This window comes from Bacillus sp. BB081 (genome assembly GCF_008368895.1).
In the GTDB taxonomy this organism is placed as follows: domain Bacteria; phylum Bacillota; class Bacilli; order Bacillales; family Bacillaceae_G; genus Bacillus_A; species Bacillus_A wiedmannii.
Window position 1 is genome coordinate 115,343 of record NZ_QOZX01000041.1, and the last position, 57,671, is coordinate 173,013.

A 57,671-nucleotide genomic window follows, 5' to 3' on the forward strand; every position below is an offset into this window, starting at 1 on the left:
TTCAAAGTGTCGTTAAAATAATTGGCCCATCTTTTGTAATCGCAATTGTATGCTCATATTGCGCTGATAATTTCCCGTCCATCGTTCTTGCAGCCCATCCATTTAAATCTACTTTCGAATATCGCATACCTACATTGACAATAGGCTCAATTGTAATTACCATTCCTTCTTGTAGTTCAGGCCCTTGTCCTTGTTTCCCAAAATGAAAAATTGCTGGTTCTTCATGAATCTCTTTACCAATCCCGTGCCCCGTAAAGTCTCTTGCAACCGAAAAACCTTCAGTAGCTACATAACTTTCAATTGCATAGCCAATGTCTCCTACATGATTACCGATTACCGCCTGATCAATCCCTTTATATAAAGCATTCTCAGCTACTAACAATAACCTTTCTGCTTCATCAGAAACATTTCCAATTCTATACGTCCAAGCAGAATCTGAAAGACCACCATTTAAGTTTACTACCATGTCAATTGTTACAATATCCCCCTCAGTTAAAGGAACATTGGCGGGAAACCCATGGCACATTTCAGCATTTACAGATGCACATATCGCATATGGATACCCGTTGTACCCTTTCTGTTCAGATGTTGCACCATGCTTTTCTAAATATGCTTCAACAAACGTATTAATTTCTTTTGTCGTAATACCTGGTTTCATCATTTTGGCAATTTCCCTATGACATGAAGCAAGTAATTTCCCAGATTCATGCATCAAATCTATTTCATTTTTCGTTTTAATTGTATTCATTCTACCTCTCCTTGCTAAACCTGCTATTTGCTACTAAAGTTCAATCATACACATCCTCTGTCAAAATTTCAAAACTCCCAATTACAACAAGTACAAAAATATGTATCCTATACTTCTAAATCAAAATAAAGAAACAGAAGATCCCCTCTGTTTCTTAATCATTTTTACATATATAATTCATTTTCAAAAACTCAAAACAACTACCATTTGTTTTCTGTATAAACGTTCCAACAGCTTCAAATCCTGCTCTTTTATACACTTTAATCGCTCTCTCATTACATGTCGCTACTGATAGCGTTATATAATTACAACCATATTTTTCTTTACTAAAAGCTAGTCCAGCGTTTACGAACTGTAAACCAAATCCATTTCCAGTTATATCAGGTCTCATTCCAAGACCTATATCAACCGTTCCATCATTTATTTTACAAACAGTAAAAAAACCAATGAGAGTGCCGTTTTCCTTCACAGAAAATGTATGATCTCCTCTACTCTCATCATGTAAAAACTCAGCTAAATCTTCTTCATCTGCACCTATATCGTAAAAGGAATACCTCCCTTCATAATGCCAGTTATATGCAATTTCTTCTGCTTCTTCTTGCGTCATTACTGTATATGTATAATCCATTCTTCTATCCCCCTTGAAAAAAAGAGCTGCAATTAAGCAGCTCTTTTTTATAACTCATAGATTTCTTTATACTTCGCTTCTAAATAATCTGCTAAGTAGTTTGCATTTAATCCTTCACCTGTCACATCTTCCAAAATTTCAAGTGGCTTTTTCGTTTTACCGTATTGGTGAATATTTTCTGTTAACCATTCACGAATTGGTGTTACGTTTCCTTCTTCTAATAATGCATCAAAGTTCGGAATGTCTTTTAACATTCTTTGCTTAAATTGCGCTGCATACATATAACCAAGCGCATAAGATGGGAAGTATCCAAATGAACCACCAGCCCAGTGAACATCTTGCAATACACCTTGTGCATTGCTTTCCGGACGAATTCCTAAATATGCTTCCATCTTATCATTCCAAGCCGCTGGCAAATCCTTCACTTGTAATGTACCATCAAATAATTCTTTCTCAAGTTCATAACGAACCATGACGTGAAGCGGATATGTAAGCTCATCTGCTTCTATACGAATGAACGATGGCTTCGATTCGTTAATCGCATCATAAAACTCACCTACTGATATATCATTGAATTGACCATCGCTATACTCTTTTAATAAATCATAATTTTTCTTCCAGAATGATTTATTACGACCGATAAAGTTCTCAAAGAATAATGATTGTGACTCATGAATACCCATAGAAGTTCCACTACATAGCGGTGTACCTTCAAATTTCTCTGCAATATTTTGTTCATATACAGCATGGCCACATTCATGAATTGTTCCAAACACTGCCATACGGAAATCTTTTTCATCATAGCGTGTTGTAATGCGAACGTCCCCTCTATTTAATGTAATCTCAAATGGATGTACCGTTTCATCAAGACGACCTGCTTCAAAGTCATAATTCAATTGCTTTAATAACTCTAATGTAAAGTTCTTTTGTTTTTCTTTTGAAAAATGTTCTGATAAAGCACTTGTCTTTAATCTCTTTTGTGACTCCGATATTTCTTTTACGAGCGGAACGATACGCTCACGAAGTTGACCAAATACGTGATCTAACACTTCTACTGTAATACCTGGCTCATACATATCTAATAATGTATTATATTTATATGTTTCGTAACCCCAATATGTAATGAATTTCTTTTTAAATTCAACTATTTGTTCTAAATACGGACGGAACATTTCGAAATCAGATTTTTCCCGAGCTTCTTCCCACACACTTTCCGCTTTCGCTTCTAATTTCACATACGCCTCGTATTCCGCTTGTGGGATTTTCTTATTTCTATCATATTCTTTACGACACTCTTCAACCATTTTCTTCGTCGTTTCAGAAAGTTTATTTTCACTTATTAAAGCTTCAAGCTCTGTTAAATAATTTCCCATCTCATCTGAAGTCGACATGACAAACACTTCTGATGAAAGCATACCAATTACTTCTGAACGCTGGTCTACACCTTTTTTAGGCGCACCTGTTCTTAAGTCCCAAAACATTAAGCTTAATGCTTCACCGTAATTTTGTATCTTCTTCACATATGTTAAAAATTGTTTTTCTACTTCATATGTAGCTACTGTCATCGTATAAAACCTCCCTTTTCTACCTCAAACTTAATTCGACATGGAAACCTAAATTCCTTTTATAATAGAAAAAAAGCTTGGCAAGCGCCAAGCTTTCTCCTTATAATTCTTTACCTTCTACTGGTAGTACGTTTTTCACCGCTTCTATCACTTTCTCATCTTCTGTATCAGATAAGAAGATTGATATAGCCCCTTTATCGTCGCTCGTACGAATTAAACGTCCAATCCCTTGACGAAGACGTAAAATCATATACGGTACATCTACATCCCAGAATGGATCATTTACATGTTTACGCTTCGCTTCAAACACAGGATCGTTTGGAGGGAATGGTAATGACCAAATAATAACATGCGATAATGATGAACCAGGAATATCTAAACCTTCCCATAAATGAACAGCACAAAGTACAGTCTCTTCTTCATTTTGGAAACGAGAAACGAGCTGACTAATTTCTTGATCCCCTTCATATAGGAACGGAACGGACATTTGTTCTTTACTTACATATTCTTTAAACGCTGCAAGTTCTTGTGTTGTACGGAATAATACAAGTGTACGTCCATTTGTTTTCTGTATATTTTCAAGTGTATATTGACACTTTCTTTCCCATTCATTTTCTTTCGTATGCGATAGTAAGTTTACTGCCATTTGCTCTGTATAATCAAACGGTGAGGCAACTGAGAATGATAAGTAATCTTTTACCCCTAGGCTATTTGCTGTAAATGCGAATGAATCGTTGTTAGATAATGTAGCAGAAGAGAAAATATACGGGATTTTCTTCGAGAATACTTTCTCTTGTAATACTTCTTCAACCGCACGTGGCATAATCACTAACGTGAAGGCTCCATCACCTTCTTCACCCCATGTAATTACATTTTTTTCGTGCATGAACAGACGAAGTGAATGTTCTAATACATCTAAATGTTCATCAACGATATTTAAATCATACGTGTTTACTGTATGCATTTCACTTTCAAATACTAATGCATCACCGACTTCACCAATTTTCGCATAAAGTCTATTCGCTTCAGCTGTTACTTTTTCTGTCACAGTAATTTCTAAACGATCAGAACCGGCGATTTCCTTTTTATTTTCTTGTAACACATCAAAGAATCGCTCTGTTTGCCAAATTGTTTCTTCTACTAAATGTGCAAACTCTTCACGAATATCGTTTTGCAACAATCTTGTTAAAAGTTGCTCCATCATCGTTTGCTTTAAACGATATGTTAAAGCTTTTTGAGCTGCATATTCTACAAGATGTCCTTCATCGAATACAACGCAGCTACTTTCAGGTAATAACGGAATTTGCCCTTCACGCTTACGAGCATCGTACGTCCAAATATGATCCATGTAGAAATCTTGAGAACAAATAATTAAATCTGCCGCTTTACGATAATGTTCACGAGAAAGAGTTTGACCACAACGATGACGAGAATCACAAGTGAAGCAATCTTGGAAGTAATCCCAATTTACTTTTGACCATTCCTCATCATTTAAAAGTGGAAATTCTTTTCTGTCGCCGTAGTGAGTAAAGTTTTGCATCGTACCATGATCGAATACAAACTGTGGTAATTCGTAGTATACATCTTCAATTACTTCTGGAGCTCGTCCACTCATAACATCTTCAAGTTTACGTAAACATAAATAATTATCCATTGATTTCGCAAGTCTAACATCAACAGATAGTCCTAATGCTTCAGATAACTTAGCAATGTCTCCTTCTTCTTTCACAAGCTGCTCAATTAACGTTTCATCAGCACAAGCGATAATAGCTGGTTTTCCAGTATAACGCGCATAGCAAATTGCATATAGAAGATATACAATTGTTTTCCCTGTTCCTACACCCGCTTCTGCGAACATTACTTTCTTTTCTTGGAAAGCACGCTCTAATTGAAACGCCATAAAAATTTGTTCATCACGCTCTTCAAAGCCTTTTTCCGGAAGGATATCGTAAAACACATCTCCAATCCATTCATTCAACTTATCATAAAAATTATCTTGTTTTCCTACTTCAAATGGTAATCTCTTCTCAGTAAACATCCTTAGCCTCCAACCAAAAAGTTTTTCTATAAAAAGATATAGCAACTGCTACTCATATGTGTGCAGCCACTTTCCCCTGTTGCCATACATAGAAATACACGAAAAAAAATTTTCCTTTCGAAAAAGGAAAATTTTTTTCTATATTAATGACTTTAAATACCGTTTATCAATCGCTGTTTCGTGTGAAAGAGCTGACAAATATTCTTCTTGTGCTTTTTGTATTTCCTCTACAATCGCACCTTGGCTATCCACTTCTTTCCCGATCTCATCATACGTACGATGAATAGCTTTTTGAATCATAGATAATTGGAAACTATCCATATCACGTCCTCCTTTACGCATTACATAATAGCCAGTATATGCGCGCTGGAGGAGTTTTATACTATGAATTACGCGGTGGACGTTTTCCGAAGTATTGGTAGTAATCTGTACGGATAAATCCATTAAACAGTTTACGTTTCTTCGATGCATCTTTTCCATAACACTTTTCAAATGCTTCGTAGCTTGTTAATACGTACGCTGACCATGTATCTAATGGGCGGAATACTTGTCCCATTTCTTTGTACAATTGTTCAACGAGTGCTTTTTCACTTAAACGTTCTCCGTATGGAGGATTCGTTACAACATAGCCATAATCCTCTTTTGTCGTGAAATCTTTTACTTGCATTTGTTTAAATGTAATTAAATCACTTAAGCCCACTTCTTCTGCATTATCTTGAGCAACTCGGATCATACGATGATCAATATCTGATCCAATGATTTGTAGTGGTTGATTATAATTCGCTAAATCTTCAGCTTCTTGACGAGCTTCACGCCAGTTTTGTTTACCAACCCAGCCCCACTCATCTGATGCGAAGCCACGGTTAAATCCTGGTGCAATATTTTGTCCAATTAATGCTGCTTCAATCGGAATTGTACCTGATCCACAGAAAGGATCTACGAAAGGACGATCCGGCTTCCAGTTTGTTAACTTAATTAAAGACGCAGCCAATGTTTCTTTTAATGGGGCTTCCCCTTGATCCATACGGTATCCACGTTTATGAAGTCCAACACCACTTGCATCAATTGTTAATGTTGCAATATCCTTGAGCATTGCGATCTCGATACGGAATAACGGACCATCTTCTTCAAACCAAGTTGTACGTTTATATGTTGTTTTTAATTTTTCAACGACAGCTTTTTTAACGATACGTTGGCAATCTGAAACACTGAACAACTCAGATTTTAACGATTTACCAATTACAGGGAATTCTCCATTCTCTGGAATATAATCTCCCCAGTTTAATGCTTTCGTTTTTTCAAACAGCTCATCAAATGTTGTCGCTTTGAATTCGCCAACTTTAATTTTCACACGGTCCGCAGTACGTAACCATAAGTTCGTGCGACAAATCGCCTTTTCATCTGCTTCAAATGTTACTTTGCTGTTTTCCACTTGGCATTCATAACCAAGATCACGAACTTCTCGGGCAACTAACGCTTCAATACCCATTGCCGCTGTTGCAATTAAAGTAACTTTTCCCATTTGCATTCACCTCTTATGTATAGTTAAACAATAATTAATAGCAATTTGTCCTATTAATCATTACATTTTACGAAGAATTTTCTCATTAACCATTTTAACTCATAATTTATAACTTCATACAAATAAAAAGCCCTCCTCTAACAAAGGAGAGCTGAGTTATTTCATAGTTGGTTCATAACGTTCTGTAAGCCATGTTCTGTTCCTTTGTACTGCAAACGGCCCACGCCTCGTACTCCGGTGGCAATCATCTATCTACAGGTTATATAACCTGTCCTTTCCCATCGTTCATTTCCTTGGAAAAGATTCCCCTACCATTATTTGGGTTTCTCGCTCGTGGGGTTTACCTCGTTCCACTCCTATCATTTCTTCAAGGACTTCGTCACTGTGGCACTTTAAAGGTAGTCAAACCATATCCGAAAGGACTTAGGTTTTTTCCCTGCCGTTAAACCAGCCTTACAGCCAGAATACCCTAGCTTATGAATTGGCTAGGCACGAACACTACAGCCATCTCAGGCCGTGCGAGCATGGACTTTCCTCTACAACGTTGGCGTTGCAGCGATTACCCAAACGTTATGACATCCATTAGTATAGTGGAAACAAAAAGATTTTGCAATGTTTTTTTCTATGTAAAATGCTTTAACCTTTTTACCACTAGAAATTATTCGTATAACTTACTTCCAAATACAGCTTTTTCTAAATTAGATAGACGTTTTAAAATGTCCGTATTCGTGTTGTTATATACAGGTTGTGCAACTGGTGTTTGTACAACTGGTTGTTGTGGCACTTGCGTTGCTACTAATTTTTGTTCCTCTAATTCACGCTTTAAACGAGCATTTTGTTGCTTTAATTGATCAAACTCCTTGTGGAAAGCTTCATAGTCTTTAATGATCATATCAAGAAACTTGTCCACTTCTTCTTGTTGATAGCCTCTCATGCCTGTTTTAAATTCTTTTTCTAAAATATCTTTCGCCGTTAATTTAATTTTATCCGAAATCATTTTCTTCACCTCAAATTTTTGCCAAAACTTTCATTACCTAAATTTTTTCAGAAACAATGCCTTTTGTCAATCATATATACGAGTACTATATTACATATTACTCAGCATTATTCCACTGTTCCTCTTCTATTATATCTTGTAAATCAGAAAAAAGAATAAAATAACTGTGATAATTTTCTATTTCTCCTTTTTTCTTTGCTGCTTCTACAATATATTTGGGACTCCCTGGTTTTTCTTCATCATATACAGCTAAAAGTGCATCACTTTTTTCAATAAAAAATTGATTTTTTAATTTAAATTGTTCCGGGCTTTCGTACTTCCGTTTCGTAATACTATCAATATGGTCTGCTTGAGAGAGAATACATTCGTAATATTCACGGTTATCTTCCTTCCAGCTTTCTTCTTGTTCTAAAAACGGAGTAAATACCGCTAATTTTAGATCTGGATATTCTACTTGAATTTCAAAAACAACTTCAGCAGCCCATAATTCGACTCCTAACTGCCCACTTATTATCACCCATTCCAAACCTTCTTCTACAAAAGTAGTTAATTTTCGATGCAATGCTTTTTTTATACATTCCACCCCTGGATGATCATTTTTAAATATACCAAGTTCAAATGGCTTATATCCCGTTACAGCAATAACTTTCATATCAACACTCCAATTACAAAAAAAAGAACTAGCATTTCGCTAGTTCTAACATATCATTTACTTTTTAAATATTCCACCAACGTTTGGTCCGAATGGTGATACATTTGGTCCTGGTCCGAATGGTGATACATTTGGTCCTGGTCCGAATGGTGATACATTTGGTCCTGGTCCGAATGGTGATACATTTGGTCCTGGTCCAAATGGTGATACGTGATGTCCATGATGTCCATGACCACATGGTCCACATCCGCCGCCGAACCCTGGGTCGATCGGGTCTACAACATTTACATTCGAGTTTGTTTGTGGGAAGAAGTTTTGGTTTTTAATTTGTTGATGATGAACATGTGTTGTATGCGTTGGGAAAATGTGTGGCACCACCGTTGTTGAAAAAGAATGTGTTACACACTGTTTCGTCGGATGAATGACAGGAGCAGTTGTACAGATAGGTCCTACAGGCTTATGCCCTCCAAAACAAGGATGACAATGATGCATAGTTTTTTCTCTCCTCTCTCGTTAAAAAAATCTGACTACACTTTACAATATGAGAAAAGAGAGAAAGCCGTTTGTTATATATACCCATTTATTACAAGGAAATTTGTCTAGCCTTCTGCTTTATACGTAATGCTTTTTATTGACAACCCCCAAGATTACTTACCAAAAAAACCTCCAACTTGCTTTACAATACCTGTCACTTGGTTCATCGCATTCATCATTTGTCCAGCTGTATTCATCATTTTATTTACATCATAGTTACCATCTGAGTTTTTAAATTGGGAAACAAAACTAGAAAATTGACTCGGTTGCTGTTGTTGTTTTTGTTTATTCTGCGTCGGGTACGGTTGTTTTGGTGGATAAAACATCGCTTGTTGATTTCCATAGGGAGATGGTGGTGGCATATAGTATTGTGAATTCATATAAGGTTGCTGTTGTTGATCCATATAGGGTTGCTGCTGTTGATTCGTATAGGGTTGCTGCTGTTGATCCATATAGGGCTGCTGTTGTTGATTCGTATGGGGTTGCTGCTGTTGTTGATTCGTATGGGGTTGCTGCTGTTGTTGATTCGTATGGGGTTGCTGCTGTTGTTGTGGTTGATTCATAAACGACACTTCAAATGGCTGGTAATAATTTTGATTTCCATAATTAGGCTCGAAAGGATACATATTATACCGTAAATATGTATCCGTATTATATTGGTACATATTTTGCTGTGCATATGGATTAGATTGCTGATATACGTTAGATTGTTGAAACATGCATTCTCTCCTCCTTCACATAAGTTTCTACATATATAATATGTACTTGTAAAATAATTTGTGTGGCGGAGTCTCTGTCTATTTTTGTCGGAAGTTTAAATTTTTAAAAAATTAAAAAAGAAAACCCTTCCATGCTATGATAGTGAAGAAGAAGATTCTCATGGGGGAGGAATCAACATGGTATTAGGGGATTTAAAACAAGCGTTTTCTCAAAAAAAGGGGTATTACACAGAGAATGTAAATGAATTGTTAGACTTTGCGAGACATTGGTATCTCGAAGGAAAAATATGCATTTCAGATTACCGAACATTAATAAAAGAATTAGAAATAAACGGTGCAACAAAGCCTACAACAATGACAGAAGCATAAAAAAACAAGAGGGCTTCCCCTCTTGTTACTTACATTGCTCAATTATATTTTGCAAAGTATACGAAATGGCTTGATGTGTTTCAAAGAATCGCTTACCTTTACCTTTATTTACAAAACATTGCAAAACATTTGTCTGTAAATTATCGTACACTTGATCAATTTGCTGTACATGTATATACTTCGGTTTTTCTTCCTTAATCCATTTATAAGCTAATTCTTTCCACACTTTTAATTCCTCATCTACCATATCTACAAATGGTTTCATATCCTTATAAAAATCGTACTCAATCATTTCTCTTTTTTTCACATTCGCTTCATTATTATACTGCATGAGTTTTTCTGAAGATTGTATTAATGCTTCATACTTCATTTTATTCCCACCTTATTATGCACTCACTACGACGTTTTGAAATGCCTTCACCCAATTCCCTTTTTCTTCGTGATGCACTAATTTATTTTCCATATGCTCAATATGCATTTCTGTTATTTCTATTTTATTGCATATTTTTTCACTCGTATCCTTCAATGCATGATTCATTCTAATCCCTATATTCATTTCCAGCAAATCGAGAGAACTTAACATTTGATCCATTGTTTTCATTACATCTTCCTTCTGAACCATCGCCATATACAAAACGCCCCCTTCTTTGCTTTTCCTTTGTCATGTAATTTCGCCGAATGACTCCTCACTCCTGCTCACATGACAAAACTAGTTGTTATTCGTCAAAGAAATCATTTTGTATGTCATTTATAGAAATGGTAACAATACAAAAAGGAGGTGTATGAAAATGCCAAAGAACAAAAACGAAAAAAAGAAAAAACAAAACAAACAAAATAAACCCGAGACTGGCAACCCTAAGTTAGATGGTCCAAACTTTCCTGCTACATAAAGTGAAACTTTAGTCAGCGGGGTTTTTGTTCATCCCCACTGATTATTAGCCTTCTCAATCGGGCTTTTACGGGCAGTTGATCCACACCTAAATTCTTTGCTTTCACTGAATTTTGAGACGTGGGTCTTACTGCCCGGCAAGTAGCGGGATAAAGTGAAACTTTAGCGCTTTTACAAAAAGCTAATTTCTGAAGCATCCTTAATCTCTTATATTCATTACGTTTTGAGATTAAATTGTTAGCATACACGGCAGGATTACTTCACATTAAGAAGTCCCGTCTTCATTTATGAAGACGGGACTTCTTTTTTATTATATCACGAACTCATCCATCCTTTTAACAAAACGATTTACGATAGAAGCAACATAGATTTGCTCCCTCTTTCTTTTATACCATTCTGTTATATCAACTTCACCCTTATACTCTTCCAGTAGAAACAACTCATTTATTTCCTTATCTCTACAAAACCAATCTCTCATACTTATTTCCTTATGTGCAACGACAGGATAAACCTCTCTAAGGGCTGGCGTACAAGATTTTCTAGCTTCTCTTACATAATATTCATAATCTGCTCTTGATCCTGTGTGTATAGTTTGCAATGCAAACCTATGGAATAAACTTTTATAATTCGGATGAAACAGTAACTCCGCTAATTTCTGCCCTAGTTCTATACGCTTTTGTAACGTTTCAAATTGATAAACTGAAAAACCATACATCCTCCCTTCAACAGTCGGAAAAATAACAGCACTAATATGAAGCATTTCTTGCAATTTAAAAAGTGCAGTATGGAATACATGTTTTTTAAAATATGCATTCTCAATAACTGGTTTTTGAATTTTATTTTGCTCATTTATAATAAGCGCTGTCATGAGCCTATTTATATCTTTTTTTTCCCAAAAATAAATCCATTCTTTTTCCATAAAAATTGATACGTTAAAATATTGTAACAAATAGAATAGTGGTACCTGCCTCCTCTTACTTTCTTCGTATAACAATAGCTGAGGAAATGCATCTAAAAAAATAATCCAATTCGCTTCTTCATAAGTCAGAAACAAATGTTTTTTTACTGTTTGAGGTAAAACAGTAGCATAATATCTCCCTTTTAAATCAGTCATATTCCATCCCGCATTTCTCGAGACCATACTTGCTAAAAAGGCCCACCTAATTTCACTGTTCCTTACATAATATTCTTGATAAGACTGTGTTCGAGAAATGTTGTCCATATTAGCCATTTCTATTTTCCTCTTAATGTTATAAACGATTGTTTTTTCTTCGTCTGTACAAACCATATTTTTACGATATTGTTTAATTTTCTCATAATCATTCCATGTAAACATAAATAAGTCATCATACCTTTCTTCAAAAAGGTCACATCTTTTTTCATTTTTTGTTATAATCACCTTTGTAAGTAATTCTTAGCAAGTTGGGAGTGGACACACTATGACCATTCGTTACCCAAACGGAAAACGGTACAATCAAGCTTCACAACCTCATAAAACACCAATTAAAAAACATACTTATAGTAATAGAGGTATGTCCCTTGAAGAGGAATTGAATGAAACAAATGAATATTACTTAACCCATAATATTGCATGTGTACATAAAAAACCTACACCTCTTCAAATTGTAAAAGTAGATTACCCCGCTCGAAGTGCTGCAGTGGTAAAAGAAGCGTATTTTAAACAACCTTCTACAACAGATTACAACGGTGTATACAAAGGGAAATACATCGATTTTGAAGCGAAAGAAACAAAAAATAAAACCAGCTTTCCACTTCAAAACTTCCACCTTCATCAAATTGAACATATGAAGCGAGTAATCGCTCATGATGGAATTGCATTTGTTATTATTAAATTTACACTTTTTGATGAACTTTATTTACTAGATGCAAAACATATTATTGCATTTTGGAATCGTCAAAATACTGGTGGACGGAAATCGATTACGAAAGAAGAAATAGAAGAGCATGGATCTTTATTATCATGCGGTTATCACCCTCGGATTGATTATATCCGTGTACTAGACACGGTTTATTTTTCGTGATAGAGTCATCACTAAGGCTCTTTTTTCGACTTTTGGGGGAGAGAATGAAAGGTAGGAGAAAGTATAATGTCAGATAATTATCGTTCTCGTACAGAACGAAATCATGTAAAAAATCAAAAGCAAGAAACAAATAAAGAAGAAAAACCAAAGAAGAAAGGCTCCTTTTTTAAAAAATTCCTTATAGGTTGTCTACTTCTTGGTATCGTTGGTCTTGTAGCTAGCGTTTCCGCTTTCTTTGTTATGGTGAAGGACGCTCCAAAATTAGACAAATCAAAACTTGTCAATCCTTTATCAACAAAGTTTCTTGATAAGAATGGGAACTTTTTCTATGAATACGGTGCTGAAAAACGAACCCACGTTACGTATGATCAAATTCCAAAGGTAGTTGAAAGTGCATTCCTTGCAACTGAGGATTCACGTTTCTATGATCATAATGGAATTGATTTTAAACGAACTACAAAAGCAGTTATGGAAAATGTCACTGGAGGGTTCGGATCTCAAGGTGGTAGTACGATTACACAACAAGTAGTCAAAAACTATTTTTTAACGATGGACAAAACTGCGAAGAGAAAAGTACAAGAATGGTACCTTTCTTACAAATTAGAGCAACAATACTCTAAACATGAGATCTTAGAAATGTACTTAAATAAGATTAACTTAGGTAACCGTTCGTACGGTATTGCAACAGCAGCCAAAAAATATTATAACAAAGATTTAAAAGACTTGCAGTTACATGAAGCTGCGATGCTCGCTGGTTTACCCCAAGGTCCTAATATTTATGATCCAACAAAAAAAGAAAACGTTGAACGAGCTACACAACGTCGTAACGTCGTATTATCATTAATGAATCGACATGGTTATATAACAAAAGATGAAATGAATAACGCAATGAAAATCTCTGTAACTGAGGGTCTTCAACCGGCTTCAGAAGTAACTGAGATGAAGTATCAAGCATTTTTAGATGCTGTTGTAAAAGAAGTTGAAAAAGAATATCCCGATATAAATATCGGTTCAGATGGTTTAACGATTCATACAACACTTGACCAAGATGCTCAAGATTATGCTGAAAAAATTATGGATGGCAATCTTATTAAGTATCCGAACGATCAATTCCAAGGATCATTCGTATTTATGGATACACAATCTGGGGAAGTTCGAGCAATTGGGGCTGGGCGTAAAGAAAGTAAATCTACTTTCAAAGGTCATAATATGGCAACTGATTTAAAACGCCAAGTTGGTTCAACAATGAAACCAATTTTCGACTACGGTCCAGCATTCGAGAATTTACAATGGTCTACATACCATCAATTAAACGACTCAGAGTATACGTATTCCAATGGAAAGAAAATACGAAATGCAACAAAGAGTTACAAAGGTGACGTTTCACTACGTGAATCTTTGAAAAAATCATTAAACATCCCGGCTTTAAAGACAGCTCAAGCGGTTGGCCTTCCTAAGTCACAAGCGTTTGCTGAAGGCTTAGGTATGACATTTAAAGACGGCAAAACATATGAATCAACAGCAATTGGTAGTAACGATAGTTCTCCATTACAATTAGCAGGTGCATATGCAGCCTTTGGTAATGATGGTAACTACAATAAACCGCACTTCGTAAAAGAAGTTATCTTCCCAGACGGGAAAAAGAAAAATTTTAAACCGAAAGAACAACGTGCGATGCAAGACTACACAGCTTACATGATTACTGACGTTCTTCGCGACGTAGTAAAACCTGGTTCTGGTGGTACAGGTCCAACAGCATACGTTTCTGGTGTTGACGTAGCCGGTAAAACAGGTACGCAGAACTTTGATGAAGACGTTCTTAAAAAATATGGTATTCCAGCTGATGCAAATAGAGATAGCTGGTTCGCTGGATATACACCACAATATACAATGGCTGTTTGGACTGGTTACGAAAAGGATGGTCCAGAAAATTACATTGGTGATCGCTCTACTAGAATTGCACAACAAATGTTCCAAGTAATGATGAGCAAATTCGCTACAGATAAATCCCGTTTCGAGCGTCCTTCTTCTGTACAAGAAATAAACGGAGAGTTATATGTAAAAGGTGCGAAAAAAGATGCAATTAAACAAATTAAAGTAGATGCACCTAGTGGTCTTAATGTCACTTTCGATGGCGCTAGTACTGTTACACTAAACTGGTCTGGACCAACAGAAGTTGATGCGTATGCAGCAAGCTATAAAGCGACTGACGGTTCAAGTGGTAGCCTATCAATAAGTGGTACGACGGCTTCTCTTGGTGGTATTAAACCTGGCGTTACTTACAGCTTCTCTGTAGTAGCGAAAAAAGGTACTGGAACAAGCCCTGCAATTGGTGCATCCTTCACTGCACCTGGCGGAACTCCAGACCCGAAGAAAGCTGAAGAAGAGGCTGCCAAAAAGAAAGCCGAAGAAGAAGCTAAGAAAAAAGCTGATGAGGAAGTACAGAAAAAAGCTAATGAAGATAAACAAAAACAAGAAGAAGCTCAGAAAAAAGCTGCTGAAGAGCAGCGTAAACAACAAGAGCAACAGCAACAACAAGAACAACAACGTAAACAACAAGAAGAAGCTCAGAAAAAGGCTGCTGAAGAAGAAGCTGCTAGAAAGAAAGCCGAAGAAGAAGCTGCTAGAAAGAAAGCTGAAGAAGAGGCTGCTAGAAAAAAAGCTGAAGAAGAACAACACAAGCAACAAGAACAACAACAAAATACCGGAGGAGATACACCTCACGCAGACGGAAATGTTGTCACAACAGAGTCTTAATACAAAAAAAGAAGTCCTTTCTCTTAACGAGAAAAGGACTTCTTTTTTGTTATCATTTTCTTAACATATAGCTTTTCTATTTCAATATACAACTGCGCTAACTGAATATAGGAATGATAATTATTCGGTTTCTTTATAATGAACGAATATCGCTCCATAAAATTAACTGGTTGTACTTCCAATTTACTCGTATAAGCTTCCATTTCATTCAAACTATGAACAGGTTGCTCATTTAGCCAATATATAATCGATAACAAATGTGCCGCAAAAAGAATCATTGGACCTTCAGCTTCTTGCTTATTTCTGTTTCGAAATCGTGTAGCAATGTCTTCATGCTTACTTTTCCATACATTCAACAGTACAGGAATACTATTTTCAATTTCATTCCACGGCTCATATTGTCTTTCAATATCAAATATAAAGTAAGTCTTTTGTATTATTTCTTCAAAAGACTGATCTGTATGATACATAATCGAAGTTACGCTTTCTGTAAAAAATGGTAAGCACCGAAATTCTTTCGGTATTTCTATAACTCGCTCCATCCTTTATTTCCCCTTCATTCGCTTCTTTCCTTCACGACACACTTCTAGTAATCGGCACTCTTCACATTGTGGTCGCTGTGCTTTACAGTGGTAACGCCCAAAGAAAATCATACGATGATGTGTAACGCCCCATTCATCCATCGGAACTTTCTTCATTAATGTCTTTTCTACTTCTAACACCGAATCTTTCCACCTACAAATCGCTAACCGTTTACTCACTCTCTCTACATGCGTATCAACAGCAATCGCTGGAATTCCAAATGCAACCGAAACAACTACATTCGCTGTCTTTCTTCCTACTCCTGGTAATTTCGTCAGCTCGTCACGGTCTTCTGGAACTTTCCCGTTATAATCATCTAGCAACATCTGGCACAATTTTTGAATATTTTTCGCCTTATTTCTAAACAATCCAATGGAACGTATATCTTGTTGTAATTCTTCTAAAGACACGCTTAAATAATCTTCCGGTGTTTTATATTTTTGAAATAAATTTTTCGTCACTTTATTTACAAGTGCATCTGTACATTGTGCAGATAACGCCACCGCGATTACTAATTCAAATGGATTATCATGAATTAATTCACAATGTGCTTCTGGATACATATCCGCCATTGTGTCTAAACAATAGCGAATTTGCGTTTTATTTAACATATACTTCCTCCTACATTACTGCTCCAACCAATTATAAAAAGGCACTTTCCCAGTAAATTTCGTCTCTTGTTTTGTCGTTTGCTGCGTTCGTTGTTGATTTGCTCTAAATTTCCGTCCTTGGTTTTGGGCTTGATCTACTGTTTTAATACCATTCTTTTTCCACTCAAATAAAATACGATCAATATATCGGAAATTAAGCTTACCGCTCATTACAGCTTCCCTGAGGGCCGCTTGAATTAAATTCGGATGATGTTGATCTTGATCTTCCCACATACCCAACGTTTCACATTCAAACGGAGAAAGTGGTCTTCCAAATTCTTTTTCAAATACTGTATATAAATTTACTTGCAGTTGTTTTATTTCTTTTTGTTCTTCCTCTATTGATTCGTTCATTAAGAAATGCAATATTTTTTCCCATAGCGGTTGTAAAGAATAACTTTCACACATCATCGCTTCTGATTTTTGTCCACCTTCTAGTGATAAAAAACCTTTTTGAATCAATGTCTGAATTACTTCCATACATTTCATTTCAGTAATCGTCATCCGTTCTGAAATCTCTGACGGAGTCGGAAACGAATTGCCCGATTCTAAAAATGTGTGTACATGAAGTACAACCATAAATTCCATTTCATTTAACCCTAATTTTTTATAATGCATCATAAGTAATTTTGGAATTGCAATGCTTCCCTGCTCAAACCACTGTAACATCATTTTCTTTTTCATCACCAAACACCTCGCTCTCTAGTATAACACACCTTTCGCTATTTCTTTTTGCCACAATTCGTCAAAAAAACCTTCCTATTATGTAGGAAGGTTTTTTTGTATTGCGTTAATAAAATATACAATTAAGCTTGCACTTTACTTTTCATAAACGTATGAATGCGTTCTAATGCTTTCTCTACTTGTTCAAGAGATGTCGCATATGATAAACGAACGTTATTTGGAGCACCAAACCCTGTACCTGGTACAAGAGCCACTTTTTCCTCTTCTAATAGAGCTTTTGCCCAATCATCCACAGTTTCGTATCCTGATAAAGCTACAGCTTCTTTTACATTAGGGAATAAGTAAAATGCACCTTGTGGTTTAATGCAAGTAAAGCCAGGGATTTGAATTAATTTATCATAAATAATGTTTAATCTTTCTTCAAATGCTTGACGCATTGTTTCTACAGGTTCTTGTGAGCCTGCATATGCTGCAATTGCGCCGTATTGAGCGATTGAAGTAGGGTTTGACGTACTATGACTCGCTAAGTTCGTCATCGCTTTAATAAGCTGCTTATTTCCTGCTGCATATCCAATACGCCATCCTGTCATAGAATGAGATTTAGATACACCATTAATAATAAGTGTTTGTTCTTTTAATGCATTAGAAAGCTGGGCAATCGAAGTATATTCTGCTCCACCATAAATTAATTTTTCATAAATTTCATCTGAAACGATTAAAATATCGTGTTCTAAACATACTTCTCCAAGCTGTTGTAATTCCTCTTTGCTATAAATCATTCCTGTTGGATTGCTCGGTGAATTAATAATAACTGCTTTCGTTTTCTCTGTAATTGCCTCACGCAGCTGCTTCGCTGTAATTTTGTACTCATTGTCTTCCAGGCCTTCTACGTAAACTGGCTTACCTCCAGCAAGCTTTACTTGCTCAGGATAACTTACCCAATAAGGAGTTGGGATGATAACTTCATCTCCTTCATCAAGTAACACTTGGAATAATGTATATAATGCATGCTTTGCACCGTTACATACAATAATTTCAGATGGATCATACGCAATTCCTTGATCACGTGTAAACTTCTTCACAATTTCTTGTTTTAACGCTTGTAATCCACCTGTTGGTGTATACTTCGTATGTCCTTCTAACATCGCTTTATGTGCAGCATCCATAATATGTTCTGGCGTATTAAAGTCAGGTTCTCCTGCCCCTAATCCAATTACATCATGACCTTCTGCTTTTAATGCTTGTGCCTTTGCTGTAATTTCTAAAGTTGCAGATGGTGTTAAAGCAGCTACTCGCTTTGCTAATTTCATTTGTAGTTCCCCCTACATCTATTTTTCAATGCTGTAGTGACCAGCATAAGCCCCATTTTGAAACTCTAAATAATAATACGTATAACGATCTTCCTGATCAATATATGTAATTTCCCACAACGGAATATCGTTTTGAGCACCTAATTTTACTTTTGTAATTTCTTTTGGCTTTGGCTTTGGCTCATCACCTTTTCCTGTAGCTTGTTCAGCCAACTTTTGCAAAGCTTCTTTTTCAGGAATACCTTCACTCTTTTTCTTCACAAGGACATTCCCTTTTTTATTAGGCACCCAAACAATAATTTGTTCTCCTTTTTCGTCTACACCTTGTATGACTGTATATGAAGAATTTCCATTATAATAATCAACAGATTTTACTTTTGTAAGCTTTGCCTTTTCTTTTGCAATTTCTACAGATTTTGCCTCTTTATGGATTTTCTTTTCCATTGCTTTATTGTAAACATACGCCCCATATATTCCGCTAGCAACGATTACGATAACGATTGCAAAGATCCACTTTTTCATTGTATCACTACGTTCTGTAAATCGTAAATACAGCTATTTCTTTATCTTTTTCGTCTAATGCTAATCCGAACATGAGGTCCTGTTCTTTTAACGTACGATTCAAACTATCAACAATTTTATACAAGTCAGACGAATATTTAATACGCGTCGTTGATAGGACTTCGATTTTCTTATCCATGAAAAAACTCCTCCGTTACACAAAAATTTCTAATTATAGAAGAACGCAATACGGTTACAATAAGAGTACATTCTTTACAACCCCTGCTTCATCACCCATCTATTATAGCAGGACATGTACTGCAAAAAAAGGTTTCAAGTCGAAAACCAATACATTTTGTATACAAGAAGTAAGAAAAATAAAATTCCTCCTACCCACATTTTTTACGCCTGAAGCTTAAATGTACTTCAGGCGTATTTTTCTTCCAATTTTATTTATTTGGCCATGCCTTTAATTGTTCTAATAATTCTTCTAGAGGGCCTTCATAAAGCGGAACAGTTGGGATTGATTGTAAAAAACGTTTTCCATAAGAAGCGCTTATCAAACGACGGTCTAATACAAATACTGTTCCGGTATCTGTACTTGTTCTAATCAGACGACCAAATCCTTGTTTGAAACGCAAGATTGCTTGCGGGAGTGCTAACTTAGCGAATACGTCCTCTCCTTGATTTTTTAAACACTCTCCTTTTGCTTCCATCATCGGTTGATGAGGAGGCGTAAAGGGAAGCCGTACAATAACAAGACAACTAAGGGCATCTCCAGGTATATCTATCCCTTCCCAAAAACTACTTGTTCCTAACAAAATCGATTTGTCGAACTCTTGAAATTTACGAATGAGACGACTTCGGCTCTTATTATTTACACTTTGCGTTAATAATAAATACCCCTCTAATTCTTCATCATTTTTCAAATTCGTATACGCTTCTTTCAACATTTCATACGAAGTGAATAAAACAAGCATTCTACCTTTTGTAGCTTTCGCTATTTTTGCAATATGTGCCGACACAGATTCAATATATTCTTCATTACTTGCTTGCTTAATAAAAGGCACATCTGTTGAAACCATTAATTTCATCTGTTCTTCAAAACGGAATGGTGATGGAACCTGTAATGTATTGGGAGCAAAATCATGTAAACCTAGCTCCTCTTTTATATAGTCAAATGAATCGTTTACTGTTAACGTTGCTGATGTGAAAATAACACTTTTTTTCTGTGTTAAAAATTCATCCGCAAGCCTTTCACCAATATGAACAGGCTGTGCATATAAAACGGTTGAATGAATTGTTCCCTTCGTTTCAGTCTCCATCCATGTCACGTATGAATTTTTTTCTAAAATGAGTAATTGTAAAGATTGTTCCATCTTTCTCAACAACTCAATTAAATGCATAAATTCACCTGTAACAACATGCATCTCCCATTCTAATTTACTTTGCAATATATCAACTTGCTTCTCAAGTGTAGTCAATAATTTTCTTACATCGTATACAAAACGATTTGTTAACTCGGTAATGCTATCCCATAACTTACCTTTCTCTACTTCCGTGTTATATCGATAAATGAGTGGCATATTGCTTATCCCTTGTTCCTGCTTTGTTTGTTTAAAGATGAAAGCACGTAACATTTGGAATAGCTCATCCGCATCAAATTTCAATTCCTTCAAACTATGACTCACCATACGGAAAGTCGAACGAGAGGCTTGCTCTGATTTTTTCATCATTTTATATACTTTAGAAAGTACATCATCTGTTTCTAGTGTACCAAGACGAGATAAAACTAATTGAAAATACATACAGGAGAACTGTTCACCTAATGTTCTACTCGCCGCTTCCTCGATATGATGAGCTTCATCAAAAATAATATGTTCACATGAAGCAAATAGTGGTTCTTCACTTGAAAAATCTTGAAATAATAACGCATGATTTGTAATAACGATATCTGCAAATAATGCTTTATTCTTTGCTCGTTGATAAAAACAACGGCTATACCAGTTGCTTTGCATCCCGCCTGGACTATGTACATCACTACAAATGCGGTTCCAAAGTAACTTTCCGCCCTCAGGAATATTTAATTCATCACGATCGCCAGTTTCTGTTTGCAATAACCACACTAAAATTTTTGCCTTTGTGAGCGCCATATCATAATTTTTCTCTTCCTCTTGCAAAGCATATTCAAATTTATGTAGACAAAGATAATGCTTTCTTCCTTTCAAAAGAGCTACTTCAAATGAAAATGGCATTATTTTCTGTAATAATGGAATTTCTTTTTCTAATATTTGTTGTTGCAGTTGTACTGTTTGGGTACTTATGATGACAGGTTCTTCTTTTTTCGTTGCAAAATAAATACTTGGAAGTAAATATGCAAGAGTCTTCCCTGTTCCTGTTCCTGCTTCAATTAGTGAAAACCTAGAATCTCTTAGTGCTGTATATATTTCCTTCATCATAATCTGTTGGCTTTCTCTTTTTTCAAACTTTGGCATATTCAATTCCAGGTTATCGATTGCCTTATGCAAGAAAGCATCAAATTTAGATGAACATGTTTCACTGAGATTTAAAGCATAATTCCGTTTTCGAAGCGCAATATTTCGATACACTTCATACCCCTCTGCCGCTTTTCTACCATGCATCATTTTCTTTAAAATATTTTCAGAAAGTACATCCGCTATATCACTTTGAAAAACATCGCTCAATTCATAGAGCGATTGCAAGGTGACAAGTGGTAACTTTTCAATTTCATTTAAAAATTGTAAAAATAATTCCGCTGTTGCAAGAGCATCACTATCCGCACGATGCGGTTGATCGTGCTCTAATTCATGTTGTTTAGCTAAATCACGTAATTTATAACTATCAGCTGTCGGCAAAAGAATTTGCGCCAACTCAACTGTATCAACTTTCGGACAATGTACTTCTGTATATCCAGCCTGCCTTAATTCTTCCGTTAAAAAATTCCAATCAAAGTGAACGTTATGTGCAACGAAAGCTGCACCTTGCAATAGCTCAACAACCATCGGGGCTACATCTTGAAATAACGGGGCTTGCTTAACCATACTCTCATCAATCCCTGTTAATTCTGTAATAAATGGCGGAATCTCTCTCTTCGGATTAATAAAAGATGAAAAAATCTCTAATATCTCTCCATCTTCCACTACAACAGCTGCGATTTGGGTAATTTTATCCTTCCCGTCCTTCCAGGAGTTCCCTGTCGTCTCTAAATCCACAACGACATAACGCTTACTCATATATGTAACACCTCAATTTCTTACCTATCAAACGCAAAATTATATAATGTTACTATACCACGTTTTATCTCATCTTAATGAAAAGATGCACAAAAAAGCTACCTCCGTAATAGAGATAGCCTTCTTACTTATAATATCGTACCCGCTTTTTCAGCGCCTAACATTTGGATAATTTGATTATCATCGTCTAATACTGCAATTTTCGGCTCTTGGTTATGAATATTTTCTTCTGCCACTAAACCGTAGCAAATAATAATAACTTTATCCCCTGGCTGTACAAGTCTTGCAGCTGCACCATTTAAACAAACAACACCGCTACCGCGTTCTCCTTTAATAACATATGTCTCTAAGCGAGCACCATTATTGTTATTTACAATTTGTACTTTTTCATTTTCTACAATATTTACTGCATCCATTAAATCTTCATCAATTGTAATACTACCTACATAATTTAAATTTGCTTCTGTTACCGTAGCGCGATGTAACTTCGCTCTCATCATTGTGCGAAACATAGATGCTCCCCCTTATTTAACCGTTAATGTTATATTGTCAATTAATCGTACATTATCAAATTTAACTGCAATTGCTAAAATGATTCGTCCTTCAATTTTATCTATTACTTGTAGTGAAGGATAGGCATATAAATCAGCATAATCTACAGTGCCTTTCGTATACGTCTCAATATACTCTTTTACAAGAGTTGTAATGATTTCTGCATTACGTTCGCCTGCTTCAATTCTTTCTTTCGCTATACATAGACTGCGGTATAAATGAGGAGCCGCTTCACGCCCTTCTTGTGATAAATACACGTTACGAGAACTTTTCGCTAATCCATCTATTTCCCTTACAATATCCACTGGTACGATCGTAACCGGAATATTAAAATCAGCGACAAATCCTTCAATGACAGCAACTTGCTGTGCATCTTTCATACCGAAATAAGCACGCGTTGGCAATGTAATATTAAATAGTTTCATTAGTACAGTCGCAACACCAGCGAAATGACCAGGTCTTTGTTTGCCACATAATACATCGGTACGTTTCACAACTGCTACTGTTGTCGTTTGTTCTGCTGGATACATTTCTTCTACGCTCGGATAAAATAAATAATCTACACCGTTTTCTTTTGCTACATTTTCATCTCTATCAATATCACGAGGGTATCGATCTAAATCTTCATTCGGCCCAAACTGTAGCGGATTGACAAACACGCTTAAAACCACAATTTCATTTTCTTCTCTTGCCTTACGTAATAAAGTCGCATGACCTTCATGTAAATACCCCATCGTTGGAACAAAACCAATACTTTTTCCACTTATACGAAGTTCGTTTGTAATTTGCTGCATCTCTTGCACTGTAGTTACGATTTTCATTATTGTTTTCCTCCGTATAACGCTAAGCATTCTTCCTCTTTCATTGTGAATGAATGTTTTTCTTCTGGAAATTGCCCTGTCTTTACTTCAGTAACGTATTGTGAAATCCCTCGCACAATCTCCTCTTGAACAGACGTATATTGCTTTACAAATTTCGGAACACGATTTACGCCGTATGAGATAAGATCATGATAAACAAGTACTTGCCCATCTACTTTTTTCCCTGCTCCAATTCCAATCGTCGGAATTGTTAGTTGCTTCGAAATTAATTCCGCTAACTGCATTGGCACACATTCTAACACAAGCGCTATCGCACCAGCTTCCTCACATCTCTTCGCATCTTCTATTAATTTTTTTGCACTTTCAGCATCTTTTCCTTGTACTTTATACCCACCTAGTACTCCTACAGATTGAGGAGTTAAGCCTAAGTGTGCCACGACAGGAATTCCCGCATTCGTCAAGTGATGAATAGTTGATACCACTTCCCCTGCACCTTCTACCTTCAGTGCATGAGCACCACTCTCTTGAACAATGCGGCGTGCATTCACCATCGTATCTTGAGGCGACACATGATACGACATAAATGGCATATCAGTTACAATAAACGTCTCTTTCGCTCCTCGGCGTACAGCTTTCGTATGATGAATCATATCCTCTACTGTTACAGGTACTGTTGAATCGTAGCCGAGCACAACCATCCCAAGGGAATCTCCAACTAGAATCATATCAACTTCAGCTTCTTCTGCTAACTTAGCAGATGGATAATCATACGCCGTTAGCATCGTAATCGGCTCACCTTGCTCTTTCATCTTCAAAAAACCTGTTTTTGTTTTCAAAAACTACTCCTCCTTTATACAGGAGAGAGGAGATGGCCGAAATCATATAAAAAACCCCTCTGGCCATAAAAGGGCAGAAGGGTTGTGTGTTAGTCGGCATTATTCATCCCTCTGTCCCAGTCCGTTATTGGATCAAGGCAGAATCCAAGTTATTATTTTTCGTATTGCTTCGAATCATGGTGCAGTTCGCTCTGATACTGCCCACATTCGAACTAATTATAGCAAACTCCAAAAAGGAATTACTACATTTTTTTGAAAAAATAATTTTTATCCTCATTACGGTATGTGAAATTTTCATAACTAACGCACCCATAGAAAGGATAAATAGCTTTGTTTACATGCATTGTATAACTCGTGAACTAATGATGCAGGTTAATTGAGAAAAGTACTTACAAAAGGAGAATTGCGAATGTTTATGAACAAATGGTTATTTCCATTTACCGGTCTGCTTCTGATGATTGTAGGGATGATAACTTTTAGCTCCTTCCATGCATTTGCCTCAGTTAACGTCGTAACACAACCTATCGATTCAACGAAAGTAATTGAGGTCGAACTGAATGATGATTACTTTCATCCAAACGTCATCACGATTCCAATTGAAGAGTCAACAACATTGTTATTAAAAAACAAAGGTAAGAATGAACACACCTTTACAGTAAAAAAACTTGGCATTGACGTCGTAGTCGAGTCAGGAAAAGAAAAAAATATTACTGTAACCCCTAAAAATACTGGTACATATGAGCTAATATGTCGGTACCATCTCCTTAAAGGAATGGAAGGAAAAGTAATCGTCAAATAACAAGTAAGGGCAAACAGAGGATAGTTTAAAATGAAAATTAGATACTAAAAAATTTATTACCGTATTGTAAGCTCAAAAGTATGTAAATAAAAAAGAAGTTCCAAATAGGAACTTCTTTTACTTAATTTCGATATCTGCAGAATGAATGTGATGTACTTTCCCTTCATGATCCTCTAGAAGTAATACACCATCCTCTGTAATTCCTTTTGCTACGCCTGTAATTGTCTCTCTCATCGTTCGAGCGGTAATTTCTTTCCCGATGCTCACAGCGTAACTTTCCCAAAGAATTTTAATGACAGAGAAACCATTTTGTAAATACTCTTCATATAATTTTTCTAGTTGTAAAAAGATTTGTTGCATAAGCTCTGCACGAACAATTGGCTCACCGGATTCAATCGCTAAAGAAGTAGCAATATGTTGAATTTCCTCATCAAAATGTTCTTGCTTTTGATTCGCATTAATACCAATGCCCATAATGACAGCATTAATTTTATCAGGATCTGCCTGCATTTCTGTTAATATACCTACAGCCTTTTTACCTTGAATTAAAATATCATTCGGCCATTTTATTCCTACGTTTACACCCGTGCACTTTTCAATTGCTTGTGCAACGCTAACAGCCGCTAATAAAGTAAGTTGTGGTGCATGATGAACCGGGATTGATGGACGTAAAATAATACTCATCCAAATTCCTGTTCCTTTTGGTGAATGCCATTTCCTGCTTAAACGACCTCTGCCGGCTGTTTGTTCTTCTGCAACAACAATCGTTCCTTCTTCTGTACCTTCATAAGCAAGTTTTGCTGCAATATGCTGTGTAGATTCAACAGACTCTTCAAAATATACCGTTCTACCAATATGTTTCGTTTGTAACCCTAACTGAATTTCATTAGCAGTCACTTTGTCTGGCTTACTCGCAATGCGATAACCTAATCGACGCACAGCTTCAAGTTCATATCCCTCATTCCGAAGGTCCTCCATATGTTTCCACACAGCGGTTCTTGAACAACCAAGTTTATCACTAATCGTTTGGCCAGATACAAACGCGCCATCCGCTTCCGAAAAAACTTGCAATAACTGCTTTCTTATAGTAGATTGCATTCTTGCAGCCACTCCCTTATACACTCTTTCTCATTAACTACGTTTCCTTGTACGATTGCTTCCTCAATTTTTTGAATCATTTCAGCAACCCACGGACCGGGCTTTTTATTTGCCCAGCTTAATAAATCATTCCCAGTCACATTCATTTCTTGGCGACTCTTGATTGGCAATGCTTCAAACAACGTTTGTACTCGTTTAACAGATGTATGATCATAGCTTTCAATCATCGCTTCATATACTCTTTCGGCCATTTCAGCGATATGAAGTCCCGTTTTATAAAGAAGGACTGTATCCCAATCCTTCTCCTTTCTCGTACGAATTGTTAATAAAACTGCGACGATATCTTTTATTTTTTTATTCGAAAACTTCCATTGACGTAAAAAGACAGATGGATGCTCTTCTCCGATACAATATAAGAAGAATGCCCATGCCTCAATGTCCGTTTCAAAAGAATCCCAGTTATACTGCGTAGCTTTTAATAATCTCTCATCTGACATTTGTAAATATGGCAGATGAGAAAATAGCTTCGTTTCTACTAATTCTTGCAAGCCCTTCACGCAATATGTACCAGTTAACAGCTTCTCAAATTCCACTGTAATTCGCTCAATTGCAATATGTTCCAGTAAATGTCCATATGTTTCAATTGCTTGTTTCGTTTTCATTTCTAAAGAAAAACCTAACGTACTTACGAAACGAATACCACGCATCATTCGCAGGGCGTCTTCTTGAAAACGATCCGCAGCATTGCCAACTGTCACAATTTCTCTCTTTTGAATCGCTTCCTGTCCAGCAAATAAATCAACCATTTTGCCTTCTTCTGTCATCGCAATTGCATTCATCGTGAAATCACGACGTTTTAAATCCTCTTCTAATGAACGAACAAATTGAACACTACTAGGTCTTCGAAAATCTTCATATTCGCTCTCTGTTCGAAAAGTGGTTACCTCATAAGGTTCACCATTTTCTACCACAATTACAGTTCCATGCTCAAGACCAACAGGAACATGTCTTGGAAATATAGACATCACTTCTTCTGGTAAAGCAGATGTCGCAATATCAATATCTCCAATCGGCCTATCGATAATAAGATCTCGTACGCTTCCACCGACAAAGTAGGCCTCATGTCCTTGTTGCTTTAAAGTCTCAATAATAGAACTAGCTTTTTTAAATCTTTTCATTTTTGTCATCCCTTAGTACATCATAGTAAATCGTTTCATATTGTGAGACGATTTTTTCAGAGCGGAACTGCTCGTAAACACTTGCTCTTGCTCGCTCTCCCATATTACGATGAAGTTCTTCATCCTTTAATAGCTGAATGGCTTGATTTGCCACTCCTGCTGGATTGCCAACTTCACATAAATATCCTGTTTCACCATGTTGAATGACTTCTGGAATACCTCCAACCCTTGTTCCGATACAAGGTACACCACACGCCATCGCTTCTAATAAAACAAGACCAAAACTCTCCTTCTCTGATAGAAGCAACATTAAATCACTCATTGCAAGTAGCTCTGCAACATTATCTTGCTTCCCTAAGAATAAGACGCGATCTTCAATATGTAGATTTTTCACTAACTGTAAAATCGTGCAAAATTCTGGTCCATCTCCTACGAGAAGCAACTTCGCATCTACTTCTGTAACAATTTTAGCAAATGCCTGAACAACATCTTGCACGCGTTTCACTTTACGGAAATTTGAAATGTGAATGAGTATCTTTTCACTCTCACTTATACCGTATTCTTTCTTTAATTGAGACATATCACGCTTGAAATATACACGCTCGTCTATAAAGTTATATACCGTTTGAATGTTTTTATTTGGTTTTACAAGCTCATGCGTCTCGCTAATCAATGAATGCGAGACAGCCGTCACAACATCAGATTGCTCAATACCAAAACGAATTAAATTATTTAGCGAAGGGTCGGAACCTAACACAGTAATATCTGTTCCATGCAAGGTTGTAACAATTTTAATACGCTCCCCAATCATTTGTTTTGCTAAATAAGCACAAATTGCATGTGGTATTGCGTAATGCACATGTAAAATATCTAGATTTTCTCTTTGTGCAACTTCTGCCATTTTACTCGCTAACGCTAAATCGTATGGTGGATATTGAAATACAGAGTATTGACTTACCGTCACTTCATGAAAATAAATGTTTGGATACACTTTATTTAATCGGAATGGTAAACCCGATGTAATAAAGTGTATTTCATGCCCGCGTTCCGCTAATTGCTTTCCTAATTCTGTTCCAACAACTCCAGAACCACCTACAGAAGGATAACATGTAATACCTATTTTTAATTTCATTTACATCCCCCTACTAAATCAGCATGTAATAAAACCGGTTTCTTACTCATAAATCCCTCGGCATATAAAACTCCAACTTCTTTTCCAAACATTTTCTCTCGAGCGACCACAGTTTCAACGTAGCCTTCTGTTAACGGCGTTTTCACACCATCACTACCTGTTAAAAACTGACTTTCATACGCTTCTAATACTTCCACTTTTATAGAAAGGTACTCACTTATATCTATACAAAAATTCGGTTTATGAAAACCATTAATCATATAATAATAAAAAGACTCCACGCGATGTGGCGAAACCTCTGGCATATATTTACGAATTCCCGCTGAAAAAATAGCTTCTTCCACAAGTTTTGCACAATTTGCATGATCTGGATGACGATCTTCATAATACGGCGCAAAAACTAGTTTTGGTTTATATGTACGAATCACCTTTACAATTTCACGTATATATTCTTCTTTCATATACAAACCACGGTCTGGCATCGCTAAATTCAGTCTCGTTTTTACTCCCATTATACGAGCTGCCGCCTTTGCTTCTTCTTTTCTCAATTCTATCGTTCCATTAGAAGAAAGGTCAGCTTCTGTTAAATCACAAATACCTACTTCATACCCTTGCTTCGTATATTTAGCAATGGTACCAGCCATGCCGATTTCAACATCATCGGCATGAGCACCAAACGCTAATATATGTAATCCACTCATAATTGTTCCCCTCATTTTCTAAACTTGCGGTAATCTAAATCTCCTCGCTCTAATGCGTGCATTAACATTTCAGCACTTGCCATATTCGTTGCAAGTGGAATCGCATATACATCACATAAACGAAGCAATGCATTTACATCTGGTTCATGCGGCTGAGCAGTTAGTGGATCTCGGAAAAAAATCACCATATCCATATCGTTTTTTGCAATCATGGCACCAATTTCTTGATCGCCACCAAGAGGACCCGACTGAAATCTTGTTACAACTAAACCAGTTGCCTCCATAATACGAAGTCCTGTCGTCCCTGTTGCAAATAATTCATGTTGTTCAAAAATTGGTTTATATGCGTATGCAAACGAAACCATGTCATCTTTCTTTTTGTCATGTGCGATTAAGGCAATTTTCATCCGTTGTCTCCCCTTTAGTCGATAATATTCTCTAAACCGTACACAAGATGATCTAGATTCATTACTGTATCAATTGATAGTTTTACACCCGACATAAATGATGCACGATTGAATGAATCATGACGAACCGTTAACATTTGTCCATCTCCACCAAACATTACTTCTTGGTGTGCAATAAGTCCTGGTAAACGTACACTATGAATGTGAATGCCGTCTACATTTGCACCACGAGCACCTTCTAGTTGTTCTACTTCATTCGGATGACCTTGCTGCTTTGATTCACGGTTTTGACGAATTAGCTCTACTGTTTTGACAGCTGTACCAGATGGTGCATCTAATTTTTGATCATGATGCAATTCAATTACTTCAACATCTTGGAAGTACTTCGCTGCCATTTGTGAGAATTTCATCATAAGAACTGCACCAATTGCAAAGTTTGGAGCGATAATTGTTCCTACTGCTTTTTCTTTCGCATTCTCTGTTAATTGTTTTAGTTCTTCTTCTGTAAATCCAGTTGTACCAATAACAGAACGAAGTCCACGCTCAACTGCTAGTGTAACGTGTTGTTTCCCAACTTCTGGTGTTGTTAAATCTAACAACACATCTGCTTCTACTTCCTCTAAACAAGTATGTAAATCGGCGTAAATAGGTGCATCTAGCGCAGGCATGCCCGGTAAATCAGAGATTTTCTCTCCTCCATGCTTATAATCCACTGCCGCTACTAAATTAAAATGTTCCGTTCTTTCCATAAGAAGGACTGCTTCATGCCCCATTCGCCCTCTTGGTCCAGCGATAATTACTTTAATTTCTTTCATTATTCTTTCTCTCCCTCATCAATACGTGTCCAGCGATCTTTATCACGTGTATTAAATTTATTCATTACAATGTTATGTGCTGTTTCTAAATCAATATTTAAACTATTTGCCATACAAATCATAACAAATAATACATCTCCAAGCTCTTCTTCAATACTACGTTCTGTTTCAGTTGTTTTCTTCGGTTTCTCTCCATAATAATGATTTACCTCTCTTGCAAGCTCCCCCATTTCTTCCGTTAAACGAGCCATCATTGCAAGTGGACTGAAATAACCTTCTTTAAACTGACCAATATATGCATCTACTTCTTTCTGCATATCCTTCATCGTTTTTGCTTCCATACAATTCACCTCTAATCCTTCCTCTTTCATGTTAGCCAATTCATCGCGATTTGACAAATATTATTCCCTGCAAAACACCTATTTGCGCCCCCTTTTTAGATAGAATATAATAAAGTGAAACTTTCTTTTGCGGTTTTTGCAAAAGATTAGCCCGAACCAATTGGGTTCCAACGGCTGGTTTGCCCTCCTTCAGAGCTTTATCCCCTACCAGCCGTTGGAACGGGGTAAAGTGAAACTTTCTTTTGCGTTTTTTTATAGCCTTCACTATTTTTACTAAAAGCTAGAAATTACTTATCATTATGTTTTACCGTATCAGCGGAGCAATGCCATTTACATAATTAGGAGGATTTCTATATGACATCAAATTTGAAGATTCGAAATATCATTTTCATTTTAATCGGTTCCGCTATTTTTTCTTTCGGTATTGTGAATATCAATATTGAAAATCACCTTGCAGAAGGTGGATTTACCGGTATTACACTATTATTGTATTTTCTATTTAAGTTTGATCCTTCTTATTCAAACTTAATTTTAAATATCCCTATATTTTTTATTGGTTGGAAGTTACTTGGAAGAACGACATTTATCTATACACTAATCGGCACCTTCAGCGTATCTTTATTTCTATGGATTTTTCAACGTTACGAAGTTCTCAACTTACATTTAAACTTACAAAATGATATGACACTCGCGGCTTTATTCGCCGGGGCATTTATCGGTGTCGGTCTTGGAATAATATTTAAATATGGCGGGACTACTGGCGGTGTGGATATTATCGCAAGACTCGCTCATAAATATGTTGGCTGGAGTATGGGGAAAACGATGTTTATGTTTGATGCTATCGTCATTATCGTCTCTATTCTTACCTATTTATCATACCGCGAGGGCATGTATACGTTAGTTGCTGTTTTTATCGGGGCGAAAGTCATTGATTTTATGCAAGAAGGAGCCTATGCAGCAAAAGGAGCAACTATTATCTCAGATAAAAACGATGAAATTGCTGCCAAAATTTTATCTGATATGGAACGCGGAGCTACTTTTTTAAAAGCTGTTGGATCGTATACAAAAGTGGAACGGAACGTATTATATTGCGTTGTTGCTAAAAATGAAATCGTGAAATTAAAAAATATTATTACTTCTGTAGATCCTCATGCCTTTGTTGCTGTAAGTGATGTACATGATGTAGTTGGTGAAGGTTTTACGTTAGATGAAAATAAAAATCCTTTACATAAATAAACGCAACTAGAAAAGCTCTCTAGCTTTTCTAGTTTTTTATTACATATTTTTTAAGTTTCTCTAAATCCTCATAAATAAACTCCAATAAACTCCTATTATAAAAAATGGAAGCAGGATGAAAAGTCGGGAAAATATGATATTCTTTCTCTGACCATGTAAACTCTGCACTTTGCATATCCTTTAATTTTTGAATGGGCTGTATTAATAATTGTCCGTGCACATCTGTAATTTTTTTATTTTTCCCCGTTAAACGTTGAAGGCCGATATTTCCAAGTGTAACGATAAGCTTCGGGTTTATTTTCTCTAATTCATAATCTAACAACGGGGCATGGGCAAGTATTTCTCCTTGATTTGGCGTTCTATTATACTTTTTCTGTATGATTTCACCATTTCGTTCTTTTTTCTCTCGCCACTTATATGGTCTACTTCGAACAGCGCTCGTGATATATACTTCTTCCCTTTTAACTTGAATACGCTCTAAAAAATCCATTAGTTGTTTTCCCGCCCTCCCGCTAAACGGAATCCCATTATGAATTTCTGTTTCACCAGGCGCTTCTCCTAACAACATAAATTTCGGATTTTCAGGACCTTGTCCACTTAAGAAACCTTCTAGCTGATAAGGAGCACTTTGTTCTTTCACTTGTTTTACTAAATGGCTTGGATATTTCATTTTCCCCACCGCCTTTCCGTATTACTTCTATTATTTCTATTTGCAATACATTATATAATTCAATTCACAAAACAAAAAAAGACTATCAAAATTGATAGTCTTTAGTCGTCGCTACGCTGCATACCAGTATACATTAATACGAGACGTAATAATTCAAATACCGCTACAGCTGCAGCTGCTACATATGTTAATGCTGCCGCATTTAATACTTTACGAGCTTGCCCATATTCATCTGTTGATACGATACCTAACGCTTCAATTTGTTGCATCGCACGCTTTGATGCATCAAACTCAACAGGTAATGTAACGAGTTGGAACACAACACCTGCTGCCATTAAGATGATACCTAATAACAATAAGTTAGACATAGATGCAAAGGCACCAATCATAATAAATACCCAAGAAATATTCGATCCAAAGTTTGCAACTGGCACTAACGAATGACGAATACGCATAAAGTTATAGTCTTTTGCATCTTGAATTGCGTGTCCTACTTCGTGTGCTGCAACTGCTGTACCAGCAACTGAATGACCGTAATAGTTGTCTGTTGATAATCGAACTGTTTTGGCAGTTGGATCATAATGGTCTGATAAATGACCTGGTGTTTCTTCTACAGCTACGTTGTATAATCCATTCTCATCTAAAATTTTTCGAGCCACTTCCGCTCCTGTCATACCTGATGTTGAATAAACTTGTGAATACTTGCTATAGGCACTACGTACTTTTGACTGTGCATACAACGGTATGATCATTATGATCGCGAAGTAAATTAAATAAAACATCATGAACCTTTGAACCTCCATTGAAGTTTTAATTATAGTACTTCTCATTCTATTTTCTTCTGACATCATTGTCAATGAATAAACCTTACAATCCATATCTTTATTTATTGCATTATCTATTTTTAGAGTGTACATTACTTTTTCTTTTTTCTCTCTCTCCTTTATACTTTCTCCATCCAACATAAGTTAATGTGAATAAAATAAGACCTCCAGTAATTGTCATAAACCAAATGAGAGAGGGTGCAATTTCATCTTTTTTTACTGTGTGAAATATTTTTTGCAAATCCCCTTTAATGATTCCTAATTGCATTTGCCCACCTTTCGTTTTTAACATAACGTTACGAAATTCATCCAAATAAGATAAATGGGCATTTACACGCTGCACTTCGTTTTCTGGCAAAGCAATCATTAAGCTTGGATAAATAATATTAAATTCATGTAAAAATGTGTTTAACGTTTGTTGAAACTGTCCCGTATCTTCTTTTTTCATCGCTTTTTCCATTTGAGAAAAGGCACCCATTACTTTTTTTTCTCTTTCCATCCAAAGTGGTTGATATTTCGACACTTTCGCATCAACAGCGAGCTGTAGGGCTAACACATTATCAATTTTAACTTGTTTACCTAAATCTGTTTCCGCGAGTGATTGTTTCGCCTTGTCGTAAGCTAAAGAAATAACTCTAACTTGATCTGGCGTTACTTCTTGCTTCTTTTCATTCCCCTTTATAACAAACTGCTCCGAGAAATGTTGTAATACTTGTACTGCTTTTTCATCTTCATTACGCTTCACTAATTGTAATGAGTCGTCTAACAACCCTGTTAGTTCACTCCACTCTTCAGCATATATACGTAACGGAAACATTATAATTAGAAATGCTATCAATCCAATTAATGTTCTCTTCATCACGGTCCCCCCTATAACTACTAGTACAAAATATGTTAATTGGGACAAGAATAGAACAGAACTGGACCGAAAAATATATTATCGTTTTACAAAAAAAAAAATTCTCTTTAAACAGAGAATTTTTCCTTTGAAATCCTTTTCTTTTTTACGAAATATCTATACAAGCTGTAACAAAGTATGCTGCCACATAAAATAAATAATAAAATTGCACACGCAGCATGCATAAAGAATTCTTCTGGTAACATTAATATAATTGGATCCGTTTCAATATCAAACATCCAATAATCATTACTGAATAACAGCTTATGGAATAATACAAAACTCTTTTCAAAATTAATAGCGATCGGTAACATGAGCGCGATCGGTAAGATAATTGTTAAAATTGATCCGTGCAGTAAAAACTTTTCATTTTTCTTTTTTAATAAATAAATCCCGCCTATTATTGCAATCATAATTGTCGCATACATTACATATTGAATCTTTACTAAAATATTTTTAACATCTACAAAATGAATACGGCCATTTGTAGACATATCTAATGTTGGCAACTGCAATGCTCCATCATAAAACGGCGATAAATATGTAATAAGCACATCATAATTTCTTTTAATATCATCCTTCGTCATATCCGCTAAATCTGGAATGTTTAAAAAATCAATTTCAAAATAATATAGCCATTTTCCGTATACAACCGCCGTTGTTGCGAGTGCAAATATAGAAAATGCTATACTATATGAAACAACTATAGTAATCAATCGATCCAATATTTTTGTACCACTCTTATTTTTCTTCATTTTCTCCCCCTACATGTTCTAACTATCATAAAGAAAACTGTTTTCGGTTCTCACGCAAGCAATAATAATACGTAAGACATAGTGTGACGATGCTTAGCCAAAACGTAAAGTAACCAATTTTTTCTACAAACAAATGCATAATTCCATATCTCGGCATTTGCCAAAATAAATAATCAATTGCATCATTATGTAATGTCCATATAGCTGCTACCGCAAAATGCCATTTTTTTATACGGTAAAACGGTGCATATAACAATCCTTGTACTGCCATCGCAAAGTGCGAAAGCATTAACATATACCCCATAAGACCAATAGGACCTTTTACATAAATCATAATTGCATTTACAACAACAGCCCATATACCATATTTCATTAAAGTAACAATCGCTAGCGCCTCTATTAATCCCCAATTTCTCTTTCTTAAAAAAGCAATTAAAACAAAGACAAAAAAGAGACTCGCCATCGGGCTATCGGGTACAAACGGCCAAAATATAGGTGAGGTTTCTTTTAATTGATTTCCATACCATATAAATCCGTATATTGTACCTAATATGTTAACAACTAATAAAAATAATAATATAGAGCGTTGTCTTAACATTGCATACAAATAAACCAAGCTGTATGTCCAACACCTTTCAAACAAAGTCATTCTTTCCTCAAACTCTACTCTATTATATAGTAAACTTTCTTTCATCAAAATAAAAAGCTGACTACAAATTTTGTAGTCAGCTTTTTATTATTTTTTATTATACTTAGCAATGAATTCCGAAAGCTTCTTCAGTTCCTCATCTGTACCTTTAAATACCCCTTTAGGCATTGAACCTTTTCCTTCTTTCGCAATTTTAGCAATTTCTTCTGGCTTTAAAGTTAAATTTTGCAGCGCTGGTGCTGCTGCCCCGCCTTGTAAATTGTCACCGTGACATGTTAAACAAGTATTTTTTTGCATTAATTTATAGCCATCATCATTTTTATCAACCGGTGCTGTTTTTACAATTGCTCCTTGTTTTTTTGCAGCTTCCCAGTCGTGGTGTGCTACAGATTCCCAAGTTAAAAAGATAATCGATGCAATTGCTAAAAGCATAAATCCAGTTGCTACAGGACGCTTCAATGGGCGTCTTTCTGGGCCTCGATCAAGAAATGGAGCTAACAGTAATGCGCCAAACGCAATCCCTGGCATAATAAACGCTCCAATTACGGTAAATGAGCCAGAAGCATAAGAGTACTTTAATAACTGATACAAGAATAAGAAATACCAATCTGGAAGTGGTATATATCCAGCGTCAGTTGGATCCGCCATTCTCTCAAGCGGTGACGGATGCGCCACTGTTAAACATAAATAACCGATTAAAAAAACTGCACCAACCATCCATTCTTTTAACAAGAAGTTTGGCCAAAATGCTTCTGTTTTCCCTGGGTATTCAGAATAGTCTTTTGGAATATTTGGTTTCCGAGCTACCGGTACCCGAGAATCTCCTACAAACTTCATCCCTTTGCCGCGATGCATAATCTCCCTCCTTTAGTTCTTTCCCCTTTAATTTAGCAATCTCTTATAGCGGACCGGAAATACCTTGTTTGCGAATCATGATGAAGTGGAAGGCCATTAAACCTAGAAGTGCTGCTGGTAAGAAGAAGACGTGAATAGCAAAGAAGCGAGTTAATGTTTGAGCGCCAACAATTTCGGAATGACCAGCGAGTAATGTTTTAATATAAGGACCAATGAGCGGCGTTTGCTCTGCAATTTGAATCCCTACTTTCGTAGCAAATAATGCTTTCATATCCCACGGTAATAAATATCCGGTAAAACCAAGACCTAACATAACAAAGAAAATAAGAACACCAACAATCCAGTTTAACTCACGAGGCTTTTTATACGCACCCTGGAAGAAAACTCTAAGTGTATGTAAAAACATCATTACAATGACGAGACTAGCGCCCCAGTGGTGCATACCACGAACAATTTGCCCGTAGGCAACTTCATTCTGCAAATAATAAACCGATTCCCAAGCATTTTTAATATCAGGCACATAATACATCGTCAAAAACATTCCAGATAAAATTTGAATTACAGTAACGAAAAAGGTAAGTCCTCCAAAGCAATAAACGAATGCAGAAAAGTGATGTGCCGGGTTTACATGTTCAGGTACTTCATGATCAGCGATATCACGCCAAATTGGTGTAATATCTAACCTTTCATCTACCCAATCATAAATTTTATTTAGCATCTACTTTGCACCCCCTCTTGGCTTCGCTTTGCCTAAATACAGCGTTCCATCTTTCACTTTAGATTCGTATACATCAAGCGGAGCAAGGGGCGGCGTGCCTTTAATGTTCATCCCATCTTTTGTGTAACGGCCCCCGTGACATGGACAAAAGAATTGATTCGGATGTGCCTTGTCCGAATTCCAGTTAACTGTACATCCTAAATGTTTACATACTGGAGAGAACGCAACAATGTCGCCGCTTTCATCTTTATGAACCCAAGCTGATTTTGGCTCTTCGGACTTGTACCAACCATCAACCTGTTTCACCTTAAAGTCGAAACGTTTCGGCTCTGTTGTAATATCCTTTACTTGTGCAACAGCAACCATATCCGTTCCCGCTTCTTTTCTTAACACCGGATCAAGCGCAAATCGCGTCATCGGCATTAAAATACCCGCTGCCATAAAGCCTCCTACCCCTGTAAGGGTGTAATTTAAAAACTGTCTTCTTGATACACGATGTTCTTTCTCGCTCACGAAAATTTCCCCCCTCTATCAGAAATTGTCCCCTCGTGATAAATTATATAAAAAATAAAAACTAGGACACTATCATGATATAATACGCTTAGGTACAGGTCAATATCATACTACTCATAATAATAAGAACTTTCTGTTTATTATTATTTTCCCCACTTTTCTTCTAACATCACCATTATATTTTTTATATGTGCATGAATAACTTCTCTTTTCGCTTGATCACTAAATTGTTCTAACGCTAATGAAGGAAACCAAAATAAATCTCCTTGTAACTCTTGCATATCTTCTTTCCATGAAAAATCACTTGTAACATAAGCAATATGCTTAAAACCTTGCTTTTGCAAATGATTTGTCCATTCTTGCAAACGACCTTTTTCATTTTTTTGACTTTCTACTAAATACGTAAATGCAGGTAGTAAAAGTACTCTTCCTTTATATTCTCTTTCCAACTCCATACTCAACAATTCGATAAATTCACCTTGTTCTACTACCATTTTCATTTCTTTTGCTGCCGAAATTGATAAAAGTGGTATAACACCAGTATCTACATACTCTCTTGCTTGCTCAAACTGCTCCACATCTTTTACACTCCATTTCAAATGTCTTCCCTCCCTTCATTTGTAAATGACAGAACTTTCACTTTATATATATTAAACCATACTAAAAGAGGTAAAAAAAGAAAAACTACCTATATTAAGGTAGTTTTTCTCAAAAAGTCTGAAATTTGTAAAATTTTATGAATCCAAATGAATTCTATAACATCTTTAACTCAGCTGTTAACTTATGAAACGCTTCCTTATCTTGCTTATCCAGCGCTTCATCAATTTGTTTCAAAAGACGTTCTCTTCTAAAAGAAAATACACTTTCTTCTAAAAATCTTTCTGCAAGTAAACGATCTTTTTCATTTACTTCAATATGCTTTGGTAAATACGGGTTTTCTTCTAATACAGCTACATAATTGGCATTTTGAAACGATGATTTAAAATTGAGTTGAATATAAATATCTTCATCTCGATTTAAACGAATATCATGAAACGATTTTTCAGCATCTGTTGTCATAACATTTTGTTTAAAAAAGTGAAACGGTGTGTCTTTCACACAATTCGCGGACATCACTAAACCACGCGGACAATATTTTGCATGCTCTACGAAGTGGACTTTATGCATCAATTGGTCATGACTCATTAAATAATTCAAAATCCATACGCATTCACGCTGTTTCAGTTGGTAATTATTCAAAAACCATTTTACAAAATCCTTCTTCTCGTTTACAGAAACAGGGGTATTCATAGCAATTAAGTCCCTCCTCTGTCTTTCTCTTTTCTTTTTAGATTCAAGAAGCGGTATTCAGTTTCCTTCCAACTTATGAAAAATCCTCTAAATTATATAACAATTCTTCAATATGAATTTGTGTCGGGTCTAGTTGTATTAACTGAGTAAATACTTCTTTTGCCTCTTTTCGCATACCTTCTTCCAATAAGAAATAACCGTACTCTTCCAAGAAGTCTGGATGATTCTTAAAAGAAGTATATGCACTTTCATAGTGCTTTAATGCATCCGAATACATTTCTAATTGTTTTTTTGCAAACGCAAGATCCCAAAGTAGTTGTGTATCTGGTTCTTCGCTATCAATCGCACGCTCTACAACTGCAATTAACTCTTCATATTTTTCCTGTTCTTTTAAGACATACGCATATTTTAATATCGCACCTAAATGTCCTGGATCTAACTCAAGCGCTTTTTGAAGTACTTCCTCTGCTTCCGCTATTTTTCCTAATTTCGCCGCAATGTTCGCTAATTCTACATAAAATGGTACAGAAAGCTCATCTACTTTAATTCCTTCTTGAAGTGTTTCATAGCTTTCTTGAAGCATTCCTTCTTTTTCATAGCTTTTCGCCAAATACATGTAAAGCGATGCATACTCCGGATCTAATTCTTTTAGTTCTTGCCAAGCACCAATTGCTCTTTGGTATTCTTCACCTTGGTATAATGTGAAGGCATATCCAAATAATGAGTGGATATCTTTTTGTTCCTCTAAACCTGCTTCATAGTAAGAGATCGCTTCTTCCCAATTTCCAATCGCACTTAACGTCTCTGCGAGGCGAAGTGCAATGACAACACCACCCATGACTTTATGTTCTGCTAATAGCGACTCATAATGAGTGATTGCCTTTTGTTCTTCACCTTTACTACTATATAACTCTGCTAATCCAAACGTAATAACAGGTTCATCAGGCATCATTTCTTTCGCCTTTAATAGTTTTTGTTCTGCTACATCATCGAAACCTTGCATTTGGAATAAATCTGCAACAAGTAATAACGATTGAACATATAAGTCATCATTTTCTGGAATATCATGAAGCACTTCAATCGCTTCATCTTCTTTGTCTAGATCAATATATAATTCTGCTAAAAATACAGTGAATTCACTTTCTTCCGGATACAATAAACGCAAGTCTTCTGTAATAGCTAACGCTTCATCCGTAAATCCAAGTGTATGATAATAGCGAGCGATATCATACTTCTCTTCATCATTCGCAATTTTTAATTGTTCTTTTAATAATTGTAATCCTTTTTCCGCTTCACCATTTTCAATATATGAAACAGCTTGTTCAAACTTTTGCATAAACGTCTCCTTTAATTCTAACAAATATTATTTTCTGTTCATGTACCCCGATTGGTGCGGGCTAATAATCAGTGAGGGGATAAGCATCCCCTCACTGATTAAAGTTTCACTTTATCATAAGCAACTAGGTGTACGAACGCAACCTTTAGAATAAGCATACTTCTTCTTGTACTTTCACTCATAACGATTCGAATATGACACCGATACCGCATTACTACTTTCTATTGTACCGTTTTCTTTCATTACCGTGCAAATAACTTCCCTTATTAATTATTAACACGCACGGATCAAGCTTTACAGGCCTTCATTTAAATAAAAAAGACTCCTATATTAGGAGCCTTCACAAACTCTTAAGAGTATGTTTCTTCTTTCTTTACTTGCTCGTTTACAAGCTCTTTCAATAATTCTATAATTTCATCATTTTCTTCTTTCAAACCGACAGTAATACGAATACCATCATGTATACCAAATGCAGCACCAGAACGAACAATATATCCTTTCTTCATTAATCGTTCGAAAGCCTCATTACCAGGAATACCGAGTTTTAAGAAAATGAAATTTGTTTGAGATGGATAATAGAATACGTTATATTCCTTACAAAATGCGTAATATTGATTTAATCCTTCTTCATTTTTTTTCACACATTCTTGTAAAAATACTTGATCTTCTAATGCAGCGAGTGCTACAGCCTGCGCTACAGTCGATGTATTAAATGGTAACCTTGCTACTTCTAGCTGCCCGATTAAATTCGCATTACCAACCGCATATCCGATACGGAAAGCAGCTAAACCATATGCTTTTGAAAACGTGCGTAAAACCATAAGATTTTCATACTTTTCAAGAAGTGGTAATGTTTGCGGATAGTCTTCTGCCCCCGCATATTCATAATATGCTTCGTCCATAATAACGAGCGCTGACTTAGGAACTGATTCTAAAAATGAAAGTAAGTTTTGTTTCTCTACATATGTACCTGTCGGATTATTCGGGTTACAAATCCATACAATCTTCGTTTTATCATCTACTTGCTGTAACATCGCATCTAAATCGTGAATGCCATCTTTAAGTGATACTTCACGAACTTCTGCTCCTTCAATAACAGCATGGTGATGGTATTGCGAGAATGTTGGATTCGCCATTACAACATTTGTTCCTTCATGTAGTAATGCACGGCTAATCATTTGAATGACTTCATCTAATCCACTACCAAATAACAGTTGTTCCGCTTTGACACCTAACTGCTCTGCTACTTTTGTCCGAAGTTCAAATGCATATCCATCTGGATAAAGAGCATATTGACTCTCTAAAGAAGTTAATGCTTCTGTTACGCGTGCTGAGCAACCGAATGGATTTTCGTTCGATGCTAATTTCACAATTTTTGATAATCCATATTCCCTTTTTACTTCTTCAATATTTTTCCCAGGTACATATGCTCTCAAAGTTAACAATTGCTCTTTCACTCTCATTTTTCTTCCCCCAGTCGTTTTATTCAATTCAATTACAATAAGGTTGTAATCTCTCACTGCAATCGTTTATCTTAACCGTCACTATTACGAGGATACCTTTAAACAAGCACTTCTTAGCTCTTAAACCATATCCTTTTGAAATGCCTCTAACGCAATATGAACAGTCTCATCTGGAATAGATACGACATTCACTACCCCATATTCCTGCATTAACACCATATGAATTGCTCCAGCGTTCGCTTTCTTATCTTGTTTCATTAATTGAACGAGACGCTCTACATTCAAATCACTTGGCATTTTTGGATATCCGTACTTTAAGAACCACTGCTTCATCTCTTCATAAGAAAGATTAACCTTGTACACTTGCTCACTTAAAAATAAGGCAAATAACATTCCAACCGCTACTCCGTCACCGTGAGTAATATTTCCATATCCTAGTTCTTTTTCAAGAGCATGGCCTAACGTATGTCCAAAGTTCAAATGAGCACGTACACCTTTTTCTGTTTCATCTTGCGATACAATGTTTGCCTTTACAGGAATTGCCTTCGTTAATATATGGATTAACTTCTCATCACGAAGATCCGCTAATGTTTGCACTTCTTCTTTTAACCAATGATACAGCTTTACATCACCAATAAGAGCATGTTTTATCACTTCTGCATAACCTGAACGCCACTCTTTTTCAGGAAGAGACTGTAAAAAAGGCGTATGATATACAACTGCTTCTGGTTGATGGAATGCCCCTATCATATTTTTACCTAACGGGTGATTAATTGCTACTTTCCCACCTACTGCGCTATCGTGAGCTAATAAAGTCGTTGGAACTTGAACGAAGCGAATTCCACGCATAAACGACGCAGCAACAAAACCAGCTAAATCTCCAATCATCCCGCCTCCAAGTGCAATAATTAAAGAATTTCTATCTAATTTATTTTCAAGAGCTGACGTATGAGCCGCATAGAAATTTTCAAAAGACTTCTCTTTTTCGCCACTCGGTACGACAAATGAAAATACTTTTTGCTTTATTTGCAATGCATCTACAACTGTCTGTAAATGTAAAGTTGCAACAACTTCATCTGAAATGATCATGATGTTTGATACAGATGGCTGCATGTTTTGAATGATTGTTGTCAAATGTGACAACGATTCTTTTCCTACATGTACATCATATTCTTTTGATTTCGTTTGAATATGTATGTTTCCCATTAAAATCCCCTCGCATATTCATTATGTTTCTCAATATTTTCACGAATAAGGTCCATACGATCTAATCCGAATTGTTCTATTAAAGCTGTCGCTAATTCCCAAGCCACAACCGCTTCTGCAACGACACTAGCTGCTGGCACAGCACAACTATCTGAACGTTCAATGCTCGCTGTAAAAGGCTCTTTCGTTTCAATATCTACACTTTGAAGAGGTTTATATAGTGTAGGGATCGGTTTCATCACACCGCGCACAACAATTGGCATTCCAGTCGTCATACCGCCTTCTAATCCACCTGCATTATTTGTTCTTCGTGTATATCCATGTTCCTCATTCCACAGAATTTCATCATGAACTTCACTTCCCGGTCTATGCGCTGCTTCAAAACCAATTCCAATCTCGACGCCTTTAAAAGCATTAATGCTCATAATTGCAGCTGCTAATTTTGCATCCAGTTTTCGATCATAATGTACATAGCTACCGACCCCAATTGGCATTCCTTCCACAATCACTTCAACGATTCCACCTATTGAATCACCATTTGCTTTCGCATCATCAATTGCTTTCATCATTTGGTTACCTGCTTCTTCATCTAAGCAACGTACAGGTGATGCTTCTGTAATACTTTTTAATTCTTCAATTGAACTATACGTAATTTCCTGAGCCTCAACACCGCCAATTTCAATTACATGGCCCGCCACTGTAATACCAAGTTCTGCTAACACTTTTTTAGCAACCGCACCAGCAGCAACACGCACTGTCGTTTCGCGTGCTGAAGAACGCTCCAGTACATTTCTCATATCTCTATGACCATATTTAATCGCACCATTTAAATCAGCATGCCCAGGTCTTGGTTTTGTTACTTTCCTTTTCATTTCTTTTTCTTCTTGTTCCGTTAAAGGCTCTGCGCCCATAATTTTTGTCCAATGTGCAAAATCACGATTTTCAACAACAAGTGCAATTGGAGAACCTAATGTCTCTCCATGTCTAACACCACTTACAATTTGCACTTGATCTGTTTCAATTTGCATGCGTCTACCACGCCCATGCCCCTTTTGCCTTCTAGCTAACTCTTCATTTATATCATCCGCTACTAAAGGCAGTCCTGCCGGAACACCTTCTATAATCGTTGTAAGTTGTGGACCATGAGATTCACCAGCTGTAATATATCGCATACGTTATTCCTCTTTTCGTATATGTATTTATCCCGCTATATTAAGCAATGATATTATCTTTCCTTACTCTAAAAATATGAAAGAAATTATATATTTGATCAGCCATTCGCTTATTCTCCAATAGGCCTTTTACTTTACATATCAATATATCATAACAGCTCTAACTTCGTAACTAATTGCAACAAAAAAAGTGCAAGAAGAATACCCCTATTCTCCTTGCACTTTCTACTATTATCACAGTGATTAAAGCGTTTACAAATTATTTCAAAATAATTAGTAAATCCATTCATTCATTAATTTTGAGTAGTCAACTAATTCTTCTTCCTTAAAGAAAATAGCAATCTCGCGCTCTGCACTTTCTAACGAATCAGAACCATGGATAATGTTTTTCGCAACAGTTACACCGAAATCTCCACGAATTGTTCCAGGAGCTGCTTCATGTGGTCTTGTTTTACCCATCATGTTACGAGCTGTATCTACTACACCTTCACCTTGCCATACCATTGCGAATACAGGTCCAGATGTAATAAAGTCTACTAATTCACCAAAGAAAGGTTTCTCTGTGTGCTCAGCATAGTGTTGTCCAGCAATTTCCGGAGTGACTTGCATTAATTTTGCACCAACTAATTGAAAGCCTTTTTTCTCAAAACGAGCTACGATTTCCCCAATGAAGGCACGTTGTACACCGTCTGGTTTTACCATTAGAAATGTTTTTTCCATAAAAAATCTCTCCACTTCTGAATTATGTATGTAATTGTATATCCCCACACACATATTAACACCCTTATCACAATTGCGCAATAGTTTTGAAATAGAGAGATTATTTTATTTTTTAGAAAAAACACTAAAATTTTCGTTTCCCAATATACTTTGCTACATTTTGTAATGCATACTTCGCTTGTCCACGCGGAAGTGGTTTTATGATTTCTAATGCTTTATGTAAATAACGTTCACTAAACGCAAATGCTTGATCAATAGCGTCACTATTTTTTACAGCCTCAATAATTTCTTTCATTTCGTCCGCTGTTGTATTTTCATGTACAGATGTGATTTTCTTACGAAGCACGGGATCTTCCATAGCGTATAGGGCAGGAAGCGTAATATTCCCTTGTAACAAATCACCACCAGCAGGTTTTCCAAGCTTCTCTTCTGTGGAAACGAAGTCTAAAATATCATCAATAATTTGATACGACATTCCTACAAAATACCCATACCAAAATAGTCGATTTACCGTATCACGATTAGCTCCAGCAGCAATTGCTCCTAGTTGACAACTCGCAGCAATTAATAATGCTGTTTTTCGCTTTATTCTTCTTAAATACGTTCGTAAATTTTGGTCATAATTGTACTTATCTTTAATTTGTTCAATTTCACCTTTACACACTTCTAAAATGGTATGCGATAGCGCCTGATGCGCCTCTGGAATTTCGATATTTGTTATACATTCAAGAGACTTAGCGAACAAATAGTCCCCTGTATACATTGCAATACGATCTCCCCATTTCGCATTCACAGTTGCACTACCACGTCGTAAAAATGCAGCATCAATAACATCATCGTGAACAAGAGAAGCCATATGAATAAGTTCTAACGCAACAGCTACATGCTTAATTGCATCTAACTTATAATCTCCAAATTTTCCCGCAAGCAACACAAATACAGGACGAATTCGCTTCCCACCAGCTTCAATAAGTTGTAATGCCGCCTCTTCTACCAATGGCTGTTCAGAAGCAACTGTCTTTTTTAATTCTTTTTCTATCACATTAATATCCGATCGTAAAAAAGAGTACATAAGTTGTAACTTCATATTGTTCACCTTAACCTAAAACTTCTTTTTTCTTTTTTCTATTTTGACTCTGGTTTCATACCTAAATGCATCGCTGCTACCCCAAAAGTAAACGGCTTCACTTGTACACGTTCAAGTCCAGCTTCTTCAAACATATGAGCCAATTCTTTCATACCCGGGAATGTACTAGCAGATTCTTGCAGCCATGAATATTCTTTAAAACTTTTCGCAAATAACTTTCCGAATAACGGCATGATATATTTAAAGTATAAAATATATCCTTGTCGAAAACCAATCATTGTTGGTTGAGATGTTTCTAAACAAATTACTTTTCCACCTGGTTTTACTACACGCGTCATTTCTTTTAATACGTGCATATAATCCGGTACGTTACGTAAACCAAATCCAATCGTTACATAATCAAATGTGTTATCTTCAAATGGAAGTTCCATTGCATTCCCGTGTAAAAGTTCTACTTGTTTTAATTGTAACGCCTCCACCTTTTGCTTACCGACAGATAACATATTTTCACTGAAGTCTAAACCAACAACCTTGCCCTGTTCACCTACCGCTCCAGCTAGCGCAATTGTCCAGTCCGCTGTCCCGCAGCATACATCGAGAGCCTTGTTACCTGGTTTTACATCCATAATGCGCATCGTCTCTTTACGCCACGCTTTATGTCTTTGAAAACTAATGACAGAATTCATCACATCGTATTTATCAGAGATTTTCTCAAATACATCATGTACTCTTTCTTCTTTTGATTGTTGCATGCTCGTACCTTCTTCCAATGTAAAATTGCTTATGTCTTCGATCTATCTCTTAACACAGAGTTTATTTCACTTATATCTGTGTGGTTTTCCAAAAATTGATTTTCTTTCTTTCTGAGTTCCATCATCCATCCATGAATAACTCTTTCTGCCTCCGCTTGATCCTTCGCAATCCCTTGAACTGCTTGAAAAACAGGTGAATGTTGTTTTTCAGCATGCAGTTCACATTCTTTTTGAAGACGGTTTTTTCCTAGTACATACGTTATAAATGGCTTCCAATGCGATAAATGAAAATGATCACATGTTTTTTGCAAGAGTGCAGACTCAATCGTTACTACACTTTCCATTATGTCATCCATCGTTTCATGCGCTTTTTGATATAACATTATTTTGTGTTCATTAATTTCTTTAATTCCTTCAGCAAGCGCACGAATTAAAACAATATCACGATTCATAGACAGTAAGTAATAATATAACCCGCTATAGTAATCACCAGCAAGCACTGTTAACTGGCGACGTTTATGCGATTCATTTGCTTCTTCCCCTGCTTTATTTGATACTCTTTCATGTGTATCAAGCGCAATTTGCACAAGCATAATCGTTACTACATAATGCTCAATTTGTTCTATATGTAAATTTTCACTTTTTAAAGCACCATATAACAATGCTATTTTTTCTTCATCAATAAATGGTTCTTCAATATAGTTTATAAAATAAGGATGGCGTAATTTCTCCATCAATTTCTCTCTTATACCCGCATACCCTCCGTAGATGTCACACACAAAAATCACCCTTGTTTTCTAATTCATAAAACTTATTATAACACATACATTCTATTTTCTATAACCAAAACTTGGCTACTCTTTCCAAACTTCCACCGAACTAAATAACATCTTCCATTCTTTTTAGTAGTCTTTCTATTCTCACTCTGCCTTGCTAAAACTATATCATTTATTTACATAAAAAAAAAAGAAAAGCAGTTTCCTACTTTTCTTTACTTTGTTTTAATAAAAGATAAAATTTCACTACGTGCCGCTGCATCATTTTCTAACACACCACGTACTGCTGTTGTTACAGTTTTCGCGCCCGGCTTTTTCACACCACGCATCGTCATGCACATATGTTCCGCTTCTACTACTACCATTACACCATGCGGTTCTAGTACTTCCATAATAGAGTTCGCTACTGTTGATGTAATACGTTCTTGCAGTTGTGGACGACGTGCAATTGTATCTACAGTTCGAGCTAATTTACTTAACCCTGTCACTTTTCCGCCTTGCGGAATATATGCAACGTGAGCAACTCCATAGAATGGAACTAAATGATGCTCACACATCGAATAAAACGGTATATCTTTTACTAGTACAAGCTCCTCGTGATCTTCTCCGAACACTTTATGCAAATGTTCTTTCGGATCTTCATGCATACCCGCGAACACTTCTGCGTACATTTTTGCCACACGCTTTGGTGTATCAAGTACTCCCTCACGATTTGGGTCATCTCCGATTGCCTCTAAAATAAGGCGTACTGCATGTTCAATTTGTTCTAAATTAACTTTTGCCATCCGCTAGCCCTCCCGAAAACCTAAAAGTGATACGAACACATTCTAGCATATTTATGTTTTTAAAAGCAAAAAGAAGAGTTCCCAAAAAGGAAACTCTTCTTCCCTGTTAATATGTAAGGATTATTTAACCGCATCTTTTAACGCTTTACCAGGTTTGAATGCAGGTACTTTACTTGCAGCGATTTCAATCTCCTCACCTGTTTGTGGGTTACGACCTTTACGAGCCGCACGCTCACGAACTTCGAAGTTACCGAATCCGATCAGTTGTACTTTATCACCTTGTTTTAAAGCTTCTAAGATAGAATCAAAAACAGCGTCTACTGCTTTTGTTGCGTCCTTTTTAGAAAGGGAACTTGCTTCTGCAACAGCATTGATTAAATCTGTCTTGTTCATGCCATTCACCTCCTCCCAAAGATAAGACTGTATAATGATCATAAAATGAGTCTTACTTTCATTTGTAGGCAATTTTTACAAATTCTATACTACAAAGATGTAGATAAATCATTATCAACGCCTATATTATACGATTCTCCTTTATAATTCAATATTTTTAAGGAAATTGTTACTCTTAAAATGTGAAAATCTGATGAAACTTGACAATTTACAACAATATATTAGATAATAACTGTTTATTTTGCTATTCTATACGCGAAAATCAAAAAAAATCCCTCTACGATGAGAGGGATTTTTTCTTATAATATAATCGCAATTAATCCGCCAGATCCTTCATTAATAATTCTTTCTAGCGTTTCTTTTAATTTATATCTCGCATTTTCTGGCATTAAAGATAGTTTCGCTTGAATACCTTCTCGAACAATAGAGCTAAGTGAACGTCCGAATATATCAGAATTCCAAATTGATAATGGGTCATCTTCAAAATCCTGCATTAAATAACGAACTAATTCTTCACTTTGCTTTTCAGTACCAATGATTGGCTCAAACGTTGACTCCACATCTACTTTAATCATATGAATAGACGGAGCTACAGCTTTTAATTTCACACCAAACCTTGAACCGTGACGAATAATTTCTGGCTCATCTAAGCTCATGTCAGCTAACGCAGGCGCTGCTACACCATATCCTGTTTGCTTTACCATACGCAGGGCATCCGCCACTTGATCGTATTCTATTTTCGCATGAGATAAATCGAGCATCAGCTTTAATAAATGATCTTTCCCTCGAATTTCTACTCCTACTACTTCTTTTAAAATTTGATCATATAATTCATCTGGTGCATATAAATCAATCTCCGCTACACCTTGCCCCATATCAATGCCAGCTAAGCTCGCTCGATCAATAAATTCATACTGACTAAACTGCCAAACGACACGGTCCACATCACGAAGACGTTTTATATCCTTCACAGTCTCTTGAACAGCTTCTTGATAACTTTGGCGTAACCAATGCCCTTCATTTAACACCATCACCCAGCTCGGAAGGTTAACATTCACTTCTAAAACTGGGAACTCAAATAAAGCCTCTCGAAGCACATTGTACACATCTGTTTCCCTTAAACTTTCTACACTCATCGCAATGACTGGGATATCATATTCTTCAGATAAACTTTGGCGCAATTGCTCTGTATCTGGATGATACGGCTGTACAGTGTTAATGATCATAATGAAAGGTTTTCCGACTTCTTTTAACTCATTTACTACGCGTTCTTCTGCCTCTATATAATCTCTTCTTGGAATTTCCCCAATCGTTCCATCTGTTGTAATTACAACACCAATTGTGGAATGTTCTTGAATTACTTTACGTGTTCCGATTTCTGCAGCTTCATGGAATGGAATAGGTTCTTCATACCAAGGAGTATTAATCATGCGCGGGCCATTCTCATCTTCATAGCCTTTTGCTCCTGGAACCGTATATCCAACGCAATCTACCAATCGAATATTCACTTCAAGACCTTCATCTACTTCGATAGAAACCGCTTGGTTTGGAACAAACTTCGGTTCCGTCGTCATGATTGTACGACCAGCAGCACTTTGAGGCAGTTCATCCTGCGCCCTTTGACGGTCAGACTCATTCTCAATATTAGGAATAACTACAAGTTCCATAAATTTTTTAATAAATGTTGATTTCCCTGTTCGAACAGCTCCTACAACTCCAAAATAAATATCACCGCCTGTGCGTTCCGCAATATCTTTAAAAATATCTACCTTTTCCAAGTGATTCCCTCCCTCAATATTTTTGGGAATAATTCCACATTTATAGTCAACTAATACCTTCTCTAACGTTGCCTATAATATCTGATATAATATAATGGTATTCTAGAAGTTCGGACAATATATCATATAATTTTGTCCAATTTCATATGACTATTAAAAAATACCTTTTGTTTGCATCGCAAGTTGTGTAACATAAAAAACCTTTCTTCTAGAACTTATTCACTAAAAGAAAGGTTCATGACTTATGATTTTAAAAAAATTGGTTCTCCATTCTTTACCGTATACGGTAAAGAATACGCAGGTACAAATGGAGAATCTTTCGAAAGTATATTCCGAATATCTTCCCCTTCCTTAAATTGCCCTTCATTTTTTTTCAACGCTTCATATAAATCGATTCGATAATCAACATAAATTTCTCCCTTTTCATTGATTACAAAAGGAAGCCCTTTACCAGAATACGGACTTGTCACTTGCGGCACATCTTTATATCCTAGTTTTTTGAAATCTAATTCATACACACCATCTGAAATTACCTTTTTAAAAGGCGGATATTGATGTTCATCCCGATACATCCTAAGCTTTAATGATAATTCCTGGATTTGTTCAGCCATCCTAACATCAATTAACTTTACTGTCGGGTTTGTTTCAACGTCTATTAATACGTATTGGTATACTCCTCCGCTTTCATACGCATTTCCTGGCGCTTCTTGTATGTAACGCGGAGCAATCTTTTGAAAATCGATTGGATACTTTTGATAAATAGGCGTACTCATATCCCGCGTCTTAATTGGCAATATCCCCTCATTTTGCTCCTTAAATGTCACTACAGCTTTTTGAACAACCTGTATCTGATCTTCATAAGGAACGGCATTTTGTTTCATATTTTCTTTCGGATACAGACATCCTGTTAAAAGGCTCATACAACAAAATATTAAAATAATATGGACTTTTTTCACTAGCAATCACCTTTTCATACTAATATAACTTGCTCCGTATGTAGCATTTTCGAGACCATTCCCTTTACTGCTGTACAGGTCCACTAAATACAACAAGAAAAATAACAATTCCTGACACAATCATAAGGGTGTACGCTACTAACGCTGTAATCCCTTTCAAAAATTTATTCTTTATTTTGTATCTACTTAGTAAAATAAAACTTACTGCAAAAAACATAAATCCAATTGCTCCTAAAGCAAACCACATTTTTATGAGCCCTTCTGACATATACACACCCCTTTTTATTAATCTATTTTTATACTATTTTAACAAATTAAAATCTTTAAACAAATACAAAAAGAACATTTTACTAAAAATTACGAATATATAACTTTAATCAACAGGTTTTTTCGCATCTTCCACTAATCTAAATAAAAATAAAACCGAAGCGAGTGTATCTCTCGCTTCGGTTGACCAAATATGCCCAAAACAGCTCTATTCCCATACTTTCATGGCTATCATATGCAATCTACAAACTCTTTGTTTCTTATATTTTATTTTTTAAACATTTTGCTTAACGAACCAAAATCAGCGGGCATATTATTGTTAATAATCGCTTTTACAATTTGATCCTCTTGTTCTTTCGGCACTTCACGTCCTGCCATAAGAGCCACTTGATGAATCAATTGACGAAGCACAGTCTCATCACGTAAATTCGCATTCTGTACAGATGATGCTAATTTAAAAATATCTTCTTTATTCACTTTCGCTTCTTTTTCAATGTTATTAAAAATGTTATTATCCATTCTTTTCACCCTCTCCTCAAGTTACTCTTCATCCTATGCAAAATTAAAAAAATGGTGAAAAGACCCATAAAAATAAAAAGCGACAGAAGTACAAATGTACTTCTGTCGCTTTTCTTTAAAGTAAGTCAGGTATAGCTTCCACTTCATGTTTTCGAACACGTCCCATTAATGAGCCTACTGCATCTTTCACATTATTCCCATTGAATAGCACGTCATATAAGGCAGCTGTAATCGGCATTTCAACTTCCATTTTCTCTGCTAATTCGTGAGCAGCTTTCGTTGTTCTTACACCTTCTACAACCATACCCATGCTTTCTAACACCTCTTCTAAAGAGTATCCTTTTCCAAGCATATTTCCAGCGCGCCAATTTCGGCTATGAACACTTGTACAAGTTACAATTAAGTCTCCCATACCAGTTAGACCAGCAAACGTTAATGGATTTCCGCCCATTTTTCTTCCTAAACGAGCAATCTCCGTTAAACCACGTGTCATTAATGCCGCTTTCGCATTATCACCTAATCCAAGTCCATCAGTTATCCCAGCAGCTAATGCGATAATATTTTTTAACGCACCACCAAGCTCAACTCCAACGATATCTGGATTTGTGTATACACGGAAGTAACTATTCATAAACAAATCTTGTACTTCCTCAGCCGCTTCCATACGCTTTGCTGCAGACGTAACAGTTGTCGCTTGACGTAAACCAACTTCTTCTGCATGACTCGGTCCAGATAGTACAACAACATCTTTAATCAAGTCCTCTGGAATTTCTTCCTCAATCACTTCCGAAATACGTTTTGATGTACCAGGTTCAATCCCTTTACTTGCATGAATCCAAGTAGTCGGACCTGCTACATATTTCTTCATATCTTGTAATACCTCTCTATACGCTTTCGTTGGTACTACAAGAAGTACTACATTTACATCTACTAATGCTTCTTCTAAAGAAGAGTAGGCTGCGATTGTGCTTGGCAATGTAATTCCTGGAAGATATCGACTATTCTCATGTTTTGTATTAATCTCATCCATAAGTTCAGAACGATTTCCCCAAATACGTACATCATGTCCATTGTCAGCTAATACCATCGCTAACGCTGTTCCCCAGCTACCTGCTCCAACTACTGTGATTTTTGTCATAAAATCACATCCTCTCCATTAGTCTCTTGCTCTAGCGATAATGTGAATCGGCGTTCCTACAAAACCGAACGCTTCACGTAAACGATTCTTTAAGAAGCGCTCATATGAAAAGTGCATTAATTCTGTATCGTTTACAAATATAACAAATGTTGGTGGTTTTACCGCAACCTGTGTCGCATAGAAGATTTTCAGACGGCTACCATTATGAGTTGGTGTTGGATTCATCGCTACCGCATCCATAATTACATCATTTAATACGTTCGTTTGAATACGGATACTATGGCTTTCATTTACTTCATTAATAACTGGTAATAATGTTTGTGTACGTTTTTTCGTTTTCGCAGATAAGAATACAATCGGTGCGTACTCTAAAAATTGGAAATGAGCACGGATGTTTTCTTCAAATGCTTTCATTGTTTTTTCATCTTTTTTCACTGCATCCCATTTGTTTACGACGATAATAACAGCACGTCCTGAATCATGAGCATATCCAGCAATTTTTTTATCCTGTTCAATAATTCCTTCTTCTCCGTCTAAAACGACTAAAACAACGTCAGAACGTTCAATCGCTCTAAGCGCACGAAGTACACTATACTTTTCTGTGCTTTCGTATACTTTCCCTTTTTTACGCATACCAGCTGTATCGATGATTACATAATCTTGACCATCTTTACTATATGGTGTATCAACAGCATCACGTGTCGTTCCCGCTATATTACTTACAATTACACGTTCTTGACCAAGAAGTGCATTTACAAGTGATGATTTCCCTACATTTGGACGTCCAATTAAAGAGAAACGGATTGTTTCATCATCATACGCTTCTTCTTCAATCTTTGGAAAATGATTTGCAGCTTCATCTAACAAATCACCTAGTCCTAAACCGTGTGTACCTGAAATCGGGAATGGCTCGCCAAATCCTAATGCATAAAAATCATAAATATCACTACGCATTTCTGGATTATCAACCTTATTTACCGCAAGTACAATTGGTTTTTTAGAACGATATAAAATTTTAGCAACTTCTTCATCTGCTGCAGTTACACCATCGCGACCATTCGTCATAAAAATGATAACATCTGCTTCATCAATCGCTACTTCCGCTTGTTGACGAATTTGTGTCAAGAACGGCTCGTCTCCAATATCAATTCCACCTGTATCAATAATGTTAAATTCATGATTTAACCATTCTCCCGCACTATAAATACGGTCTCGCGTTATACCTGGTATATCTTCTACGATTGAAACTCTTTCTCCAACAATTCTATTGAAAATAGTAGATTTTCCTACGTTCGGGCGGCCTACTATTGCTATTACTGGTTTCGGCATATACTTTCATCCTTTCAACTTGCTTCTGTTTATTATGTAAAAAACCCTTCTTTGTGCAAGAAGGGATTTGCATTCCAGAATATTTCTCAGCGTATCAAAACACCTCACATTATACCACACGTTACTAATGTTTCACAATAATATATACATTCTCTTGTAAGCGATGCGCAATACCATCTAAAATTGCCTCTAAATTATTTGCAACAAATTCTAACTCATCTGTCGATTCACAAGTAAACAAAGGGGCACCACCAGCAAATTTCTCCGGCGTTGTTGTAATAACCGCGAGAATTACACTTTCTAACATCATCTTTTATCTCCCCTTCCTTTCGGGGCTTCCGATGACATATGAACAGCACTTTCTAACGTCGGCACATTCCCTATGACACCTATCGCTTTCTCTGCATCTTGATCTTGTGGCAAGACAAAAATCCCAACCCTACCATCTTCTAAATCACGCTTTGCCAACGGCACAAGCGCTGGCGTACCAGAATCTCTATAAATCCCTAAAGCAACAGAAACATCATGTAAAATAGCTTGTCGTTGTCCTAAGTTTGAGATTGTCACCATCGCATCAATTGTTTTCGGCCTTAAAATAAAGCCCATTCCATATTTCATAATTTCCTCTTGCCTTGCTGGCAATCCAATATTCATAATGTAAATATTATCAATATACAGCCCCGCTCCTTCAAAACGAAGTGGAACATGCTCGATATCAACAAGATCATGTAACCTTCTGCCAGACATTAATTTTTTCGCGATTATAAATGCGATTATAGCCATAATTACTCCAGCAATCCATGAATGGAATCCTATATACGCAAACGTCGTTGCAAACGACGTTAACATCGCCAAATAGTTTCGACTTTCAAAAACTAATGCAATCCCTTCAATATATGTATTTCCACGCGGTACGAGCTCATATCCATCTAATTGTTGAAGGGTATTTCTTTCCATATTACGCACATCACGAAACTGTGTTGCTGCTAATGTAAGAAATGTAATAGCAGAAAAATCTTTTTTCAAAATTGACGGAATCGCAATCGCTCCTAAAGCCGCTGCAATTAACCCCATCGCAACGTGAATAATTTTTCCGTGGAGCCTCGTCGGATACTGACGCGTATCTGTCCGGAGCATTAGCACTCTCGTTACTGTCCCCGCTATTACTCCGCATAAAATGGCCGGTGTATATTCAGTCATGTATTACCCTCGCCTTTCTTTTACGTGCTTTCCTCTTGAACTGTTCCATGTATACTGATGCTTTTGCAATCCAAAACAAAATTGCCATGAAAAATGTAGCAACGGCGACGATATCAAAAAACGCTAAACTTCCGTAATCATAAGGGAAATGTAGTTTTCGAAAAATAAGTGTCACTAACAATTCCCCCTGTAACATTCCTATATAAAGAGAACATAATCGTAATATGCGATCCTCATGCAATAAAACCGATGCATACACAAGAGCACCACTTACCAAAAACAACCTGTCCACCACAATCCAAATCGGATCATATACTTCTAACAAATGAAAACTTGTATATAACATTGCAATAATAAGTGCCGAAAGTAAGCTATATAATTTTTTCCAAATAGAATATAGTGCGATTCCTATAAAAGCAACAATACAAAGCAAAAGTGCATTTACTGATACCGTGAATGAAGCAATCGTTACATGTAACGGAGAGCAAATAATAAAAATCAATATACAAGCGCTTATCTTCCACCGTATAGCGTCCTTTTTCATAAAAAAAGTTACAACGATCCACCCTATCCAAGCTACAAAATAAAAAGTACTCCCTTCCATCATTTCACCTCCTATGTTTTCCATTATGGGAACTTTTTATGAAAGTTAATCCACTTTCTTCGCGCATAGTTTTTTCATATAACACCAACACTTTTAATAAGGAGGTGCTATTCATTATGGGTAAAGATCGTCAAGAACGAAAACTAAGAGAATCACGACGCGTTGAATCTGATCGTGACCAATCACTACAATATCCGGGTGCAACTGGACTGGATACACCAGAGCAAGCCCGAAAACAAAATCAGCACTAATGAACACAAAAAGACGGTTTCGATATTGTACGAAACCGTCTTTTACATAATTTTTACTCATAATATAATTCTTTTGTTTTCGCATTATAGATCCGATTACTTGACGTGGCATCAATCGTAACTATACCTGTTGGTTTAGACTATAAATTACAAATATATCTGAGAATAGCGATTGTCTCGATAGCTATTTAAATTAATATTATATCTCTAACGAATACGTATCTTTATCATTAATTGTACAAAATACTTCCTCTGCCTTTACAATATTATCAACTTTAATATACGAGTTGACCAATATAAACTTATAATAATCAGATAGCATAATATACCCAGATAAAAGGTTTATAATTTCCAATTCATTTTCCCCTAATTGAAAATACAAATCAGCTAATTCTTTCGCTGCGTCTTCC

Annotated in this window: 67 protein-coding genes and 1 other RNA gene (1 of these 68 cut by a window edge); 7 read left to right on the forward strand and 61 right to left on the reverse strand. The window is 36.3% G+C overall.

Annotation, left to right across the window (positions count from 1 at the left end):
- Position 1 precedes the first annotated feature (1 nt).
- The 11 genes from DN394_RS18430 to DN394_RS18480 all read right to left on the reverse strand — a co-directional run bounded on the left by DN394_RS18430 (position 2) and on the right by DN394_RS18480 (position 9,403).
- Complete coding sequence (locus tag DN394_RS18430; protein ID WP_097914899.1) at positions 2 to 748, reverse strand: type I methionyl aminopeptidase; 747 nt, start codon at positions 746 to 748, stop codon at positions 2 to 4.
- A gap of 154 nt (positions 749 to 902) precedes the next feature.
- Positions 903 to 1,376 carry a GNAT family N-acetyltransferase gene (locus tag DN394_RS18435; RefSeq protein WP_000386783.1) on the reverse strand — a complete coding sequence of 158 codons (474 nt, stop codon included), beginning with the start codon at positions 1,374 to 1,376 and terminating at the stop codon, positions 903 to 905.
- Between the two features lie 47 nt (positions 1,377 to 1,423).
- Complete coding sequence (ypwA, locus tag DN394_RS18440) at positions 1,424 to 2,941, reverse strand: carboxypeptidase (RefSeq protein WP_097994191.1); 1,518 nt, start codon at positions 2,939 to 2,941, stop codon at positions 1,424 to 1,426.
- 100 nt (positions 2,942 to 3,041) lie between these two features.
- Positions 3,042 to 4,979: an ATP-dependent DNA helicase gene (locus DN394_RS18445; RefSeq protein WP_097994190.1), complete on the reverse strand. Its 1,938-nt coding sequence runs from the start codon at positions 4,977 to 4,979 to the stop codon at positions 3,042 to 3,044.
- Positions 4,980 to 5,117: 138 nt separating this feature from the next.
- Positions 5,118 to 5,300, reverse strand: coding sequence for a DUF3921 family protein (locus DN394_RS18450; protein WP_000376888.1), 183 nt, complete (start codon positions 5,298 to 5,300; stop codon positions 5,118 to 5,120).
- Between the two features lie 61 nt (positions 5,301 to 5,361).
- Positions 5,362 to 6,501, reverse strand: coding sequence for a THUMP domain-containing class I SAM-dependent RNA methyltransferase (locus DN394_RS18455; protein WP_000521230.1), 1,140 nt, complete (start codon positions 6,499 to 6,501; stop codon positions 5,362 to 5,364).
- 180 nt (positions 6,502 to 6,681) lie between these two features.
- Positions 6,682 to 7,072: RNase P RNA component class B (gene rnpB, locus DN394_RS18460), an RNA gene on the reverse strand.
- A gap of 87 nt (positions 7,073 to 7,159) precedes the next feature.
- Positions 7,160 to 7,498, reverse strand: coding sequence for a cell division regulator GpsB (gpsB, locus tag DN394_RS18465; RefSeq protein ID WP_000622425.1), 339 nt, complete (start codon positions 7,496 to 7,498; stop codon positions 7,160 to 7,162).
- Between the two features lie 97 nt (positions 7,499 to 7,595).
- Entirely contained in the window at positions 7,596 to 8,150 is a 555-nt protein-coding gene (locus tag DN394_RS18470) for an SLOG family protein (RefSeq protein WP_000862919.1), read from the reverse strand.
- A gap of 57 nt (positions 8,151 to 8,207) precedes the next feature.
- On the reverse strand, positions 8,208 to 8,642 hold the full coding sequence (locus DN394_RS18475; RefSeq protein WP_149294099.1) for a spore coat protein: 435 nt from the start codon (positions 8,640 to 8,642) through the stop codon (positions 8,208 to 8,210).
- 155 nt (positions 8,643 to 8,797) lie between these two features.
- Positions 8,798 to 9,403, reverse strand: a complete 606-nt coding sequence (locus DN394_RS18480) for a YppG family protein (RefSeq protein WP_149294100.1) — start codon at positions 9,401 to 9,403, stop codon at positions 8,798 to 8,800.
- Positions 9,404 to 9,580: 177 nt separating this feature from the next.
- On the opposite strand from DN394_RS18480, the gene DN394_RS18485 reads away from it, so the two are divergent.
- Entirely contained in the window at positions 9,581 to 9,772 is a 192-nt protein-coding gene (locus tag DN394_RS18485) for a YppF family protein (RefSeq protein WP_000242661.1), read from the forward strand.
- Positions 9,773 to 9,797: 25 nt separating this feature from the next.
- Here DN394_RS18485 and DN394_RS18490 read toward each other — a convergent pair whose 3' ends face one another.
- Positions 9,798 to 10,142, reverse strand: a complete 345-nt coding sequence (locus DN394_RS18490) for a YppE family protein (protein ID WP_000872967.1) — start codon at positions 10,140 to 10,142, stop codon at positions 9,798 to 9,800.
- Between the two features lie 15 nt (positions 10,143 to 10,157).
- On the reverse strand, positions 10,158 to 10,400 hold the full coding sequence (locus DN394_RS18495; RefSeq protein WP_001252042.1) for a hypothetical protein: 243 nt from the start codon (positions 10,398 to 10,400) through the stop codon (positions 10,158 to 10,160).
- Positions 10,401 to 10,485: 85 nt separating this feature from the next.
- Between DN394_RS18495 and DN394_RS29025 the strand changes: the two genes are divergently transcribed.
- The gene (locus tag DN394_RS29025) at positions 10,486 to 10,662 is read left to right on the forward strand and encodes a phage portal protein (RefSeq protein WP_080345072.1); all 177 of its coding nucleotides are present in this window, start codon (positions 10,486 to 10,488) and stop codon (positions 10,660 to 10,662) included.
- A 309-nt stretch (positions 10,663 to 10,971) separates the two neighbouring features.
- Here DN394_RS29025 and DN394_RS18500 read toward each other — a convergent pair whose 3' ends face one another.
- Positions 10,972 to 11,997 (reverse strand): DUF2515 domain-containing protein, encoded by a 1,026-nt coding sequence (locus DN394_RS18500; protein ID WP_002108635.1) that lies wholly within the window; start codon positions 11,995 to 11,997, stop codon positions 10,972 to 10,974.
- A gap of 103 nt (positions 11,998 to 12,100) precedes the next feature.
- Between DN394_RS18500 and recU the strand changes: the two genes are divergently transcribed.
- On the forward strand, positions 12,101 to 12,703 hold the full coding sequence (gene recU / locus DN394_RS18505; RefSeq protein WP_000155596.1) for a Holliday junction resolvase RecU: 603 nt from the start codon (positions 12,101 to 12,103) through the stop codon (positions 12,701 to 12,703).
- A gap of 66 nt (positions 12,704 to 12,769) precedes the next feature.
- Positions 12,770 to 15,460: a PBP1A family penicillin-binding protein gene (locus DN394_RS18510; protein WP_046955207.1), complete on the forward strand. Its 2,691-nt coding sequence runs from the start codon at positions 12,770 to 12,772 to the stop codon at positions 15,458 to 15,460.
- Between the two features lie 23 nt (positions 15,461 to 15,483).
- Here the strand turns inward: DN394_RS18510 and DN394_RS18515 are convergent, their stop codons facing one another.
- The 10 genes from DN394_RS18515 to panB form a co-directional block, all read right to left on the reverse strand.
- Positions 15,484 to 16,002, reverse strand: coding sequence for a YpoC family protein (locus DN394_RS18515; protein ID WP_149294101.1), 519 nt, complete (start codon positions 16,000 to 16,002; stop codon positions 15,484 to 15,486).
- Between the two features lie 3 nt (positions 16,003 to 16,005).
- Positions 16,006 to 16,653, reverse strand: coding sequence for an endonuclease III (gene nth, locus DN394_RS18520; RefSeq protein WP_046958931.1), 648 nt, complete (start codon positions 16,651 to 16,653; stop codon positions 16,006 to 16,008).
- Between the two features lie 15 nt (positions 16,654 to 16,668).
- Positions 16,669 to 17,376 carry a DNA replication protein DnaD gene (gene dnaD, locus DN394_RS18525; RefSeq protein WP_000728534.1) on the reverse strand — a complete coding sequence of 236 codons (708 nt, stop codon included), beginning with the start codon at positions 17,374 to 17,376 and terminating at the stop codon, positions 16,669 to 16,671.
- A 122-nt stretch (positions 17,377 to 17,498) separates the two neighbouring features.
- On the reverse strand, positions 17,499 to 18,686 hold the full coding sequence (gene aspB / locus DN394_RS18530) for an aspartate transaminase AspB (RefSeq protein WP_000761545.1): 1,188 nt from the start codon (positions 18,684 to 18,686) through the stop codon (positions 17,499 to 17,501).
- An 18-nt stretch (positions 18,687 to 18,704) separates the two neighbouring features.
- Positions 18,705 to 19,208, reverse strand: a complete 504-nt coding sequence (locus tag DN394_RS18535) for a cell wall elongation regulator TseB-like domain-containing protein (protein ID WP_097914889.1) — start codon at positions 19,206 to 19,208, stop codon at positions 18,705 to 18,707.
- Positions 19,209 to 19,215: 7 nt separating this feature from the next.
- The gene (locus tag DN394_RS18540; RefSeq protein WP_000358351.1) at positions 19,216 to 19,386 is read right to left on the reverse strand and encodes a YpmA family protein; all 171 of its coding nucleotides are present in this window, start codon (positions 19,384 to 19,386) and stop codon (positions 19,216 to 19,218) included.
- A gap of 250 nt (positions 19,387 to 19,636) precedes the next feature.
- Positions 19,637 to 22,441 (reverse strand): ATP-dependent DNA helicase DinG, encoded by a 2,805-nt coding sequence (gene dinG, locus DN394_RS18545; RefSeq protein WP_000044945.1) that lies wholly within the window; start codon positions 22,439 to 22,441, stop codon positions 19,637 to 19,639.
- A gap of 128 nt (positions 22,442 to 22,569) precedes the next feature.
- Positions 22,570 to 22,953 (reverse strand): aspartate 1-decarboxylase, encoded by a 384-nt coding sequence (gene panD / locus DN394_RS18550; RefSeq protein WP_000490178.1) that lies wholly within the window; start codon positions 22,951 to 22,953, stop codon positions 22,570 to 22,572.
- 12 nt (positions 22,954 to 22,965) lie between these two features.
- On the reverse strand, positions 22,966 to 23,814 hold the full coding sequence (panC, locus tag DN394_RS18555) for a pantoate--beta-alanine ligase (protein WP_097914883.1): 849 nt from the start codon (positions 23,812 to 23,814) through the stop codon (positions 22,966 to 22,968).
- Positions 23,814 to 24,650: a 3-methyl-2-oxobutanoate hydroxymethyltransferase gene (gene panB / locus DN394_RS18560; protein WP_046958929.1), complete on the reverse strand. Its 837-nt coding sequence runs from the start codon at positions 24,648 to 24,650 to the stop codon at positions 23,814 to 23,816. The genes panC and panB overlap by 1 nt, the downstream gene beginning before the upstream one ends.
- Positions 24,651 to 25,059: 409 nt before the next feature.
- On the opposite strand from panB, the gene DN394_RS18565 reads away from it, so the two are divergent.
- Entirely contained in the window at positions 25,060 to 25,449 is a 390-nt protein-coding gene (locus tag DN394_RS18565) for a cupredoxin domain-containing protein (protein ID WP_141475007.1), read from the forward strand.
- 117 nt (positions 25,450 to 25,566) lie between these two features.
- Here the strand turns inward: DN394_RS18565 and DN394_RS18570 are convergent, their stop codons facing one another.
- Genes DN394_RS18570 through DN394_RS18600 form a run of 7 tightly spaced genes read right to left on the reverse strand, consistent with a single transcriptional unit; the run spans position 25,567 to position 31,121 of the window.
- The gene (locus tag DN394_RS18570; RefSeq protein WP_149294117.1) at positions 25,567 to 26,547 is read right to left on the reverse strand and encodes a biotin--[acetyl-CoA-carboxylase] ligase; all 981 of its coding nucleotides are present in this window, start codon (positions 26,545 to 26,547) and stop codon (positions 25,567 to 25,569) included.
- Positions 26,532 to 27,725, reverse strand: a complete 1,194-nt coding sequence (locus tag DN394_RS18575) for a CCA tRNA nucleotidyltransferase (RefSeq protein WP_046958927.1) — start codon at positions 27,723 to 27,725, stop codon at positions 26,532 to 26,534. Before DN394_RS18575 ends, DN394_RS18570 begins: the two co-directional genes overlap by 16 nt.
- On the reverse strand, positions 27,712 to 28,857 hold the full coding sequence (bshA, locus tag DN394_RS18580; RefSeq protein WP_046958926.1) for an N-acetyl-alpha-D-glucosaminyl L-malate synthase BshA: 1,146 nt from the start codon (positions 28,855 to 28,857) through the stop codon (positions 27,712 to 27,714). Before bshA ends, DN394_RS18575 begins: the two co-directional genes overlap by 14 nt.
- Complete coding sequence (gene bshB1, locus DN394_RS18585) at positions 28,854 to 29,558, reverse strand: bacillithiol biosynthesis deacetylase BshB1 (RefSeq protein WP_000015669.1); 705 nt, start codon at positions 29,556 to 29,558, stop codon at positions 28,854 to 28,856. The genes bshA and bshB1 overlap by 4 nt, the downstream gene beginning before the upstream one ends.
- Positions 29,559 to 29,569: 11 nt before the next feature.
- Positions 29,570 to 29,965: a methylglyoxal synthase gene (gene mgsA / locus DN394_RS18590; protein ID WP_046955216.1), complete on the reverse strand. Its 396-nt coding sequence runs from the start codon at positions 29,963 to 29,965 to the stop codon at positions 29,570 to 29,572.
- Between the two features lie 14 nt (positions 29,966 to 29,979).
- The gene (gene dapB, locus DN394_RS18595; protein ID WP_000658799.1) at positions 29,980 to 30,780 is read right to left on the reverse strand and encodes a dihydrodipicolinate reductase; all 801 of its coding nucleotides are present in this window, start codon (positions 30,778 to 30,780) and stop codon (positions 29,980 to 29,982) included.
- Positions 30,780 to 31,121, reverse strand: coding sequence for a nucleotide pyrophosphohydrolase (locus tag DN394_RS18600; protein WP_001992677.1), 342 nt, complete (start codon positions 31,119 to 31,121; stop codon positions 30,780 to 30,782). The genes dapB and DN394_RS18600 overlap by 1 nt, the downstream gene beginning before the upstream one ends.
- Positions 31,122 to 31,475: 354 nt before the next feature.
- On the opposite strand from DN394_RS18600, the gene DN394_RS18610 reads away from it, so the two are divergent.
- Positions 31,476 to 32,357, forward strand: coding sequence for a YitT family protein (locus DN394_RS18610; RefSeq protein WP_000203306.1), 882 nt, complete (start codon positions 31,476 to 31,478; stop codon positions 32,355 to 32,357).
- A 28-nt stretch (positions 32,358 to 32,385) separates the two neighbouring features.
- Here DN394_RS18610 and DN394_RS18615 read toward each other — a convergent pair whose 3' ends face one another.
- The 29 genes from DN394_RS18615 to DN394_RS18755 form a co-directional block, all read right to left on the reverse strand.
- On the reverse strand, positions 32,386 to 33,027 hold the full coding sequence (locus DN394_RS18615; protein WP_046955218.1) for a uracil-DNA glycosylase: 642 nt from the start codon (positions 33,025 to 33,027) through the stop codon (positions 32,386 to 32,388).
- A gap of 101 nt (positions 33,028 to 33,128) precedes the next feature.
- Positions 33,129 to 33,809, reverse strand: a complete 681-nt coding sequence (locus DN394_RS18620) for a zinc metallopeptidase (protein WP_002096760.1) — start codon at positions 33,807 to 33,809, stop codon at positions 33,129 to 33,131.
- A 112-nt stretch (positions 33,810 to 33,921) separates the two neighbouring features.
- Positions 33,922 to 34,710, reverse strand: coding sequence for a sporulation protein YpjB (gene ypjB, locus DN394_RS18625; RefSeq protein WP_000831596.1), 789 nt, complete (start codon positions 34,708 to 34,710; stop codon positions 33,922 to 33,924).
- 107 nt (positions 34,711 to 34,817) lie between these two features.
- Complete coding sequence (lit, locus tag DN394_RS18630; protein ID WP_000739736.1) at positions 34,818 to 35,504, reverse strand: lipoprotein intramolecular transacylase Lit; 687 nt, start codon at positions 35,502 to 35,504, stop codon at positions 34,818 to 34,820.
- A gap of 25 nt (positions 35,505 to 35,529) precedes the next feature.
- Positions 35,530 to 36,120, reverse strand: a complete 591-nt coding sequence (lhaT, locus tag DN394_RS18635) for a lipoprotein heptaprenylglyceryl N-acetyltransferase LhaT (RefSeq protein WP_149294102.1) — start codon at positions 36,118 to 36,120, stop codon at positions 35,530 to 35,532.
- 120 nt (positions 36,121 to 36,240) lie between these two features.
- Positions 36,241 to 37,008, reverse strand: a complete 768-nt coding sequence (gene qcrC / locus DN394_RS18640) for a menaquinol-cytochrome c reductase cytochrome b/c subunit (RefSeq protein ID WP_000554602.1) — start codon at positions 37,006 to 37,008, stop codon at positions 36,241 to 36,243.
- 43 nt (positions 37,009 to 37,051) lie between these two features.
- Positions 37,052 to 37,726 (reverse strand): menaquinol-cytochrome c reductase cytochrome b subunit, encoded by a 675-nt coding sequence (qcrB, locus tag DN394_RS18645; protein ID WP_000932700.1) that lies wholly within the window; start codon positions 37,724 to 37,726, stop codon positions 37,052 to 37,054.
- Positions 37,727 to 38,239, reverse strand: a complete 513-nt coding sequence (qcrA, locus tag DN394_RS18650; protein WP_001290420.1) for a menaquinol-cytochrome c reductase iron-sulfur subunit — start codon at positions 38,237 to 38,239, stop codon at positions 37,727 to 37,729.
- 143 nt (positions 38,240 to 38,382) lie between these two features.
- Positions 38,383 to 38,838, reverse strand: coding sequence for a YpiF family protein (locus DN394_RS18655; protein ID WP_000872168.1), 456 nt, complete (start codon positions 38,836 to 38,838; stop codon positions 38,383 to 38,385).
- A 154-nt stretch (positions 38,839 to 38,992) separates the two neighbouring features.
- Positions 38,993 to 39,529: a ReoY family proteolytic degradation factor gene (locus DN394_RS18660; RefSeq protein ID WP_001095922.1), complete on the reverse strand. Its 537-nt coding sequence runs from the start codon at positions 39,527 to 39,529 to the stop codon at positions 38,993 to 38,995.
- Between the two features lie 73 nt (positions 39,530 to 39,602).
- A complete protein-coding gene (locus DN394_RS18665; protein WP_149294103.1) occupies positions 39,603 to 40,865 on the reverse strand; it encodes a tetratricopeptide repeat protein in 1,263 nt (420 codons plus the stop codon).
- A gap of 350 nt (positions 40,866 to 41,215) precedes the next feature.
- Positions 41,216 to 42,328 carry a histidinol-phosphate transaminase gene (gene hisC / locus DN394_RS18670; protein ID WP_149294104.1) on the reverse strand — a complete coding sequence of 371 codons (1,113 nt, stop codon included), beginning with the start codon at positions 42,326 to 42,328 and terminating at the stop codon, positions 41,216 to 41,218.
- A 120-nt stretch (positions 42,329 to 42,448) separates the two neighbouring features.
- A complete protein-coding gene (gene aroB, locus DN394_RS18675) occupies positions 42,449 to 43,534 on the reverse strand; it encodes a 3-dehydroquinate synthase (protein WP_064473268.1) in 1,086 nt (361 codons plus the stop codon).
- Positions 43,534 to 44,706 carry a chorismate synthase gene (gene aroC, locus DN394_RS18680; protein ID WP_001269357.1) on the reverse strand — a complete coding sequence of 391 codons (1,173 nt, stop codon included), beginning with the start codon at positions 44,704 to 44,706 and terminating at the stop codon, positions 43,534 to 43,536. Before aroC ends, aroB begins: the two co-directional genes overlap by 1 nt.
- A gap of 273 nt (positions 44,707 to 44,979) precedes the next feature.
- A complete protein-coding gene (gene ndk / locus DN394_RS18685) occupies positions 44,980 to 45,426 on the reverse strand; it encodes a nucleoside-diphosphate kinase (protein ID WP_000415885.1) in 447 nt (148 codons plus the stop codon).
- A 124-nt stretch (positions 45,427 to 45,550) separates the two neighbouring features.
- Positions 45,551 to 46,513, reverse strand: coding sequence for a heptaprenyl diphosphate synthase component II (gene hepT, locus DN394_RS18690; protein ID WP_000776074.1), 963 nt, complete (start codon positions 46,511 to 46,513; stop codon positions 45,551 to 45,553).
- A 38-nt stretch (positions 46,514 to 46,551) separates the two neighbouring features.
- Positions 46,552 to 47,265: a 2-heptaprenyl-1,4-naphthoquinone methyltransferase gene (gene menG / locus DN394_RS18695; protein ID WP_001187660.1), complete on the reverse strand. Its 714-nt coding sequence runs from the start codon at positions 47,263 to 47,265 to the stop codon at positions 46,552 to 46,554.
- Between the two features lie 29 nt (positions 47,266 to 47,294).
- Positions 47,295 to 48,044 (reverse strand): heptaprenyl diphosphate synthase component 1, encoded by a 750-nt coding sequence (locus DN394_RS18700; protein WP_046958922.1) that lies wholly within the window; start codon positions 48,042 to 48,044, stop codon positions 47,295 to 47,297.
- Between the two features lie 212 nt (positions 48,045 to 48,256).
- Positions 48,257 to 48,826, reverse strand: coding sequence for a GTP cyclohydrolase I FolE (gene folE, locus DN394_RS18705; protein ID WP_001151478.1), 570 nt, complete (start codon positions 48,824 to 48,826; stop codon positions 48,257 to 48,259).
- Positions 48,827 to 48,946: 120 nt separating this feature from the next.
- Positions 48,947 to 49,219 carry an HU family DNA-binding protein gene (locus tag DN394_RS18710; protein WP_001043860.1) on the reverse strand — a complete coding sequence of 91 codons (273 nt, stop codon included), beginning with the start codon at positions 49,217 to 49,219 and terminating at the stop codon, positions 48,947 to 48,949.
- A 299-nt stretch (positions 49,220 to 49,518) separates the two neighbouring features.
- A complete protein-coding gene (gene spoIVA / locus DN394_RS18715) occupies positions 49,519 to 50,997 on the reverse strand; it encodes a stage IV sporulation protein A (protein WP_000416519.1) in 1,479 nt (492 codons plus the stop codon).
- A gap of 242 nt (positions 50,998 to 51,239) precedes the next feature.
- Positions 51,240 to 51,953, reverse strand: a complete 714-nt coding sequence (locus DN394_RS18720; RefSeq protein ID WP_000755477.1) for a hypothetical protein — start codon at positions 51,951 to 51,953, stop codon at positions 51,240 to 51,242.
- A 64-nt stretch (positions 51,954 to 52,017) separates the two neighbouring features.
- Positions 52,018 to 52,221 (reverse strand): DUF2768 domain-containing protein, encoded by a 204-nt coding sequence (locus tag DN394_RS18725; RefSeq protein ID WP_001288995.1) that lies wholly within the window; start codon positions 52,219 to 52,221, stop codon positions 52,018 to 52,020.
- Between the two features lie 266 nt (positions 52,222 to 52,487).
- The gene (locus tag DN394_RS18730) at positions 52,488 to 52,739 is read right to left on the reverse strand and encodes a stage VI sporulation protein F (RefSeq protein ID WP_000369753.1); all 252 of its coding nucleotides are present in this window, start codon (positions 52,737 to 52,739) and stop codon (positions 52,488 to 52,490) included.
- A 115-nt stretch (positions 52,740 to 52,854) separates the two neighbouring features.
- Positions 52,855 to 53,877 (reverse strand): NAD(P)H-dependent glycerol-3-phosphate dehydrogenase, encoded by a 1,023-nt coding sequence (locus tag DN394_RS18735; protein WP_149294105.1) that lies wholly within the window; start codon positions 53,875 to 53,877, stop codon positions 52,855 to 52,857.
- Positions 53,878 to 53,895: 18 nt separating this feature from the next.
- Positions 53,896 to 55,206 carry a ribosome biogenesis GTPase Der gene (der, locus tag DN394_RS18740; RefSeq protein WP_001125888.1) on the reverse strand — a complete coding sequence of 437 codons (1,311 nt, stop codon included), beginning with the start codon at positions 55,204 to 55,206 and terminating at the stop codon, positions 53,896 to 53,898.
- A gap of 124 nt (positions 55,207 to 55,330) precedes the next feature.
- Complete coding sequence (locus tag DN394_RS18745) at positions 55,331 to 55,516, reverse strand: capping complex subunit for YIEGIA (protein WP_000979052.1); 186 nt, start codon at positions 55,514 to 55,516, stop codon at positions 55,331 to 55,333.
- Positions 55,513 to 56,406, reverse strand: coding sequence for a YIEGIA family protein (locus tag DN394_RS18750; protein ID WP_000141603.1), 894 nt, complete (start codon positions 56,404 to 56,406; stop codon positions 55,513 to 55,515). The genes DN394_RS18745 and DN394_RS18750 overlap by 4 nt, the downstream gene beginning before the upstream one ends.
- The gene (locus DN394_RS18755; RefSeq protein ID WP_149294106.1) at positions 56,399 to 57,010 is read right to left on the reverse strand and encodes a YphA family membrane protein; all 612 of its coding nucleotides are present in this window, start codon (positions 57,008 to 57,010) and stop codon (positions 56,399 to 56,401) included. The genes DN394_RS18750 and DN394_RS18755 overlap by 8 nt, the downstream gene beginning before the upstream one ends.
- 116 nt (positions 57,011 to 57,126) lie before the next feature.
- Here DN394_RS18755 and DN394_RS18760 point away from each other — a divergent pair, with 116 nt between their 5' ends.
- Positions 57,127 to 57,261: a YpzI family protein gene (locus DN394_RS18760; RefSeq protein WP_000513900.1), complete on the forward strand. Its 135-nt coding sequence runs from the start codon at positions 57,127 to 57,129 to the stop codon at positions 57,259 to 57,261.
- 199 nt (positions 57,262 to 57,460) lie between these two features.
- On the opposite strand, the gene DN394_RS18765 is transcribed toward DN394_RS18760, so the two are convergent.
- Positions 57,461 to 57,671: the final stretch of a hypothetical protein gene (locus DN394_RS18765; RefSeq protein ID WP_179953654.1), read on the reverse strand. It continues 1,280 nt past the right edge of the window; 211 of the gene's 1,491 nt are visible here — the last part of the coding sequence; the start codon falls outside the window, past its right edge; it ends in the stop codon at positions 57,461 to 57,463.

Coding starts and splice junctions, on each gene's coding strand:
- DN394_RS18430 (WP_097914899.1), bottom strand. CDS start 748: ATGAATACAATTAAAACGAAAAATGAAATAGATTTGATGCATGAATCT.
- DN394_RS18435 (WP_000386783.1), bottom strand. CDS start 1,376: ATGGATTATACATATACAGTAATGACGCAAGAAGAAGCAGAAGAAATT.
- ypwA (WP_097994191.1), bottom strand. CDS start 2,941: ATGACAGTAGCTACATATGAAGTAGAAAAACAATTTTTAACATATGTG.
- DN394_RS18445 (WP_097994190.1), bottom strand. CDS start 4,979: ATGTTTACTGAGAAGAGATTACCATTTGAAGTAGGAAAACAAGATAAT.
- DN394_RS18450 (WP_000376888.1), bottom strand. CDS start 5,300: ATGGATAGTTTCCAATTATCTATGATTCAAAAAGCTATTCATCGTACG.
- DN394_RS18455 (WP_000521230.1), bottom strand. CDS start 6,501: ATGGGAAAAGTTACTTTAATTGCAACAGCGGCAATGGGTATTGAAGCG.
- gpsB (WP_000622425.1), bottom strand. CDS start 7,498: ATGATTTCGGATAAAATTAAATTAACGGCGAAAGATATTTTAGAAAAA.
- DN394_RS18470 (WP_000862919.1), bottom strand. CDS start 8,150: ATGAAAGTTATTGCTGTAACGGGATATAAGCCATTTGAACTTGGTATA.
- DN394_RS18475 (WP_149294099.1), bottom strand. CDS start 8,642: ATGCATCATTGTCATCCTTGTTTTGGAGGGCATAAGCCTGTAGGACCT.
- DN394_RS18480 (WP_149294100.1), bottom strand. CDS start 9,403: ATGTTTCAACAATCTAACGTATATCAGCAATCTAATCCATATGCACAG.
- DN394_RS18485 (WP_000242661.1), top strand. CDS start 9,581: ATGGTATTAGGGGATTTAAAACAAGCGTTTTCTCAAAAAAAGGGGTAT.
- DN394_RS18490 (WP_000872967.1), bottom strand. CDS start 10,142: ATGAAGTATGAAGCATTAATACAATCTTCAGAAAAACTCATGCAGTAT.
- DN394_RS18495 (WP_001252042.1), bottom strand. CDS start 10,400: ATGGCGATGGTTCAGAAGGAAGATGTAATGAAAACAATGGATCAAATG.
- DN394_RS18500 (WP_002108635.1), bottom strand. CDS start 11,997: ATGTTTACATGGAATGATTATGAGAAAATTAAACAATATCGTAAAAAT.
- recU (WP_000155596.1), top strand. CDS start 12,101: ATGACCATTCGTTACCCAAACGGAAAACGGTACAATCAAGCTTCACAA.
- DN394_RS18510 (WP_046955207.1), top strand. CDS start 12,770: ATGTCAGATAATTATCGTTCTCGTACAGAACGAAATCATGTAAAAAAT.
- DN394_RS18515 (WP_149294101.1), bottom strand. CDS start 16,002: ATGGAGCGAGTTATAGAAATACCGAAAGAATTTCGGTGCTTACCATTT.
- nth (WP_046958931.1), bottom strand. CDS start 16,653: ATGTTAAATAAAACGCAAATTCGCTATTGTTTAGACACAATGGCGGAT.
- dnaD (WP_000728534.1), bottom strand. CDS start 17,376: ATGAAAAAGAAAATGATGTTACAGTGGTTTGAGCAGGGAAGCATTGCA.
- aspB (WP_000761545.1), bottom strand. CDS start 18,686: ATGAAATTAGCAAAGCGAGTAGCTGCTTTAACACCATCTGCAACTTTA.
- DN394_RS18535 (WP_097914889.1), bottom strand. CDS start 19,208: ATGAAAAAGTGGATCTTTGCAATCGTTATCGTAATCGTTGCTAGCGGA.
- DN394_RS18540 (WP_000358351.1), bottom strand. CDS start 19,386: ATGGATAAGAAAATCGAAGTCCTATCAACGACGCGTATTAAATATTCG.
- dinG (WP_000044945.1), bottom strand. CDS start 22,441: ATGAGTAAGCGTTATGTCGTTGTGGATTTAGAGACGACAGGGAACTCC.
- panD (WP_000490178.1), bottom strand. CDS start 22,953: ATGTTTCGCACAATGATGAGAGCGAAGTTACATCGCGCTACGGTAACA.
- panC (WP_097914883.1), bottom strand. CDS start 23,814: ATGAAAATCGTAACTACAGTGCAAGAGATGCAGCAAATTACAAACGAA.
- DN394_RS18565 (WP_141475007.1), top strand. CDS start 25,060: ATGTTTATGAACAAATGGTTATTTCCATTTACCGGTCTGCTTCTGATG.
- DN394_RS18570 (WP_149294117.1), bottom strand. CDS start 26,547: ATGCAATCTACTATAAGAAAGCAGTTATTGCAAGTTTTTTCGGAAGCG.
- DN394_RS18575 (WP_046958927.1), bottom strand. CDS start 27,725: ATGAAAAGATTTAAAAAAGCTAGTTCTATTATTGAGACTTTAAAGCAA.
- bshA (WP_046958926.1), bottom strand. CDS start 28,857: ATGAAATTAAAAATAGGTATTACATGTTATCCTTCTGTAGGTGGTTCT.
- bshB1 (WP_000015669.1), bottom strand. CDS start 29,558: ATGAGTGGATTACATATATTAGCGTTTGGTGCTCATGCCGATGATGTT.
- mgsA (WP_046955216.1), bottom strand. CDS start 29,965: ATGAAAATTGCCTTAATCGCACATGACAAAAAGAAAGATGACATGGTT.
- dapB (WP_000658799.1), bottom strand. CDS start 30,780: ATGAAAGAAATTAAAGTAATTATCGCTGGACCAAGAGGGCGAATGGGG.
- DN394_RS18600 (WP_001992677.1), bottom strand. CDS start 31,121: ATGGAAGCAAAAACGATGAAGGATATGCAGAAAGAAGTAGATGCATAT.
- DN394_RS18610 (WP_000203306.1), top strand. CDS start 31,476: ATGACATCAAATTTGAAGATTCGAAATATCATTTTCATTTTAATCGGT.
- DN394_RS18615 (WP_046955218.1), bottom strand. CDS start 33,027: ATGAAATATCCAAGCCATTTAGTAAAACAAGTGAAAGAACAAAGTGCT.
- DN394_RS18620 (WP_002096760.1), bottom strand. CDS start 33,809: ATGTTTTATTTAATTTACTTCGCGATCATAATGATCATACCGTTGTAT.
- ypjB (WP_000831596.1), bottom strand. CDS start 34,710: ATGAAGAGAACATTAATTGGATTGATAGCATTTCTAATTATAATGTTT.
- lit (WP_000739736.1), bottom strand. CDS start 35,504: ATGAAGAAAAATAAGAGTGGTACAAAAATATTGGATCGATTGATTACT.
- qcrC (WP_000554602.1), bottom strand. CDS start 37,008: ATGCATCGCGGCAAAGGGATGAAGTTTGTAGGAGATTCTCGGGTACCG.
- qcrB (WP_000932700.1), bottom strand. CDS start 37,726: ATGCTAAATAAAATTTATGATTGGGTAGATGAAAGGTTAGATATTACA.
- DN394_RS18660 (WP_001095922.1), bottom strand. CDS start 39,529: ATGAATACCCCTGTTTCTGTAAACGAGAAGAAGGATTTTGTAAAATGG.
- DN394_RS18665 (WP_149294103.1), bottom strand. CDS start 40,865: ATGCAAAAGTTTGAACAAGCTGTTTCATATATTGAAAATGGTGAAGCG.
- hisC (WP_149294104.1), bottom strand. CDS start 42,328: ATGAGAGTGAAAGAGCAATTGTTAACTTTGAGAGCATATGTACCTGGG.
- aroB (WP_064473268.1), bottom strand. CDS start 43,534: ATGGGAAACATACATATTCAAACGAAATCAAAAGAATATGATGTACAT.
- aroC (WP_001269357.1), bottom strand. CDS start 44,706: ATGCGATATATTACAGCTGGTGAATCTCATGGTCCACAACTTACAACG.
- ndk (WP_000415885.1), bottom strand. CDS start 45,426: ATGGAAAAAACATTTCTAATGGTAAAACCAGACGGTGTACAACGTGCC.
- hepT (WP_000776074.1), bottom strand. CDS start 46,513: ATGAAGTTACAACTTATGTACTCTTTTTTACGATCGGATATTAATGTG.
- menG (WP_001187660.1), bottom strand. CDS start 47,265: ATGCAACAATCAAAAGAAGAAAGAGTACATGATGTATTTGAGAAAATC.
- folE (WP_001151478.1), bottom strand. CDS start 48,826: ATGGCAAAAGTTAATTTAGAACAAATTGAACATGCAGTACGCCTTATT.
- DN394_RS18710 (WP_001043860.1), bottom strand. CDS start 49,219: ATGAACAAGACAGATTTAATCAATGCTGTTGCAGAAGCAAGTTCCCTT.
- DN394_RS18725 (WP_001288995.1), bottom strand. CDS start 52,221: ATGTCAGAAGGGCTCATAAAAATGTGGTTTGCTTTAGGAGCAATTGGA.
- DN394_RS18730 (WP_000369753.1), bottom strand. CDS start 52,739: ATGGATAATAACATTTTTAATAACATTGAAAAAGAAGCGAAAGTGAAT.
- DN394_RS18735 (WP_149294105.1), bottom strand. CDS start 53,877: ATGACAAAAATCACAGTAGTTGGAGCAGGTAGCTGGGGAACAGCGTTA.
- der (WP_001125888.1), bottom strand. CDS start 55,206: ATGCCGAAACCAGTAATAGCAATAGTAGGCCGCCCGAACGTAGGAAAA.
- DN394_RS18745 (WP_000979052.1), bottom strand. CDS start 55,516: ATGATGTTAGAAAGTGTAATTCTCGCGGTTATTACAACAACGCCGGAG.
- DN394_RS18750 (WP_000141603.1), bottom strand. CDS start 56,406: ATGACTGAATATACACCGGCCATTTTATGCGGAGTAATAGCGGGGACA.
- DN394_RS18755 (WP_149294106.1), bottom strand. CDS start 57,010: ATGGAAGGGAGTACTTTTTATTTTGTAGCTTGGATAGGGTGGATCGTT.
- DN394_RS18760 (WP_000513900.1), top strand. CDS start 57,127: ATGGGTAAAGATCGTCAAGAACGAAAACTAAGAGAATCACGACGCGTT.